Origin of the sequence: Paraeggerthella sp. Marseille-Q4926 (assembly GCF_916618935.1) — a bacterium.
Lineage (GTDB): Bacteria > Actinomycetota > Coriobacteriia > Coriobacteriales > Eggerthellaceae > Paraeggerthella > Paraeggerthella hominis.
In genome coordinates, this window is sequence record NZ_CAKAKF010000004.1 from 1 (window position 1) to 56869 (window position 56869).

Sequence of the window (56869 nt, forward strand, 5' to 3'; positions counted from 1 at the left end):
AGTCAATATTAGATTAAGGACTGGCTGGGTCGCTAATCCAACCGGGGCCGCCAAGCCCCTTGAACATGGCTCGATCAGGCTGGTTTCTACTGTAATGGGGTGGGATGGGGGCTGGAGCGGGGGCGGGCGAGAAACTGAGCGCGGAGCACTCGACTTCCAGATGCTGCCTGGGAGATACGGGCCTCCTGGTCAGCCTTGCGTTTTGGGATAAGAAGCACCAGGACAATGACCTGTATCAGGCTATCCTCCTTGGCACGCTAAACGTGAATGAAGGGATGCTCACGGAAAACGCGATCGCGCTCGACGGCACCGGCACCGCACGCAAAGAGAGGGCCGCAACTCCAGGAGTCCGGCCCTCTCTTTTCTACGCAGTATTCGGACGGGTTACGAAATGTGTCCGAGGAAGTCTTTGGTACGGTCGGACTTCGGATGGTCGAACACCTCTTCCGGCGTTCCCTGCTCCACGATGAAGCCGCCGTCCATGAAGATGACGCGGTCGGCCACATCGCGCGCGAAGCCCATTTCGTGCGTGACCACGATCATGGTCATACCCGCTTTCGCCAGGCTTTTCATAACGCCCAGAACGTCGCGCACAAGCTCTGGATCAAGCGCGCTGGTAGCCTCGTCGAACAGCATGACATGGGGATCCATGGCCAACGCGCGCGCAATAGCCACGCGCTGCTGCTGGCCGCCCGACAGCTCGGACGGCTTGTACTCCACGCGCTCGCCAAGGCCCACGCGCTCAAGCTGCTCGATCGCGATCTGCTCGGACTCCTCCTTGCCGCGACGGAGCACCTTCTGCTGAGCCAGCATCACGTTGCGCTTCGCCGTAAGGTGCGGGAACAGATTGAAGTTCTGAAACACCATGCCAACCTTGGCGCGCACTTTGTTGATGTCGGTCTTCTTCGAGGTGATCTCGGTATCCTCGAAGAAGATGCGGCCCTCGGTGGGCGTTTCCAGCATGTTCACGCACCGAAGCAGCGTGGACTTTCCCGAGCCGGACGGCCCCAGGATAACCACCACTTCGCCACGATACACGTCAAGGTCAATGCCCCGCAGCACCACGTTGTCGCCAAACGCCTTGCGCAGTCCTTCGATACGCACGACGGGGGCCTCCGAAGATTCCTTTACATCGTTCATGGAAGCACCTCCTTAATGGCTCAGTCGGCCGCTGGGCGAGGGGTCGTCCCCCACCGCACCCGGGCCGGCAAACGTCTCGGACATGCGAATGCTGCGCGCTACGGCAGCGTCGGAATCGGGAAGGATCGCATCGGTGGGATTGCTGCCCAAACCCGCATGCGCGCCCTTCTTGCGCTTCCTGCGACCGCCCGCCATGCGCTGCTCCATCGAGTTGATGAGCTTCGTCATGGGGATGGTCACGATCAAGTAGAAGCCCGCGGCCACGATGTAGGGCGTTACGTTGCCCGTTGCCGCCGTGATGGTCTTCGAGAACATCATGATTTCCATAACGCCGACAGCCGCCAAGAGCGAGGTGTCCTTGTACATAAGGATGAACTCGCTGGTCATCGTAGGAATGACGCGACGAATGGTCTGCGGAATGATCACGTAGAACATAGTCTGCGCGCCGTTCATGCCCAATGAGCGGGCCGCTTCGAACTGGCCCGTGTTGATGGACTGGATGCCCGCACGGAATATCTCGGCCAGATACGCGCTGGAGTTCAGCACCAGCACGATGGCTCCCAGCACGAACAGGTCCATCTTGATGCCGAGCAGCGGCAGACCGAAGAACGCGATGTAGATCTGCAAGAACAGAGGCGTACCGCGCACGACGTTGATGTACGTTGCGCCGATAGCGCGCGGAATACGGCTTTTCGCCATGCGAAGGAACGACCACATCAACCCCAAGGGTATGGACAGCGGGAAGCTGACCACCACCAGCGCAAGGGCCACAAGCCAACCGGAAAATACCGTGGGCACCGACGTCACGACGATCGTGGGATCGAAGAACAGGTGGAGGAACTTGTTGGAGTTCCACGCCTTCACCCATTCTTGCTGCCCGAGCCACGAGGACAGCTGATCGGCTGGCGACGTGCTGACTACGGTGAACGTCTTGTCGGTTGCAGGCATGTCATGCTGCTGCCCATCGGCGGTTGTGTAGCTTCCCGCCAGGCCAAAGCTTCCGCCTCCGCCCGGCAGCAACACGCGATTGCATTCCAGCATGACAAGCGAACCGGCAGGAGCGGGATCAGAGAAAGACGCCGTCACCCGCACGCCGTCGACCGTCGCCTGAGCGGCCACGTCCAACCGGTCGAGCCCATTCATGACCGTGACCTTCACGTTTTCAGCTTCAACCGTGGAACCTTCGGGCAAGTCGATGACCACCTGGGACAAAGACTCGTCCTCGGCTGTTTGACCCTGCCACGTAACGCGCGTGGGCGTGGCACCGAGCACCTGCGAACCGTCGGCGTCGTTGGGCTGGGCGCTCCAACGCTCGGTTTCCAACGCATGCGCGCACAAGGGCTGGGCCAGCGAAACGGCAAGTGCCGCAGCGGCCAAGACCACTGCGACACGAGCGATGTGCGCTTTTGCACCGTTAACGATGTTCATGATTCGAAACAGTCAGACTACTTGAGCCACTTGGCAACAAGCTCGTCGTACGTGCCGTTGTCCCGCACGGCCTTGAGCGCTTCGTTGAGAGCCTTCGTCAGCTCAGGATTCTCTTTGCTCACCACAACGGCGTACTGCTCGCCCGTGGGAATCTCTTTGATGACTTCGCAGTCGGAGTACGCCTTCACGTAATAGTTCGCAACGGGCAGGTCAACGGAAATCGCGTCGATCTGACCCGAATCGAGAGCGGCGAACACGGCCGTCATCTCATCGTACGCGGTTACTTCAGCGTCCTTGATGTTCTCGGCAGCCCACTCGTAGCCGGTCGTGCCGGACTGAGCGCCGATCTTCTTGCCCTCAAGCTGCGACACGTCGGTGATGCCCGAATCCTTGCGCACGGTGATGCTCTGGTTCACGTCGCAGTACGAATCGGTGAAGTCGATCTGCTGCAGGCGCTTGTCGGTGATGGTGAACGAGGAAACTCCCACGTCGGCCTTGCCGCCAGCCTGGATAAGCGGAACGATGGTGTCGAACTTGGTGGAAGGCAGGTACTCGCACTCAAGGCCCATTTCCTTGGCAAGGGCGTTCATGAGGTCCACCGCAAAACCCTCGGGCTTGTCGCCGTTAAGATTCTCGAACGGCGGAAAATCGAGCGATGCGGCAACGGTAAGCTTACCGCCGTTGACCAGCTGGTAGCTCCCGTCGGCTCCCGCTGCATCCGAAGCGGCGTTCTGGTCGCCGGACGAGCAGCCGAACAGCGTCAGCGTTGCGGCCAGCATGCCCGCAACGGCAACGAGGCCCCATTTCTTGATATTCATATCCTCTCCCCTTTCCACAATGTTCGCTCTTTCCGAACATGCACATGGTATGCAGTCGCACCACTATACGGCCCCGAGCGCGTTTTATCAAAGAACTATGCGTTTCGAACTGGATAGGCAGGGCCTGACGGCCCCCGAGCGGTCGTTTCAGGGGGTTCTACGGTTTAGCGCAGTAAAGTGGTGGAGCGTGTTGGGGACGCGGGTGTGGGTGTGGGTGTGGGTGTGGGTGTGGGGATGCGGCGGGCGGGGGCGTAGGGCGCGTACGGGGGCGTGGGGCGGTCCGGGCGCGGCGGCGCGGCGGTCGAGCCGTGCGGGCGCGTGGGCGCGGCGGCCCGGCCGTCCGCCTGTGCGGGCGTGCCCGGCCAAACCGCCGCCCCAAGCGGCAAGACAAGCCGACGGGCTAGGCAGCAGGAATGCGAAAGCCCAGATACGGGATTCCTCCGAACCGGCCATGGTAATCCGACCCGCCCGTGCATATCAATCCGTAGCGTTCGGCCACATTCGCACAGCGCGCATGATCGATGGGCGTGTGGTCGGGGTGGAACCGCTCGATACCTCCCAAACCGCATTCCGCAAGCGCCGGAACCATATCGTAGCTATCCAGCTGACCGGGGTGCGCCAAAACAGCCAGCCCCCCGTCCTCCACGATAGCCGTCACGGCATCGCGCGCGTCCACGTACGCGATATCGCGATCGCAGATGCCGCCGTTCTTGAACAAGCTTCGGTACAGCGCGCGATAGGCTGCGGATACGTACGGCTCATCGGTGAGCGCCGCCATGATGTGCTGCTTGTACAACGCCGTGGAAGCGCAGCCCAGCGCAAGGGCCTTCGACACATCGACACGATAGCCGGCCGATGCCAACCGATCAAGCTGCCAAAGCGAATTCGCGTTGCGACGCTCGAGCGTGGGCGCGCACAGGGCCTCCACCGCTGACGCCCCCTCGTGCAGTCCCAAGCCCAGCACGTGCACCTTGCGCATGCGCTCGAAATCGTACGCGCTTATCTCCACGCCGCCCACCACGCGAACATCCAGTCGCTCTCCCAGCTTGGCTGCCTGGTCAAGCCCTCGCGTCGTGTCGTGGTTCGTGAACGCCACGCGCCCAATGCCGCGCTGGCGCGCCTGCTCGAGCACCTCCTCGAACGTGTCCGAGCCGTCCGAAACGGTGGTATGCACATGGAGATCTTCGATCACGCCATCATCCCTTCCTGCATGTTGAACTCATGATCGCACAACCCCTCCATGAATTCGAGGTCGTGGAAAATGCCGAGCATGGTGGTTCCCTCGGCTTTGAGCTGCTGGATCAGATCGCGCACCTTCAGCTTCGACGCATTGTCGAGCGATGCCGTGGGCTCGTCGAGCAGCAGCAGCCGGGGGCGCTTGATCATGGCCGCCGCAATGTTGAGCCGCAGCTTCTCGCCTCCCGAAAACGTGCGCGGATACAGTTCCCACAGCTCTTCGTCCAAGTCGAAGTGGCGAAGCATCCGCTCGGTTTCCGCCTCCGCCCGCTCGCGCTCGGTCGCGCCGTAGGCTTCCAATGCGCTTCTCAACACGATGTCGCGCGCGGTTTGGCGCGGCAGGGCATTCAAGAACTGGGACACGTAGCCCAGTTCGTAGGAGCGCAGATACAGCATCTGGCGCTGCGTAGCCTGGGCGATGTCCACCAGGCCGAAGCGCGCGGAGTCGTACAGGATGCGCCCGTGCTCAGGCAGGTTCGTGCGCCAGATGCAGCGCAGGATGGTGGACTTCCCGCTGCCGCTGCGACCGGTGATGCCCACGAACTGACCGGGGGCGATGGAGAACGAGATATCGTGGCACCCCTGGATCCTCCGGTCCACCCGATGGAGCAAAAACGACTTCGACAGGCCCTCGATTTGAAGCAAGGGAGCTGCGGAAGCTCCCTGGACGACCGTGCATGGCTCCAGGCCGTCGGAACGCTCGACGGTCATGCTACATCACCTCGACGCACGCGGCGCGGGGTGCGCGAACAGCCTTGTCGCACTCGGCAAGGTCGCGCCCGTACCCGCACGGCTGATCGGGATAGTGCGAGCGAAACACGGAATGACCGCCCACGAACGCGCGCGTGACCACCGGCATGGTGCGCTTGCCCGCGCCTTGCGCCAAGCCGGTCGAGGTGCCGCCAGCGCTTTCTCCGCAGGAGATCTCGCGCACCAGCAAGATGTCCGCGCGCTTGCCCACGGCAAGGGAGCCCACCTCGTCCGCAATGCCCGCAGCTTTCGCGGGATTGATGCTGACCAGGGAAAACGCTCGCGCGATATCCAACCCGCACCGATCGCGCAACGTGAACACGGCATCGAGCAGCGCCGCCGGATAGTAATCGCTGCACAGCACGTCGATCGCGCCGGCCTGCACGGCCTCGCGTGCGCTCAGATTGCCCGAATGGCTGTGGCCCAGCATGACGTTGGGCGCCCCGGCAATCGTGTGCATGCCGCGCGCCCGCGCCTCGCGAGCGATGTCGAGCGAAATGGGGAACTCGGAAATGGTGGCCTCCAAGCCGTCCATGAAGGCAAGCTTCTCCACGCTGTCGTCGTCGTGCGAGGCAATGGAAACGCCGCGCTCGCGCGCAATGGAAGCCAAGGCGGTGATCTGGGCGTACGTCATTTTCTGGCTTTCCTGCTGCTGACGGACGATGTCGCGCACCTCGTCGTCGGAAACGTCGCGGTAGCCTTTGAGCGTGTCGCCGAACACCAGCAGGTCACGGTACTGGCCCTGGCCGGGGGTGTGATCCATGAACGACACCAGATCCACTTTGCCCGAACGCAAGAACTCCTCGATGTCGTCGTACAGATCCACCGAGTCCAATTCCACGCGCATGTGCAGGCGGTGGCGAATGAGGTGGTCGCGCTCTTCGCCGCCGCGCAGCGCCGCCACGCGGTCGATGAGCGCGCTCACGTTTCCAAAATCGCGAATGGGCTTGTGGTCGAAGATATGCGCCCCGTACACCGAAAGCGAGTGGAAGATGGTGGTCACGCCGTGCGACACCAGCTCGCGGTCGGCCTTGTACAGCGACGTGCTCAGGTCCATGACCACGCTCGGGCGCGGCGAGGCCACGTTTTCCACGTAGTCGGAGTGGATGTCGATCAGCCCGGGAGCCACGTACGCGCCGCGTGCATCGACTACGGGAAGCACGCCGACGACGGAATCGGGCTGCGCGTCGAAATCCGACACGCTGGAAGGCTCGATGGAAGCGATGCGCCCATCGATCACGACAACGTCGTGATCGGGCAATACGCGATCGGCGCACACCACCGTACCGCCGCGGATGATGCAAGAGCTGTTGTCCATGGAAGAATTCCTTTCGGGAGTTGGTCGGGCAGGAGCGAAGCGACCTGCCCATGCCGCCGCCAGGCGGCATGCGGGGCGTGCTGGTTGGCGTAGTACGTCAGCGAGGGGGCTTCCCGGTGCCCAAGATTGGCGCGAAGGCTCGAGGAAGCGTGCTTTTGCACGCGACGAGGGCCTGGAGCGCCAAGATTGGGTGCCGGAAGCTCCCGCAGCGTCGGGCGGTTCCGGCGGTCTACCGACCGCCGGAACCCGCTGCTCGTCAGAGCAGCGAATAGACGAGCTGCTGGGTGTAGGCATGCTGGGGATCCTCGAGGATCTGGTCGGTCAGGCCGCTTTCGATGACGCGGCCGTCCAGCATGACCAGGGTGCGATCAGCCAGCATGCGGATAACGCCCAGGTCGTGGCTTACCACCAACATGCTCACGTTGAAGTCGCGCCTGATCTGCTGGATAAGATCGAGCACGGCGGCCTGCACGGACAGGTCGAGCCCCGTGGTCACCTCGTCGAGCAGCAGGATGGGCGGGTTGTTGGACAGGGCCTTCGCAATCTGAACGCGCTGCTGCATGCCGCCGGAAAAGTTGCGCGGCGGCTCCACCGCGCGCGCCTGCGGTATGTTCACGCGCTCCAGCAAGTCCTCGCCTCGTGCGCGCATGGCGCCCACGTTGCGGCTGCCTGCGGCTATCATCTGCTCGGCAATGTTGGACAAGCTGGAAAAATCCATCCGCAAGCCCAGATACGGGTTCTGATACACCATGCCGAACACCGTGTTCCGAATAGCCCGACGCTGCTGCGACGACAAATCGAACAGGTTGGCGGCGCCACCGTCGTACGGCAGTGCGCGAACGTCGCCCGACGTTGCCTCCTCGTCGAAGAACAGGCACTTCATGAACGTGGACTTTCCGCTGCCGGACTCGCCCACCACGCCCACGATCTCGGCGGGGAACACGTCCAAGCTCACGTCGCGCACCGCATGCACCGTACCGCAGCGCGGGCACACGTTGCGCTCGAGCTGCGCCGAGGAATCCAGGCAATACGCGCAACCGGAGCCGAACCGCTTCGACAGGTGGCGCACCGACAAGCTGGGCGTTTCATCTGCGCCGAAGTGCTGCGCATCAAGCATGGGGCGCTCCTTCCAAAGAATCACTGGTCGTTCGCAGGGTCGACGAAGCGCAGAACGCGGTGTCGTTGCACTGATAGAACACGGCGCCGGTTTCCTCGTCCACCAACTCGTCCAGGTACACGTTCCGAGCGCCGCACAAGCGGCACTGCTTGCCGTCGAAGCGCTCCACCGCGAAGGGATAGTCCTCGAAATCCAAGGGAGCGACGTTCGTGTAAGGAGGCACCGCGTATATCTTCTTCTCGCGGCCTGCACCCAGCAGGGTCAGGTGATCGGCCTGGTGAAGCTTCATGTTGTCGAAACGAGGAATGGGAGACGGGGCCATGACGTAGCGATCGTGCACAAGCACGGGGTGATCGGCGCCCGTCGTGGTCATGTTAAATCGCACGATCTGGTCGAACAGCTCCAGCCACGCGCCTGTGTAGTCGGCTTCCGCATGCAGGCGCCGCGTGACGGCCTCGCTCGGCTCGAAGCTGCGCAACGGCTCGGGCGTGGGCACCTGAAGCACCAGCACCTGGTCTGCGCGCAGCGGCTGCTCGGGAATGCGATGGCGCGACTGCACCAGCGTGGCCTCTTCGGTAACGTCGGTGACCTCGACATCGGTGGTGTCGGCCACCAGCTTCTTGATGTTGACGGCGTTCACGCTGTCGTCCGACCCCTGGTCGATCACCTTGAGCACGTCATCGCGCCCGATCAGGCTGAGCGTGATCTGCAACCCGCCCGTGCCCCACCCGCGTCCGATGGGCATTTCGCGCGACGCGAAGGGCACCTGATAACCCGGGATGGACACGCCTTTGATGATCGCGCGGCGGATCTCGCGCTTCGACGCCTCGTCGAAAAACGCGTAATTATAGCGCTGCTGCATCGGCAGGCCCCTTCCCTTCCTCGCGCGTGCCGCGCACGCTGGACAGCTTCGATTGGAACGTGACGTAGTGCGGCAGCTTGAGGTGCGAGATGAACCCCGTAGCCTCCACGCCGTCCACGTGGTACAAAACGAACTCCTCGTCTTCAGTGGGATAGCGCGCATCGCCCAGCTCCAAGCAGCGATCGAGCACGCTCATGGCGATGGCCTTGGTCTCGGCGCGGCCGAACACGCAGCCGTAGCCCACGGCCAAAGACAAGCCGGCCGACAGGTTCGCCGCCTCGTCCTCATGGGACATGAACACGCTTTCGACTTCGGTAAGGGGAACCGACCCCAGGTAGTACGCGTCTTCGGCGCCGCCCGCCTCCAGCGGGTGATCGACCGACACCGCAACCGTGCCGCTGCGCAGCTCGCCCACCGTGGGATGCGCGGGCCCGAAGCCGCGAATGGCCGCGTACCCCAACGCCTCGACGGCCTGCGTCATGCCGCGCGCAAGCGTTTGCAAGCGCACGGAACGCGGCGCGGGAAACGTGAGCGGGACCATGGTGGCGTCAACCGGCGGGGTATCATCGCATCGCACGGGTTCGACCAGTCCTTCGCCGCGCAGGTAATCCAAAACGCGCGGAAGCGCAGCGGGGAGCGCGCCGTCTGCAGCGGCAGTTGCGGCGCAGGCGTCCTCGTCAAAGTGACGCAGCAGCTCCGCGCGCTTTTCCGCAAGGACTTCCTCGTCTTCGGTCTCCAGGTCGAACGCGAGCAGACGATGGCCGTAATCGCGCGTAGCGCCAAGAACCTGACCTCCCGGAACGTCCTTGAATGCCGCCGACACCCGGCGATTCGCGCGCATGCTCCCCGTATCGATGGGCCGCGAAACGTACGGCCGCTCCAGCGTCGAGCGAAACGCGCGCAGAAGAAACACCGCTTCATCGGGCGATCCTTGCGCCTGCTTGAGCGCAAGCGCCGCCAAGCGCGGGGCGTACAGCGACGCCTCGCCCATCACCTGGTCGATCAGGTCAGGAAACGTGCCCTCGATCTGGTCGGTTCCCCACGCTGCCGAAGAGCTGACGCGTTCGAGCTCAAGCAGCTTGAGGCTTTCCTCGATGGCCTTGCCGCCGCCGCGAACCGCAACGTATCCCATTTAGAGCACCCCCTTGGCGTCGAGCTCGCCAACACACGTCACGCGCGAGCTGCGGGGAACGGCCACCACGTTGCCCGAAGGATCGACCAGCACCATTTCCACGCCGCACGGAAACTCGTCCTCGCGCGCCGCACGGGCTTCGGCCCAACCGATGCGGTCGATGGCAAAGCGGTTCGCATCCCGCACGCCCGGCCCGCGCACCTCGACAGCAAACATCGCCGGCTCAGTGCGCTCGGTCGCAGCGGAAGCCTCCGCGATACGCGTGCAGCCCATGAGCAGGGTGGCTCCTTTCTCCGGGGCCATCAGCGTTCCGCGGCACGACTCCAACACGGCCTCGGCTGCCATGCGCGCATCCGCACGTGCCGGCACGATGACGAAACCGGCGTCGCAAACGGAAGCGCGAGACGCATGCGATTCGCTGGTCACGTACGCGGCCAGAGCATCCGGCTCCACATCGGCCACGGCGAACGTCACCGCCTGATCGACGAACAGCCGTACGATCGACTCAAGCGCCGGATCCAGAGCCGTCGGGCGCGCAGGATTGTCGGGCGCGGCCTCGACGCGATGAACGGTACCCGGGTACGCAAACGCGTCCAACACGCTGCGAAACGTCCGCTGCATACGATGCAGATCCGCATCCTCCCTGATCATCATGCTTCTGCCTCCATGGTCGAGAAATCCACGCGCGTGGCGTCGACGCGGCGCGCATCGGCTGCGTCTCGCTCGGCAATGCGAGCAAGCTCATCGGCAAGCCGAGGCTCCCAGCGCTGCGCGCGAGCCGCGCCCGCCTCCCCGGAAAACGCCGCATCCACCACGGCCAGCTCGTAGGCGCGGCAGCGATCGCTTCCCAAGACCAGCCCCAAGCCAACAGCATCCCCCATGCGCACGCGGCACGACGTTGCCAGCGCTTCGCCCAGGTAGAACAGGGTTCCTTGCGCCGTCTCGCGCACCTGCATCATCACCAGCTCTTCGCGAGGGTCATCGAGCACGACGATGGCGCCCGGCGCCGCATCGCGCTCGATTTCGCACACGATAGCCCGCGCCAGCGCAGGGTCGCCCTCCACGAGAGCGCGCGTGCGTTCGTATCGCTTCAAAGTCACAGCATTCCTTTCATTACAAGTTGAATCTCAACCACCACGAACCCAGCGCAGGCGAAGTTCACCGCTGCACGATATAGCGCTTCCGCAGCTTCGTAGCCACCACTTCCAGCACCACCGCAACCGCCAAGCACAGGTACACGATCAGCCCCACCTCATGGATGTTGTAGTAGAAGCTTCCCGCCAAGAACAGCTGGTAGCCAATGCCGCCCGCGCCCGCCACGGCCCCCACGGCCACAGCGTTCACAAAGTTGATCTCGAAACGGATGAACGTCCACGAGAGCATTTCGTTCACTTTTTCGGGCACCACGCCCCGAAACACCACCTGCCACCATGAAGCCCCGCTCGCGCGCAGCGCCTCCAGCACGCCGGCGTCCACCTCTTCGAAGCTTTCCGAATACGCTTTCACCAAATACGCCACGCTATGAAACAGCAAGCCGGTGACCGCCGCCTCAGGGCCCAGCCCGATAGCCACCGAGAACACGAGCACCCATAAGATGGTGGGAACGGCGCGGGCCACGCTCATGAACACCTTGATGGCGTTGCTTACGGCTCTGCTTGACAGGTTCGACGCAGCCAGAAGGCCCAGCACGAACGCGATCACCGCGCCGATGAACGTCGTAAGCAGCGCCAAGGCCAACGACACGAACAGCCCCTCCATCACGTCAGGCAGCGTGAAGTGCCCGCCAAGCCCCGGCTGCAGCATCATCATGAAGAAATCCTCGACAGCGGCAGCCATTGCAGCGAAGAACGAGACCTTGCCGTAGTCCATGGTTACCAGGGCGTACACGGTCACGACGGCCAGAACGCCCAGAACCGTGTACAGGGCTTTGTTCGAAGCGCTGGCCACATGGGTCTTGATCTTGCCCGAACGCGTAACGCGCGCACCGGCCACCGCAGGCGAAGCCCCGCCTCCGAAGCTCCCGTCAACCGAGGCGGCGGCCCCGGCTCCAACGCCCCGCATGTCGGCAGAAGCCCCGTGCACGTAGCCTGCGTCCTCCGCAATGGACGAGGCCATCGCCTCCGCAGCCACCTTGTCGGCGTTGCGCATCATATGATCTTCCTCCTCACGTAGTTCGACGTGAGCTCGCACGCCACAACCGCCAGAATGATCGCCAGGATCACCAACCCGGCAACGTCGTAGCGAAAGCTCTTGTAGTACACGTCGAACACGAAGCCGATGCCCGTTCCCGTCAAAAGGCCGATGAGCGTGGCATCGCGAATGTTCGTCTCGATCATGTACAGCACCCAGCTGACAACCGACGTGATGCTCATGGGAATGACGGCCTGCGCCACGATCTGCCCGTAGCTGGCCCCCGCGGCGCGCAACGCCTCCACGGGACCAGAGCCCATCTCGTCGATGCTTTCCAAAAAGCACCTTGTCAAATAGCCGAAACTGGTCAAGAACAGCGCGAAGAAACCCGTGAACTCGCTTTGTTTGAACGAGAACAGCAAGATGAACGCCCAGGCAACCACCGGAATATTGCGAAACAGCGACGCGATAGCCCTCACCGCAAGGGGAATCGGACCGCCCACCCCCACCGATCGAGAGCCCAAAACCGCGCATACGTACGCCAGGATCGCCGCCGTGCAACTCGACGCGATCGAAGCCAGCACGGTCGATGCCAAAGCGGGCAGAATGGTGCCCAGCTTCTGAAGGGACGAGACCGACGGAACGAACTGCGTGGCCATCCATACGAACCCGCCCGGAACGTCAAGCACCGCCTGGATGAAATCGAATCCGACGTAGGTGCCCGACAGCGCGCCCAACGCAAGAAACACTGCGGCGGCCGCAACAAGGGATACGGTGCGTCGCAGGAAGAAGGACCCGTCGTACTGACCCCGCGGAACAGCACGATGACCGCGTAATTTTGCGCGCACGGCCGCAACGGGCGCACGTCTGATAGCGCGATCGATCATGCAGCCTCTCCCGTCGACTCGTCGGACAAGGGCTGCGCCTTTCCACCCGCACGCGACGCTTCGCCGCGGCCGGATTCGTCGTCTTCGCCCGAATCGTAAATGTCGGCAATGATCTCTTCGGTCAGATCGGCAGGGGAGCCATCGAACACCAGCTGGCCTTTCTTGAGGGCCACGATGCGATCGGAGAACTCGCACGCGAAATCCACCTGGTGCAGGTTGACCAGGCAGGCAACGCCCAGCTCGTCAGCCGCCCAACGCAAGTGCTCCATCACGGTGCGAGAAGACTTCGGATCCAGGCTGGCAATGGGCTCGTCGGCCAGCATGAGCAGCGGGTCCTGCACCAGCGCACGGGCAATGCCCACGCGCTGCTTCTGTCCGCCGGACAGCTGATCGGTGCGCGTATAAGCGAAATCCGCCAAGCCCACCTGGTCGAGAATCTCGAACGCACGGCGCTTCTCTTCCTCGCTGAACAGGCCCAACATGCCCGCAAGCGTAGACTTGTAGCCCAAACGGCCCTGCAACACGTTCTCGATGGCGGTTGCGCGATACACCAAGTTGTAGTGCTGGAACACCATCGCAATACGACGGCGGCACGCGCGAAGTTCGCGACCTCGCACGCCCGTCACGTCCCGACCGTCAAACAGGACCGACCCTTGCGTAGGGTCGATCAGCCGGTTCACGCATCGCAGCAGCGTGGACTTGCCCGCACCCGAGCATCCGATGATGCTGACGAACTCTCCCGGAGCCAGGGAAAGCGACACCCCGTCGAGCGCCTTCGACCAACCGTCGTAGCTCTTCGTCACGCCGCGCAGATCAAGCAGGTTGTCGGATCGATGCTTCGCCTGCGCAGGCGAAGCGCCCGCCGATGCGGGCGCCCCCGGCGCAACGGATACGCGCGCGTCAAGCATTACTCCGCCCCGCCCAGTTTGCGAATCGGCTCGTACCACGCATCGTCGGTCTTGACGAATCGGGTCTTCTCAGATTCCTTCTTGAACAGGCCCTTTGCGTTTTTGTCTTCAGGATCGATGAAGATCTGCTTGTTGCCGGCAACCGCATCGGAGCAGAAGTGCTCGACGATCTTCGTGCGATCTTCATCAGAGATCGCCTCTTCGTTGAAGCAGATGGGCGAGTTCAAAACCGGCGTGAGCGCGATGATGGTGAAGCTTTTCCCGCGCACCGTGTCCATGGGGGCCTCGGCGTTGTCCTTCGCCTTGTATACGGCACCGATGCTGTTGGGCTCGCCGGACACGAGGTCAAGGTACATGTCCACGTCAACGTCGTCAAACGCCGCCGCCTCGGCGTCGCCCGAAAGCAAGTTCACCACCGAGCCCACGTGCGAGTTGCCGAACAGCACTTCGCTGAAGAACTTGCCGGCCTCCAACAGCTGGTCGGAGCTGTCCAACCCGAACTCTTTCACGATGCCGCTCGACGGAACCTTGAAGCCCGAAGTGGACGTGGCCGACACGAACGAGAATGACTTGCCCTTGATGCCCTCGATCGAATAACCGCTTCCCTTCTTGTACTGCTCGGCGTCTTCGGTGCGCACGCAAATGCGGCTGTAGTAGCAAGCCCCTTCAAGGCCGCCGTCCTTGTCGCTGTTGGTGAACGCAGCCTGCACCTTGGGGTTCTTCTTGTTGGCCTGCACGTAACCTTCGGGACCCAAAAGGGCCATTTGAGCCTTGCCCGAAGCGATGGACTCGATGGCCACGTTGTAATCCGTGGTGGTGAGCAGCTTCGCTTCGCGCCCGCACGCTGCCGTGATGGCCGCGCCGATAGCCTCGCGCGAGGAGGTCATGTCGGCCGAAGAGTTGTCAGGAAGCCATACCATCGTGATAGGTTCAGCGGAGGACCCGCCGTCGGTCTGCGACTCGGAGGAGCCCGCAGCCGCGCCGCTTCCGCCAGCCGTGCAGCCCGTCATCGCGCCGAACATGCCCGCCATTGCAAGCGCAGCACCGCCCACTACGAACTGGCGCCTGCTCAGAAACCCTTCTGCCATGCTTTCTTCCTTTCGCGATTCCGACACGCACGTGTCGGATGGTTTCGTTGTTGCGCGCATCGGATCTCCGGTGCGCGCAATCAATCGTACGGAAGGCAGGTAAAAGGCACTTCAGGCGCAGGTAAAGAAGCTCCCAAGTTCAAGCAAGGAAGCTGTCAGATCCGGGCAAAGGACCCGTAAAGAAGCCTGCGGAAAAGGCGGACAGCGGCGCTTCTTGTGCCGAGCAGGGTCCCGCGCCAAGCAGGGTTCCGAGCCGAGCAGGATCCCCGTATCAGACAGGCCCCGCGCCAAGCGGCGCTTCCCGCATCAAGCAGGCGTCGCCCTTTTCCCGGATCCCGGATCCCGGAGGCGACTCTCGCACCAACGCCCAGCCGCCACCGATACGCGCACAGAAAACGAGGGTCTTGGCACGAAATCTCGGGTCTGCGTCGTCTCGCCGGACTATCGGCTGCGGTTGTTTTGAGCAGCTGCACCAACAGGCCAGCTCAACAAGCCGCAACAGATCCGGCAACGATCGAAGGCATTTCTCAAGGAGCGCAGACCCGCAATCCCGTGCCAAACTGGACGCCAAACCCAGAAAACATGCGGGGCCTTAACGCAGTACGGCCTCGCGCAAGCGGTAATGCGCCCGCGTGAACTCGGGATCCTTGAACCGCAGTCTCTTGCCCGTCATTTGGGCAATCAGCACAGCGATTTTGAACAAAGCTTCTCCACTGGAAATCTGGCCGTTAGTCACCGTTATCACGGTCATCCCCATAGACACCAACGTGTTGCGGCGCTTCGAATCGCGCGAAATATGCTGGGCGCCCGTATGACATTCGTCGGAATCGTATTCGACGCATACGTTAACCCGCGGCCAGCACAAATCGCAAACGCAGTACCCCTGAGACGCACTGCGACGAAATCGCATAGGAACGTCGATACGATAGTTGAGGAAGGGTTTCTCGATGCCGTAGCCTCCCAAGCGATACGGCAAGCACAACAGCAGGTAGAGAGCCGATTCCCGAGGAGACGCCGAACCGTCGTTCATGTAAAGCAACGCCTGGGCGGCTTTTTTCCGGCCCCGCACTCCAGCAGCGCTTTCGACAAACGCCTTCAACTTGGAAACGCAGGTAAGCGGGGGCAGGTTATATTCCGTACCGCCCTCTTTGCGCTGAGCGTAGGTGCCGCACAGCTCCATGCCTTGATACACAAGCTCCTCCAAAGAAAGGTCGCTCGCCATCAGAAGAAATAAAAATTCCGGCGAAGGGGCCAGTACGCCATTCCCCACCTGCAAAAACGATCCCTTCGGAAGAGGGCCGCTCCACAACCGCCCCGTCAACAGCGAAGAACGCGGCCGCGCGGAGGGGCGGGATACCAACACCTCGAAAGGCGGATGACATTCGGAAGGCAGTTGAACGCCATCCGGCAAAACCGGTCGCTCGCCTTTTTCCAACATGCGCTCGGCGCGCGAAGTCGCATCGCGGCGAGCGGAGGCGTTTCGAAAAAGCAGGCTCCGATCGCTGCGCCAAAACTGCAAGGCAGTTCTATGACTTATTAAGATATACATGTAGAAAGCATATCATTTTGCAAAGCGCTCTGCCGAGCACGTTGCCTGGCGCGAAATCGCGGGCCTGCGCTGCTCAACCAGCCCATCGGCCGCAACCGTTTTGAGCGCCTGCATCAACAGGCCAGTTCATCGAAACGCGGTAGATTCAACGGGCATCGAAGACGATCGTCGGAAAGCGCAGACCCGCGATTTCGTACCAAGCGCAGGAGGCGCACAGGTCTCACCCAGCAAAACGCATCCGGGTCCGCCGCGGTCCTGCGACCGAAAGACTCGGCGCATCCCCTACTCGAAGTGGTCCACGGCAACCTCAAGCTGGCGAACGATGTCGATGTCCTGCGGGCACATGGCTTCGCACGCGCCGCAGGCAATGCACTTCGAAGCCGGCCCAGGAGCTGCCTGCCAGGAATACAAGCCCTTCGCGAAATCGCGATTCTCGGTCATAAGCTCCAGGTTCAAAAGGCTTAAGATCTCGGGGATAACCACGTGCTCCGGGCAGCCCTTGACGCAGTACCGGCAATTGGTGCAGGGAATGGACGCCAGATTGGACAAAATGCTCCGCGCCGTCTCCAGCGCCGCGCGCTCATCAGGCGAGAACGGCTTGTTGCCGCGATGCTCTTCCACGTTTTGCCGAACCTGATCTGGAGAGGACATCCCCGACAGCACCGTCAACACGTTCGGAAGGTTGTAGCAGAATCGGTACGCCCACGAAGCCAAGCTCAACTCCGGGCGACACCCCAGCAAGGGCTCCGCAACGCGCGGGGGCAGATCGGCCAGGCGTCCGCCGCGGGCGGGCTCCATGATCACCACGGGTACGTCGTGCTTTTCGGCAACCTCCATGCATCGGCGCGCCTCCACAACCGGATCGTCCCAATCCAGGTAGTTCGCTTGCAGCTGAACGAAATCGGCATCAGGGTGCGCCCGCAGCAAGGCGTCGAGCGCGTCGGGGCCGTCATGCATGGAAAATCCCCAATTCCGAATGCGCCCCGCCGCTTTCTCGCGCCTGGCAAAATCCCACATGTCATACGCGTCGAAGGTGGCGGTCCGAGCGCCGCCCACGTTATGCAACAGGTAAAAGTCAACGTAATCGACGCCCAAACGCTCAAGGGAGGTTCCCAGGTTGCTTTGAGCCGTCTGGGCATCCGGAGCCGCCCAGGCCAAGCACTTCGTGGCGATAGTGAACGAATCGCGAGGATAGCGCCGCACCAGCGCCTCTCGCAAAGCCGTCTCGGAAGCGCCCTCGTGGTAGACGAACGCGGTGTCGAAGTACGTGCCGCCTCCCGCAATGAACGCGTCCACCATCTCTTTGAACTGCTCAAGGTCGATGCTCTTCTGGTCCTGAGGGTCCAGCAAAGGCAGGCGCATACAGCCGAAACCGAGCTTCGACGTATTCTGGAATTCTGGTTTCACGAACGCTCCTTCTTGCTTTCCTGTATTCGGTGACAAGAAAAATCATACCTATTGGAGCAGGCTCCAAGTCAAGAAGTTTCCGTACGCGAAAAAAAGATCGTGCCGAGCCTGCATCCCACAGCAACGCTACGTGTGCGAACCGGAACCGGCAAGGCAATCGAACAGGTACTGGAATTCCTGCTCGAAAATGCTGTTGCGCAGCCGTATGAAGGCTATGTCATGCTCCACGGAGAAGCCTTCCAGCTCGACGGCGCGCAGCGTTCCTTCGCGCAGCTCCCGGTCAACCGCAGCCTCGTACAGAAACGCGATCCCCATATCCCGCTGTACGAACACCTTGATAATATCGAGGCTCTCCACCACGCTCACCTGGCTGAAACCATCGACGGAAAGATTGCGGGCGGCCAGCGCATGCTCGAGCACAGCGCGCGTGCCCGAGCCCCGCTCGCGCACCAGCACATGTTCGCCGAACAGGTCCTCCACCCGCCCCGGATCCTGACTGAAGCGATGATCCGGCGCGCATACGCACACGAACCGCTCGCTTCGGTAGACGTTCCAAGCGTAAGCGCTCTTGTCGAAGAACCCCTCCACGAACGCGCAATCTATTTTGCCCATTCCCAAAAGCTCAAGCAGTTCCGCCGTGCCGCCGGACCGCACGGTAACCCGGTACCGCGGGTGCTCGACCAAGAAGTCAGCAAGCGGCGCCGCAACCAAATACTCGCCCGCCGTCAGCGTCATGCCCACAACCAGATCGACGCGCGACCCGGCAACGGCCTCGGCAACGCGATCGCGCAGCAACGCCTCGTCATGGGCCATGGTGGACAGGGCATCGCGCAGCATACGCCCCGCAGCGGTAAGCGCAAGCTTCTTGTTGCGGTAATCGAACAAAGAGGCGCCGTACGCTTTTTCCAGGTACGCAATATGTTGCGACACCGCCGGCTGTGTCACGTTAAGCTCTTCGGCGGCGCGCGTGTAGTTCATCGTGCGGCACACCGTTAAAAACGTTGCTACGCGAAAGTCCTGCATACGAGCCTCCACCCTTCATCGAGCATCGTGCTTTTCGCCAATGCCATAACAGTACCTTATTGCTACATAAATATATATTAGTTTCCTTTGTTGTTACGGTATGGAAGAATACGCCAAAGGCGCCTTCGGTCAGGAAGCTGCGCGTTTCGCGTGAATCATCGCGAGATCACCTACAACAAAATTATTCTCGTTTACGATAAGCTCAACAGAAAGGCGAGCCGTGCTCAACGTTATACAAAAAGTGCCCATCCCCACCGCTGGCGTCGCGCTCGGCCTGGCAGCGCTGGGCAATCTACTGCAACCGTACACCGAAGCGATCCATGTCGTTTGCGGCGCGCTCGCGTTTGCCCTCATTGCTTTGCTCGCTGCGAAAATCGTCCTGTTCCCCAACATGATTCGCGACGACCTGCATAACTCCATTCTGGCAAGCGTCAGCGCAACGCTGTTCATGACCCTTATGCAGCTGGCCGTTTACCTGGCGCCCGCCGCCTACGAACTCGCCTTCGCCATCTGGGCCGCCGCCGTCATCTCGCACTTGGCCCTTATGGGATGGTTCACCGCGCGGTTCATCGCCCATTTCAAACTGCACGAGGTATTCCCCACCTACTTTATCTGCTACGTGGGAATCGTCGTGGCCTCGGTCACGTCACCTACATTTGCAATGACGGGTGCCGGTCACATGTTGTTCTGGTTCGGATTCGCCTGTTACCTGGTGCTGCTTGCGCTGGTGACCTACCGCTACGCCAAGCATGAAATTCCCGAGGCAGCGCGCCCGCTGTTCTGCATCTACACGGCGCCCATGAGCCTGTCGCTTGTAGGGTACCTGGCAACCGCAGCCGACCCCAACCCCCTGTTCGTAGCCGCGATGCTGGTGCTGGCGCAAGCCCTGTTCGTCCTGGTGCTGTCGAAACTGCCCCGCCTTCTGCGCCTTCGGTTCTACCCAAGCTACGCCGCCATGACGTTTCCGTTTGTGATCACGGCAACGGCGCTGGGGAAGGCCCTGTTCTTCTTCCGAGCAAGCGGCGTCGCCCTGCCCGAAGCGCTCGACCTGCTGTTCGTTGCGGAAACGGCCATTGCGATTGTCATGGTGGCGTACGTTTTCAGCCACTACGTTCGCTTCTTCGTGCGCCGCATCGAGCAGCCGCAAAGCGCCGCCGTGCTGCAAGAGAACCAGCAAATCGCCCGCTTCTCGGAGAACTTCGACAACTAGCCGACCTCCGACCTCCGACCTCCGAAGGATCGAAGAGGGCCGTATGCATGCTGCGCGCAAACGCGTCGCAGGCGCAAACGGCCCTCTTCTCTTGCCGTTTGCCGTTTGCCGCTTAACGCGACAAGCAGCTACTTGCCCATCTCCAGGCTGCGAGCGAGCACCTGCATGCGGGCCTCGACATCCTCGATAATCCGGCTGCAATCCTTCAACTCGGCATACGAGTCAAGCCCCTCCACCTCGCGCACCGCCTTGTACTTGAGATCATGCTCGAGGCTGGCCCAGAAATCCATGGCGATCGTGCGCAGCTGCACTTCCACGGGAATGAACTCTTTCTTGTCAAGGAAGTACACGGGAATTCGCACGATCACGTGCAAACTGCGGTATCCGTTGGGCTTCGGACTTGCAATGTAGTCCTTCACCGTGACGATGGACAGGTCGTCTTGTTTCTGAAGCAGCTCCAGCAGGTTGTATACGTCGTGGATGTACGAGCAGATCACCCGCACGCCCGCGATGTCCATGATGTAGCGTTCCATGTTCTCGAGCGTGGGCTCTTTTCCGTAACGCTCCAGCTTCTCGAAAATGCTCGCGGGCTTCTTGATGCGCGATTCGATGTGGTGAATGGGATTGCGATTCTTCTTGAGGTTGAGATCCTGGTCCAAAATCTCGAACCGCACCTGCATTTCACGCATAGCAGCCTGGTACTTCTGAATGATCTCGCGCGTTTTCGCCTCAGCCTCGCGCAGGCGCCACAGGTCGTCCATGGGCCCGCGCAAATCATCGGTCGAACGAAACGCCGGCCGGATCCCTCCTTCTTCCACGGACCCGTTCTGATCAGCCCGTTCACCCGAAAACAAGGGTTCGTCTTTCACGCCGAACGCCACCTCCATGACAATGCTCCTTACAACAGTACGCGGTAAAGGTCGTATGATAGCCTACATCGAAGGGCTCGCACCGGCTAACGCAGCCTTTGCTTCTTCCCACAGCGCTTCAAGCTCATCGGCGGAAAAGTCCTCGATGCGGCGGCCCTGCGCCCATGCCGCGCCCTCCATGAACGACCACCGAGCGCGGAACTTCGCGCAGGTTGCACGCAAGGCCCCTTCGCCGTCCACGCCCATGCGGCGCGCTACGTTCACCAGGCTGAACAGCACGTCGCCGAACTCGAGCTCGACGGCTGCGGCCAATTGCGCAGCGCGGGGGTCGGCCGCGCTCGCATCGATCTTCCCGTTCGAAGCCTTGGGGGCTGCCGCGTACGCCTCGCGAAGCTCGGCCACCTCTTCGTCCACCTTGGCCCACACGTCCTCAAGGGTTTTCCATTCGAATCCAGCCGAAGCTGCTTTGCGCGAAATCTTCTGAGCCTGCATAAGCGCGGGGAAGCTGGTGGGGACGCCGTCCAGAAGCCCCGAAGGACGAGCGCCGTCGGCTTGCGCGCTTTCGTCCGCCGTTCCTTTTTCGGAAAGCTTCACCTGATCCCACAAATCCAAGACCTCGCCCGCATTGGCGGCCTGGCTCTCCCCGAACACATGCGGATGGCGGCGCACCATTTTCGCATTAACGTCGGAGCATACGTCGTTGATGTCGAACGACCCCGCGTCGGAGGCTATCTGGCTTTGCAGTACCACCTGCAGCAAGACGTCGCCCAGCTCTTCTCGCAGGTGGGAGTTGTCTCCGGCCTCGATAGCATCGACCGCTTCATAGGCTTCCTCGATCATGTTGTGCGCGATGCTCTGATGAGTTTGCTCGCGATCCCACGGGCAGCCATCGGGCGCGCGCAAGGCAGCGATAGTGGCAACGAACTGGTCAAACGACGGATGCTCGATCGGATGGGCGGCAATGTCAAGCGCGGATTCGCGACGGGATACGGTCATGGGACGGTCCTTTCTGCTGTTCTTCTGCCCAGCAGTATACCCCTCGCCGTCAAAACGAAACCAACGATGCCGCAGGAACCGAAAACGCACGAAAATCAACCGCACGCGACGCGCGGCGACAGGGCGCGGCAACAGGGCGCGGGAGCACGCTGGACAGCGACGTGCGGCAGGGCGCGGGGTTCGCACGACGCGCCGCATGTCGCACGCGACGCGCGCCCCGCAAGCAATGCGGCCGGGGCTGCGCTCCAACAGCAGCAGCCCCGGCCGCGAAAGCCCTATGCCCTCACCTGCCTACGCCTTCAGAATCGCGGCAAGATCGTGCTCCGGATCGCCCACGGGATGCACGTCGAATTCGCGCACCAGCACGTCAAGCACGGCGGGAGAAACGAACGCCGGCAACGTCGGGCCCAGGTAGATGCCCTTGATCCCCAGGTGCAGCAGGGTCAACAGGATGCAGACGGCCTTCTGCTCGTACCACGACAGAACCAGCGTCAGCGGCAGATCGTTCACGCCGCACTCGAACGCCTCGGCCAGCGCCACGGCAACCTTGATCGCGCCGTACGCGTCGTTGCACTGCCCCATGTCCATAAGGCGCGGCAGGCCGCCGATAGATCCCAGGTCCAGATCGTTGAAGCGAAACTTCCCGCACGCAAGCGTCAGCACGATGCTGTCCTCGGGGGTCTTCTGCACGAACTCGCGGAAGTAGCTGCGCCCGGGGCGCGCGCCGTCGCATCCGCCCACCAGGAAGAAATGGCTGATAGCGCCCTGCTTCACCGCATCGACCACCGTGTCTGCAACTCCCAGGATAGTGCCGTGGCCAAACCCGGTCACAAGCGACGCGTCGGCGCCGGCGCTCTCCCCGCGCGAGCCTTCGATAGCTGCGAATACGCGCGGCTCGGCGAACCCGCCCAGCTCGAGCGCGCGCTCGATGACGGGGCCGAAGTCCTTGCTGCCATCTTCCGCAGCACCGATGTGCGCGGCACCCGGATACGCCACCACGCCGGTCGTGAATACGCGATCGGCATAGGAGGATGCCGGCGGCATGAGGCAGTTCGTGGTGAACAGGATGGGTGCGGGCAGCTCCGCAAACTCGTCGCGCTGGTTCTGCCAGGCCGTTCCCAGGTTCCCCTTGAGATGCGGATACTGCTTGAACAGCGGATACGCATGCGCGGGAAGCAGCTCTCCGTGCGTGTAGACGTTCACGCCGCGGCCAGCCGTCTGGTCGAGCAGCAGCTTCAAATCATGCAGGTCATGACCGGTTGCCACAATAAACGGACCCGCTTCCACCGTGCGCGACACGGTGGTGGGCTCGGGGGTGCCGAACGTTTGCGTGTTCGCCTGGTCGAGCAGTTCCATGCAGCGCAGATTCACTTCGCCTACCATGAGCGCCAGCGGCAGCAGCTCGTCGGCCTGCGCAACGGCAACCCCCTCAAGCCCCTCGTGCATGAACGAGGACACGGCTTCGTCCCGATACCCCAAAACCGCAGCATGATACGCATACGCGGCCATCCCGCGCAAGCCGAACAGCACAAGCGACCTGAGCGAGCGCACGTCTTCCAGATCATTCCAAACTTCACGCAAGTCCAGGTCGGGAGCCTGATCCATGCCCGCATCCGCAGCTATGAGCGCCTTCTGCGCGCGAGCGAGCCGTACAAGCGATTCCAGCTCCGCATCGTCGAAGTCCACGTTCGTCAACGTGGCGAACAGCCCTTCCATCACCAGATCGTCGGCCGCGCGTCGAGCATCGCCCGTCACGCCCGCCGCACGCACCGTACGCGCCAGGCCCACGAGCGCGCCCGTCAGCTCGTCTTGCACCTGGGCGGTGGAAGCTTGCTTGCCGCACGCTCCCGCAGCGCCCGTGCAACCGCTGCACCCTATGGTCTGCTCGCACTGGAAGCAAAACATTGCATTCGCATCCGTCATTGCTCTTCCTCTCTTTCGAGGGTCCGCGCCTCCCTCGGTCCGCAGCATGCGCCGCGAAACCAGAACGCGCTCGCCCGCTCTCGTCTTGCGTAGTTGCAACCCTACGACACAACCGCTATGCTTTCCGTTGTAATTCCAACAAAGGAGCACAATGGACCGCTACGCCCATCTGATCAACCGCTCGCCCCTGTTCCACGGCATCGATCCGCAGCACGTCGACTCCATGCTGCAATGCCTGGGCGCGCACCAGCGCAGCTACCCCAAAGGATCGGCCGTCTTTCGCATAGGAGACACCTCGTCGACCATGGGCTTGGTGCTGGAAGGGTCGGTTCGGCTCGAAAAAGAAGACTGGTGGGGAAACCGCAGCATCCTTGCATCCTTCGGTCCGGGGCAATCCTTCGGCGAGGTGTACGCCTGCGAGCAGGATCTTGCCTACGACATCAACGTAATAGCCGCCGAGGAAACAACGATCCTGTTCATGGACGTAGGCCGCGTTACCACCATGTGCCCCACCTCCTGCGCGTTCCACGCGCAGCTCATTCGCAACGTGCTGGGCGTGGTAGCGCGGCGAACGCATGCGCTCACCCGCAAGATCGAGCACACGTCCAAACGCACAACGCGGGCGAAACTCTTGTCGTATTTGTCCGACCAGGCCGAGATGGCCGGAGGGCATCGGTTCACCATCCCGTTTGACAGGCAAGAGCTGGCCGATTACCTGTCAATCGACCGCAGCGCCATGTGCGCCGAGCTTTCCCGCATGAAGCGGGAGGGCTTGATCGATTATCATAAAAGCCAATTCGAAATCACCCGAGGGAGCGCCCTATGATCAACCCCCGCACCGCCGCATTGCTGATCATCGACATGCAGCATGGATTCATCGACGCGTCATCGTCTTTGTGCGTAGCGGGCGCAGCCGCCACGGTGCCCGCCTGCGCCCGCGCGCTGGATGCGGCCAGGCGCAGGGGGATGCCCGTGTTTCACGTGGTGCGCTCGTACGCCGAAGACGGATCGGACGTGGAAGCCTGCCGACACGAAGCGTGGGCCGAAGGCGGCAAGCCGGTATCGACCGCATGCGCAAGCCCGCGCTCGCTTGAGGAACCGGCGCCGCTCGCGCCGCAACCGGGCGACCGCGTGCTGGTGAAGCCGCGCTTCTCGGCGTTCTTCAACACGTCGCTCGACCTGACGCTCAGAAGGCTGGGCATCACCACCGTGGTCCTCACGGGCACCACCACGCCGAACTGCATCCGGACCAGCTGCTACGACGCGCTGTCGCTCGACTACAACGTGGTGGTCGTGGAGGACTGCACGTCATCGCGCTCCCCCGCCGTGCAAGCGGCCAACATCCAGGACATGGCCCACATCGGGGCGCACATCATGACGTGCGAGGAGTTCTGCGACCGCGGCTTGGCCGACGTTCGCGACACGGCAGCCAACGCGCGCGCAGCGCAGCGCAACGCTTAAGGAAGAAGGTACCCATGCCCCTGCTAGAGATCGACGTGCTCGAAGACCCCCGGCTCGACGCGTACGCGCGCCTGACCGAAGCGCAGCTGCGCAGCAAGCTCGAACCCGAGAAAGGCATATTCATCGCCGAGTCGGGAAAGGTCATCGAGCGAGCGCTCGAAGCCGGCTTGGAGCCGCTGTCGATGCTCATGGAGGCGAAATGGGTTCCCGCTTTGCAGCCCGTCATCGATCGCATCGCCCTCGATCACCCCGAGGTGCCCGTGTTCGTCGCACCGCACGACGAGCTGGCGAAACTCACCGGCTTCGAGCTGACCCGCGGCGCGCTGGCCGCCTTCCGTCGCCCCAAGCCGCGCAGCGTTGCCGACGTAGTTGCCAACGCTCGGCGCATCGCGGTGCTCGAAGACATTACGAACCACACCAACGTGGGAGCCATCTTCCGCTCCGCCGCAGCGCTGAACTTAGATGCGGTGCTGGTCACGCCCTCGTGCTACGACCCGCTGTACCGGCGCGCCGTGCGCGTTTCTATGGGAACCGTGTTCCAAGTACCTTGGACCCGCATCGGAGACGATGACGCCGCCCGAGCAACGGGCCACAGCACCTGGGCGGAAGAGGGCGTCCCCCTGCTGCACAGTTTGGGCTTCAAAACGGCCGCCATGGCTCTTTCCGACGATTCCGTATCGCTTGACGACCCCGCTCTTGCCACCGAGGAAAAGCTGGCCATCGTGCTGGGAACGGAAGGCGACGGCCTTTCCCGCAGCACCATCGCACGCTGCGACTACACGGTGCGCATCCCCATGGCCCATGGCGTGGATTCGCTCAACGTAGCTGCGGCGAGCGCGGTAGCCTTCTGGGAGCTGCGCGCACGTCCGTCGGCGCGCTAAGGCCAACGACGAGCCGCAAGCCGCATCGCCAGCACCGCGCCAGCCGGGGATCGCCCGCGCGACAACCGCTCAAGCATAGGAATCGCTCGGCCGCCGCAAACGAAAGCATGCGGCACCTATGAATTCCATAGTCATTCGCTATTGTTTTATTGACTCCCCAATCTGTACTTGCTAAAGTTACAGTTATTGCACGTACATACTGTACCGGCAGATAAGGAGCAAAGACCGTGAACCTTCGAACGAAACGCCTCGGCCTGGCACTGAGCCTTGCCGTCCTTGCAACAGCAGGGCTGCTGGCGCTTGTCGCCTGCTCGAACCCGTCGTCAACCCAGGAAGGAACAAGCATGGAGCGCACGAGCGAATCCGACGCATCATCCAACGCGCATCGAACCATAGATTCCATCGAGGCCCAAGGCTTGATCGAGCAAGGAGGCGTCACCGTAGTCGACGTGCGCACACCAAAGGAATACGCCGAACGACACATCCCCGGTGCCATCAACATTCCCGTTGAGACCATCGGCGACCAGCAACCCGCCGAGCTGACGGACCCGGATGCCGAGCTGCTGATCTATTGCCGCTCGGGAGTGCGCAGCAGGCAGGCCGCCGAGAAGCTGGTATCGCTGGGGTACAAAAACGTAACCGACATGGGAGGCATCATCGACTGGCACGGGGAAACAGTTGCAGGTTCCCAACCGAACGGCAGCTAGATTCCAAGGTTACAGGTTCGCCTTGCAGGGCCGTGCGCGTCCCGCTCAAGCAGACACGTGGACGGGTATGGGCAAACTGTTCCGCACGACCAGCTGCGGGAAGCGCACGGCCCTGCAAGGCGAACCTAATGCCCGAGCCCATGATCCTGAACCACAGGATTGCGCCGCAACGCCACCGACGCATGGCGAGTGCCGACCCGCCATGCACGAGCCACAAAAAAACGTGCGGACGGGGCAAGCCGTCCGCACGTTGGCGAATCCATGCAAGACGTGCGCTTACTTTGCAACCAGCACCGGAATCTTGGAGCCGTGCAGTATTTTGTGACTCACGCTGCCCAAGTACTCTTTAAGGCCGCTCAAACCGCGATTTCCCACAACCACCAGGTCGTACTCGCGCTGATCGACCAGTTTGAGAATTTCGGTGGCAGGGTTCGTGCCCGTCAGCAACAAGGAGTCGATGCGAGCCGCCACATCCTCGCGCACGTCCGCAACCGCTTCGGCAAGCAAGTCTTCCCCGTCGGAAATCATCATGTCGAGAATCTCTTTGAAGCTGGCCATCTGGCTCTCGTCCAGCAACGGGATGGGAACGACGTACGCGATGTCGATATGCACCGCGGGATTGACTTCGGCCAAGCTGACGGCCATATCCAGAGCGCGGCGTCCGCCCTCGGATTCGTCGAACGCAACAAGCAGGTTGTTCACAGCCATAATCGGCCCCCTTTCGGTCGCGGCAGGCCCTGAGCCCACCGCCTCTGCTTCCCCTTCAGTATAAGACTTTTTCCCTACTCTGACCACGGAAAACAGGTAACGTGAGCGTAGCGAAAGCAATTCGGGAAATCCGCCCGCTCCCCCACCTTGCCGCCCTGCTCCCAACCTTCGTCCCGCTGCCCCGACCGGCCCTGCAACCGCGAAGGGCCCGGCAATGCCGGACCCTTCGCTCGTTCGCATGAAAAGATACGCTAGTCGATAGGCGTCGCATCCAAGGTCAAGCTGTCGAAGTCCAGGGGATCTTCAACCGTGCATTCGTAGTTGCCGTCCTGGTCGATGCCGATCAGCACGTGGCTGCGGTCGCGCAGATTGCCCTCGACCACCTTTTGCGCGATACGGTCCACGATCTCGCGCTGGATGAGGCGCTTGAGCGGGCGCGCTCCGAAGATGGGATCGTAACCGTCGATGGACAAGTGCTCCATCGCGGCAGGCGTCACATCGAGCGTGATGCGACGATCCGCCAAACGCGCGCGCACTTCCTCAAGCTGCAGATCGACGATAGGCTCGATGTTCGTCATGTTGAGCGCGTTGAACACCACCACGTCGTCGATACGGTTGATGAACTCGGGCCTAAACGTCGCGCGCAGCGCGCCGTCGATGGCCTGCTTCATGGCCTTCTCGTCGCCATGCTCGGCAAATTCGCGAATGAACTGCGACCCCACGTTGCTGGTCATGATGATGATCGAGTTCTTGAACGACACCACGCGGCCCTGCCCGTCCGTCAAGCGGCCGTCATCGAGCACCTGCAGCAAGATGTTGAACACGTCCGGGTGGGCCTTTTCGATCTCGTCCAGCAAAATGACGCTGTACGGCTTGCGGCGCACGGCCTCGGTCAATTGGCCGCCTTCGTCGTAGCCCACGTATCCCGGAGGCGCGCCGATCAAGCGCTGCACGCTGAACTTCTCCATGTACTCGGACATGTCGATGCGCACCATGGCCTTCTCGCTGTCGAACAGGTATTCCGCCAGCGCCTTGGCCAGCTCCGTCTTGCCCACGCCCGTCGGGCCCAGGAACAGGAAGCTGCCGATGGGACGATCCGGGTCGGACAGGCCCGCGCGGTTGCGTCGAATAGCGCCGGCAACCGAGGACACGGCCTCGTCCTGGCCCACCACGCGCTCGTGCAGCTTATCCTCAAGGTCGACCAGCTTCGCCATTTCGCCCTGCATCATCTTCTGCACGGGGATGCCGGTCCAGGTGGACACCACTTCGGCAATCTCGTCGTCGGAGACTTCCTCTTTCAGGATAGCCCCGTCCTGCTGCTTGACGTTGAGCGCTTCCTCGGCGGCATGCAGCTGCTGCTGCAATGCGGGAATGCGCGCGTAGCGAATTTCGGATGCCTTCACTAGATCGCCCTCGCGCGTGGCGCGCTCCTCTTCAAGCTGGGCGCCTTCCAGCTCCAGCTTGAGGTTCTGCACGCTCTCGATCGCGTCCTTCTCGTTCTGCCATTCGGCCTTGCGCTTGTCCAAGTCCTCACGAGCCGACGCGATTTCACGACGCAGCACGTCAAGACGCTCGCGGGAAGCCTCGTCGCTCTCCTTCATGAGCGCCTGCTCCTCGATCTGCATCTGCGTGAGCTTGCGCTCGGCAGCGTCGACCTCTTCCGGCATGGAGTCGATCTCGATGCGCAGGCGGCTGGCAGCCTCGTCCATGAGGTCGATGGCCTTGTCAGGCAGGAATCGATCGGAGATATAGCGGTTCGAAAGCTCGGCCGCGGCAACGATGGCGCTATCGGTGATGCGCACGCCGTGATGGATCTCGTACTTTTCCTTAAGGCCGCGCAGGATAGCGATGGTGTCCTCGACCGTAGGCTCGCTGACCAGCACCGGCTGGAAACGACGCTCCAAAGCGGCGTCCTTCTCGATGTACTTTCGGTACTCGTCAAGCGTGGTCGCGCCAATCGCGTGCAGCTCGCCGCGGGCGAGGGCGGGCTTCAGCATGTTGCCCGCGTCCATGGAGCTGTCGCCCGTGGAACCGGCGCCCACGATGGTGTGCAGCTCGTCGATGAACAGGATGATGCGGCCTTCGCTCTGCTTGACTTCGCGCAGCACGGCCTTCAAGCGATCCTCGAACTCGCCGCGGTACTTGGCGCCGGCCAGCATCGCGCTCAGGTCCAGCGTGATGATGTCGCGATCCTTCAAGCTGGAGGGGACGTCCCCTGCCACGATGCGCTGCGCCAGACCTTCGACGATGGCCGTTTTGCCCGTTCCCGGCTCGCCGATGAGCACGGGGTTGTTCTTCGTGCGGCGGCTCAGCACCTGCACAGTGCGGCGGATTTCCTCGGCGCGGCCGATCACCGGGTCCAGCTTGCCTTCGCGCGCCTGCTGGGTCAGGTTCTGGCCGTACTGCTCCAACGCCTCGAACTGCACTTTATTCTGCTGGTCGGTCACGCGCGTGTCGCCGCGCAGCTCATCGTAGGCGGCTTCGATGGTCTTGCGCGTTACGCCCGCCACGCTCAAAACCTTGCCCGCCGCGCCCTTGTCTTCGGACAGGGCGATCAGCAGGTGCTCGCTTGTAGCGTAGCTGTCTCCCAGCTTTTCAGCCACCTTCACCGCATTGTCGATCACGCCCAGCAAAGCGGGACCGGGAATGCCGCTCATCATCATGTTGTTGTTGGAGCTGACCTTCGGCATGCGCTGAATCTCGGCATCCACGTTGGCAAGCAGCTGGAAAGGCTCCGCGCCGATGCGCTTGATGATAGCGGACAGATTGTTTTCCTTCGATTCGAGCAATGCCTTCAGCATGTGGATCGGTTCCGCCTGGGAGGCCTCGGCTTCAGAAGCGATCACGATCGTCTGCTGAAGCGCCTCCTGCGCGCTGAGGGCCAGCTTGTTCAAGTTGCCCATGTTCATATACGTTCCTCCTTCGCTTTCGTCTATGGCAAAAGCAAGTCTAGCTAGGGTAGCTGTCGAAACGAGGGCGGCAGGTCGGAAACGCGCACCAGGGCGCTGACGCTCTCGCGCGTTTCCAGCTCGTGCACGCGGTCGGCCAGGCGGCGAACGCGTTTGTGCAGGTCGTCAAGTTCGTTGTCGCGCTCGTCAAGGCGCCCCTGCAAATCCAGAATGCGGATGACGCCTGCCAAGTTGATGCCCTCGCCCGTCAGCTCGTTAATAAGCTCCAGGCGCTCGATGTCCGCTTGCGAGTACATGCGGGTGTTGCCGCTGGTGCGCTGCGGAGACACGAGGCCCTTCTGCTCATACGCACGCAAGGTCTGGGGATGCACGCCAGCCAGCTGCGCGGCCACGCTGATCATGTACAGCGGGCGGTTGCGGTCGGTACGTTCGCTCATTGCGCCCAGCTCCTCACGTCTTCCGTCGTCGCAGCCAGGTAATCTTCCATAGCCTTCTTCTGGCCTTCGTTCATTTCCTTCGGAACCAGCACCTTGACGGCAATTTTCAGATCGCCCGAGCCCTCGCCCTTCACCTTGGGAGCGCCCTTGCCGCGCACGGTCAGAACGGTGTCGTCCTGCGTGCCGGCGGGAACCTTCACGCGCACCTTCGTGCCGTCGGGCGTGGGAACCACCACGCTCGCGCCCAGCGCTGCCTCGGCCACGCTTACCGGCACGTCCATGAGCACGTCGGCGCCCTTGCGGCTGTAGTAGGGATGCTCGTCGATCTTGGTGGTGATCAGCAAGTCGCCCGATGCGCCGCCGTTTTCGCCCGGACCGCCCTTGCCCTTGAAGCGCAGACGACCGCCGTCGACGGCGCCGGCCGGAATCTTCACCGTCAAGGTTTCCGATTCGCCGCGGCCCGGAACGCGCACGGTCACGCGCTTCTCGGCACCCGAAAACGCCTCGTCGAACGTCACGTTCAACGTCACGTTCATGTCCTGGCCCTTGCGCGGGCGCGGCTGGCGGGCGCCGCCGAAACCGGAGCCGTTGAAGTCCCAATCGGAACCGAAGGCCCCTTCTCCGTGGCGAATGCTCTCCAGAATATCGGCCCAGCTGCCGAAGCCACCCGCGCCGCCGCCGAAGATGTCTTCGACGTTCACGGCACCGCCGCCCCAGCCTTGGGGAATATGGTTCTCGTTTGCCGTGCCGTACTGGTCGTACAGCTTGCGCTTCTTGTCGTCGGAAAGAACCTCGTACGCCTCGTTGATCTCCTTGAACTTCGCTTCGTCGCCGCCGGCGTCGGGATGGTGCGTTCGTGCCAGCTTGCGGAACGCCTTCTTTATCTCATCGGCCGTCGCCGTGCGTGGAACGCCCAGCGTCTTGTAATAGTCGGGAGTGGCCGACATGCGCTCCACCTTCCTTTCAATGTGAGGAGGCCCACGACATCGCGCCGAAGCCTCGCTGTTACCTGTTCATCATTAAGCAAAAGCGGGCTACCGTATGGTGTCGCCCGCTTGCCGTTGCTTTACTTCTTTTCCGCGTCTTCCTGCGGCTTTTCGCGTTTTGGTCCGCCGGTGGTAACGGTCACCATTGCGGGTCTCAAGACCTTTGATCCCATCTTGTAACCCTTTTGGTACACTTCGCTCACCGTTTCGTCGGGGACGCTTGCGTCATCGACCGTGGCAACCGCCTGGGCTTCCAGCGCATCAAACGCCTCGCCCGCCGGATCGATAACCTGCACGCCGTCCTTCGTCAACACGCCGACGAACTTCGCATGCACCGCCTTCACGCCGTCGAACAGTCCTGTTTCACCGTTCTTGGCTGCGTAGTCGATAGTGCGCTCGAAGTCGTCGATGACGGGGATCAGCCCGGAAACAAGCTTCTCCGTAGCGCGCGCTTTCTCGACTTCGCGCTGCTCGGTCGTGCGGCGACGGTACGTATCCCACTCGGCATGCAAGCGCATGAACTTGTCCTGCCACTCGCGCGCTTCCGCCTGGGCCTGGGCGACCAGCTCGTCGTTGGTCGGCTGGGCTTCCGCAGCAGCCTCGGCGCCTTCGGCCGAAGCCGCTCCAGGGGCGCCGCCCTCGGCCGATCCTTGCGGATCGACCGGGACAGCATCGGCCACGGCGTCGGAAGAGGAGGGGGCGCCGTCGCCCGCGTTGGCATCGCGTCCCTGCTGCTGAGACTCCTCGGCAGCAGCGCGAACGTCTTCAATGGGGATCTGCTTGCCTTCGCCTTGCGCCGCGCGCGCCGGCGAGGGTGTGCTCGGCTGGGCCATGGCGATTACTTCCCTTCCTTCGTGTCGTCGTCTTCGACAACCTCGTAGTCAGCTTCAATGGTGTCGTCAGCGGGAGCCGTTTCAGCGGCAGCCGCACCGGCACCGGCAGCGGCGCCCTCGGTGGAGTACACAACCTCGGCCAGCTTGTACCCGGCCTGCTGCATCTTCTCGGTCGCAGCCTTGATGGCATCCATATCGGAGCCCTCCAGAGCCGTCTTCGCCTCGGCGATGGCCTCTTCGGCAGCAGCCTTCACGTCAGCCGGAGCCTTGTCGCCCACTTCGGCCAGCGTCTGCTCGGTAGCGTTCACCAAAGCGTCGGCGTTATTGCGGATCTCGACTTCTTCCTTGCGCTTCCTGTCCTCTTCAGCATGCTGCTCGGCATCCTTCACCATGCGCTCGACCTCGTCGTCGTTCAGCGCGGTGGAACCGGAGATGGTGATCTGCTGCTGCTTGCCGGTGCCCAGGTCCTTGGCCGACACGTTCACGATGCCGTTGGCGTCGATGTCGAACGTAACCTCGATCTGAGGCACGCCGCGACGAGCCGCGGGGATACCGGTCAGCTGGAACTTGCCCAGCGTCTTGTTGTCGCCCGCCATCTGACGCTCGCCCTGCAGGACGTGGACCTCGACCGACGTCTGGTTGTCCGACGCGGTGGAGTAGATCTCGGTCTTGCGGGTCGGGATGGTGGTGTTGCGGTCGATCATCTTGGTCATCACGCCGCCCATGGTCTCGACGCCCAGCGAAAGCGGGGTCACGTCCAGCAGCAGGATGCCCTCGACGTCGCCAGCCAGCACGCCGCCCTGGACGGCAGCGCCCATGGCCACGACCTCGTCCGGGTTCACGGACATGTTCGGGTCCTTGCCGGTGAGCTTCTTCACGATGTCCTGCACGGCGGGCATACGGGTGGAGCCGCCCACCAGAATGACCTCGTCAAGGTCGCCGGACTTGAGGCCCGCGTCCTTGAGCGCGCGCTCGACAGGGGTGCGAACGCGATCCAGCAGGTCCTTCGTGATGCGCTCGAACTCAGCGCGGGTCAGCGTGTAGTCCAGGTGCTTCGGGCCGGACGCGTCAGCCGTGATGAAGGGCAGGTTGATGTTGGCCTGCGTGGTGGAGGACAGTTCCATCTTCGCCTTCTCGGCGGCTTCCTTCAGACGCTGCAGAGCCATCTTGTCGGCACGCAGGTCAATGCCGTTTTCAGCCTTGAACTTATCAGCCATCCAGTCGATGACGCGCTGGTCCCAGTCGTCGCCGCCCAGGTGGTTGTCGCCTGCGGTAGCCGCAACCTCGAATACGCCGTCGCCCAGCTCGAGAATGGACACGTCGAACGTGCCGCCGCCCAGGTCGAAGACGAGGATCTTCTCGTCCTTGTTGGTCTTGTCAAGGCCGTAGGCCAGCGCAGCGGCCGTCGGCTCGTTGATGATGCGAAGCACTTCGAGGCCCGCGATCTTGCCGGAATCCTTGGTGGCCTGGCGCTGAGCGTCGTTGAAGTACGCGGGAACCGTGATGACCGCCTGGGTCACCGGGCCGCCCAGCTGCTTCTCGGCGTCGTTCTTGAGCTTCTGCAGAACCATGGCGGAGATTTCCTCCGGCGTGTAGTCCTTGCCGTCGATGTCGACGACCGCACGACCGTCCTTGCCCTTCTGGACCTTGTAGCTGACGGTCTTCTGCTCTTCGCCCGTCTCGTTGAAGGAACGGCCGATGAAGCGCTTCACGGATGCAACCGTGTTCTCGGGATTGGTGACGGCCTGGTTCTTCGCGGCCTTGCCCACCACGCGCTCGCCGTCCTTGCGGAAGCCTTCGACGGACGGCGTGGTGCGGTCGCCCTCGGCGTTGACGAGGATTTCGGGCTCGGAACCCTCCATCACGGCCATGGCGGAGTTCGTGGTGCCCAAGTCGATGCCTAGAATCTTACCCATTATCATGCTTCCTCTCTGTTGGAGTTTGTAACCAATGTTCACGTGTCAGCAGTTGTTGTATTCGCACGCAATGCGCGCTCGGGAGCGCGCGGTCGTCAGCAAGGACCAAGCAAAAGGTGCTGCCTCGACGCTCAATCCGCTTTCGATGTTTTGGAATATATAATCTAAGTCTTTGGTTGTCAAGTTAGTTACCAATTTGTCACACAAGTTATTTCAACACGCCAACTATAGACACCGCAGCAACTCCTTCAGGGGCAATTCGGCACTTGTTACGCAGCATGCACGCACCTGTTGCAAGGCCGACGCTTCCGACAAGTTCACAAGACCGCGGACCAGCCCGCGAAGCAACGGCGCAGCCCGCGCAAGAATGAAAAGCCGGGCGCGAAGCGGCGGCAGCACCGGCGGCCAGAAGCGCCGGGACAACCGGATGAAGGCCCGCCGACCGAAAGCGTTGCGCGGCTAGCTCCGAACGCAAAAAAGCTCCCGCCTCCTGCGAAGGAGACGGGAGCTTCAAATTCGCTCAAGCGAGCAGTCCGAGTGAGGAAGTTACTCTTCGACAACCTCGGGAATGGCGCCCATGGGGCACTCTTCAACGCAATCGCCGCATGCGATGCAGGCGTCCTCGTTCACGACCTCAGCGACGCCGCCAACGACTTCGAGCACTTCCTGCGGGCACGCATCGACGCAGATGCCGCAGCCGATGCACTCATCGGCTTCGATAACCGGGTGAGCCATGATAACACTCCTTCTCGTCTTTAAAGCAACCCAGCGCCAAGGCCGGAGGGCTTCCCCAAAACTTCATGCCCGCAAGATACCATTATTCCCGCCGATTGCAAGAAAAAATGGTGAAATTCTCAGGGTGCGGCGCGAAAAGCGCCGTCGATTTACCATCGACAACCGCGCGGCGCTTTCAAGTCCCGCTTCAACAAGAACGGCTTCGAATATCTAGCAAATTCTGGGCAGTTGTTCCCCCACCAGCATGTCGAGGATGCGCGTGCCGCCGAAAGCCGTGCGCAAGAACACCTTGGAGCCGCGTTCCGGCTGCGCAGCGGTAACCTCTCCGATCATGGCGGCGTCGGCACCGTAGCGGTTCGCACGCATGGCAGCCAACGCGGCTTCGGCCTGATCGGCGGCTACCACGCACACCATTTTGCCCTCGTTCGCCACCTGAAGCACGTCGTAACCCAGCATGTCGCACGCGCCCTGTACGGCAGGCTTTACGGGAACGGCATCCTCTTCGATCGTGATGTCGGTCCCCGACTGCGCCGCAAGCTCGTTCAGCGTAGACGCCAAACCGCCGCGCGTAGGGTCGCGGAAGCAGCGCGTAGAAGGAGCCGCCGCAAGCACGTCGGCGATCAAATGGTTGAGGGGCGCGGCGTCGCTTTTCAGGTCGGCCGAGAACGAAAGAGATTCGCGACAGCTCATGATGGTGATGCCGTGATCGCCCAAGGTTCCCGTGACCAGCACTTTATCGCCAGGCTGGCACCGCGACCCGCCCAGGTCGATGCCTTCGGGAAGCGTGCCCACGCCCGAGGTGTTGATGTACACCCCATCGCCATGACCGCGGTTGACCACCTTCGTGTCGCCGGTGACCAGCGCAACGCCCGCTTCGCGAGCGCATTCGGCCATCGATGCGCAAATGCGCTTCAAATCCTCGATGGGAAATCCCTCTTCCAGCACGAATCCGCAGCTCAGATAGCGTGGCGTTGCGCCGCTTGTAGCCACATCGTTCACCGTGCCGCACACGGCCAAACGACCGATATCGCCGCCGGGGAAAAAATGCGGAGTAACCACGAAGCTGTCGGTCGAAAACGCCAAGCGCTCGCCCGGAGCAGGGGCGGGCAGCACCGCCGCATCGTCACCGCGCAACAGCTCGTCTCCGGCGTACGCCGCGAAGAAAACTTCGTCTATGATGCGTTTCATCATGGTACCGCCACTGCCGTGGCCCAACATGACCGTCGTGTCCATACTGCTCCCTACATATACTGCCCGGTCGTAGTTACGACCAGACGACCGTTCTGCACGCCCTTCGTGCCCAGAATAAGGTTCGCGATATCCTGCACCAAGCCTGTTTCACCGCGCACCACGATGACCTCCAGGCAATTGTGCGCATCCAGATGGACGTGCATCGAGGAAACGATTTCCTGAAAATACTCGTGCTGGATGGCGTGCAGCTTCTCTTGCAAATCGCTTGCATGGTGATCGAACACGATGGTGATCGTGCCCACCACCTCAACGCCGGGCGTGGAGCATTCGTCTTCCACCAGCGCATCCCGCACCAAGTCGCGCACGACTTCGCTGCGGTTCTTCGCCAGGCCGCGACGCGCTACCAGCTGGTCGAATCGAACAAGCAAATCCTCGGGCATTGCAACCGAGAACCGCATAAGATCATTGCCCATGGATGCTCCGCTTACACCAGGCTGACGGTAACGCCGCCCGCCGACTCGGCGTCGTCCTCAAGGGCGTCCTTGGCCTCGTCGAGCAACGCGCGCACATCGTCGAGCAGCGCCTGCGCCGCATGCAGCTTCTCGCTGACAGTAGCGTAGCCGGCATCGCCCGCCGTATGCCCAAGGGAGTGCGCCCAACGGCGCTCCAGCTTAATATGGTCGTCGATCTGGTCGATCATCTGCTCGAACTGACCCGTGTTGATACCGTTCGTGCACATAGCGAGCCTCCTTTATCGTACGGCAACCGCCCCTTGCAGGAAGCGCGGCGCAAGCTGCCCGTTTCTTGCTATCATGATTGTTATACGGCGAACCAGAATGGACCGCAAGGGACAGTGTGAAAAAATCTGCAAACGGTAACATGTACGAGGTCGCATTGGATGAAGCGTGGGAGCTGTTCGGAGCCCACCTGAGCGGCGCGCGCTCGGGGCTCGTGTGCGTGCTGAGCACGCAACAGCTTGACGAGCGCAGTCGCAATGCGCTGAACAGCTCCGCCGCAGCCCTCGGGTACGGGCGCGATGCCTGCCTGTTCGCAACGTTAGCCCCCGAGGGAACGCCCCTTGACAGCCAAGCGCTGTTTTTGCTGATCGAAGGCGTGGACCCGCTCTGCCTTGTCGCAACCGACGAGGCCGCTCTTAAGGCGCTTTGCGAGACGTACCGATGCAAAGCCGTTCCGGGAAAAGCGAGCCGCGTTTTCGGACGCACCTGCGTGGCGTTCCGGTCGTTTTCCCGCATGCTCGACGACGGCCAAGAAAAACAAGTGGCCTGGGCCCTGCTCAAGAAGCTTCCCAAACGGGGCGACGCAAAAGGGCGGGACCGGTAAAGCCGAGCGAGGCGGAGGGGCTACGTCACCGACCTTGCCCCTCCGCCCTATCTCGTCTTACCGGTCCCGCTTCCCATCGGGAGAGCCGGCCGAAGCCGGCCCTCCTTGCAACGCGAAACGCGTCCTCGAAAATTAAGCCGTCACCACTTCCGCAGCAGCAGCAAGAAGATCGCGCACCTCGTCCACGGTTTCGGCTTCGGCGTAAATGCGCACGAGCGGCTCGGTGCCGGAGGGGCGCATCATCACCCATGCATCGCCTTCCAGGTAAAACTTCACGCCGTCGCGACGATCGACGTCGACGACCTTTTTCCCGCACACGTTTTCGGGTGCGTAGCTCGGCACGATGTTCGCGCGGAAATTCGCCATCTGCTCGTCGGTGATGGTAAGACCCTGGCGCTCGAACTCCAGCTTGCCCACCTTCTGGAACATGTCGTCCACCAGCTGGCCCAGGCTCATGCCGCGCTGCGCCATGGTTTCGCACAGCAGCAACGCCATGAGCAGGCCGTCGCGCTCCATGACGTGGCCGGGAATGCCGATGCCGCCGGACTCCTCGCCGCCCAGCATGACGTCGCCCTTCTCCATCTCGGCGTAAATCCACTTGAAGCCCACGGGCGTGCTGGTCAGCTCCAGGCCCAAGCGCTTGCACTGGCGAGCCAGCATGGCCGACGCCGTGATGGTGGACACAACGCGGCCGGAAAGGCCCTTGTCCTCGGCCAGATGCGACGTAATCAGCGTGATGATGCGGTGCGGGTTCACAAAATTGCCGTGCTCGTCCACCGCGCCGATACGATCGGCATCGCCGTCGTTGATAAAGCCGGCATCGTAGCCCAGTTCGGGAACCTTCGCCAAGCAGCGGTCAACCCAGGGCGGAATGGGCTCGGGGTGCAGCCCGTCGAACGTGGGATCCTCGGCATTGTTGATCTCGCACACCTCAACGCCCAGATCGCGCAGCAGATTCGCCAGGTACAGGCGACCCGCTCCGTACAGCGGGTCCACCACCACGCGCAAGTTGGCGCTGCGGATAGCCTCGACGTCAACGCGCTCTTTCAGCGTAGCCAGGTACGGCGTCATGAGATCCACCGTCTCATACGTTCCGCGAGCTTCAAGAGGCTCGTCGACGAACGCCGCCTCCACGCGATCGGTGAAGTCCTTGCCCGCCGCGCCGCCGTCGGCCATACGCAACTTGACGCCCAGGTATTCAGCCGGGTTGTGACTGCTGGTGAGCATGATGCCGCCCACCGCGTCGGCGTCCTGCGCCACGGACCAGCACAGCGTGGGCGTGGGGCAGTAATCCTGCGTCAGCTTGACCGCAAAGCCCTGCGTCGCAGCAACCTCGGCCGCCAACTGCGCGTAGGCATGCGCATCCTGACGGCAATCATGACCGACGATCAACGTGCCCGGCGCGTCAGCCGGTCGGCCGGCCGCCACCGCGTCTTCCTTGAACATACGAGCGGCCGCGTCCACGACGCGCACCAGGTTATCGCTCGTGAAGTCTTCGCCGATGATAGCGCGCCATCCATCGGTGCCGAAGTGAATGTCTGCCACGAAACTTCCTTTCCTTATGGGTGCCGAAGCGCAAAGCGCCCGGCCACGTGCAAGGCATACTGCTGTTCATTATAGACAAATCGGCATCGATCGGACCAAGCCAACGCAAAAGAGGCGGATGAGAAGGCGCTGCTGCTTCGAGGAACTGCTTCGCGGCGGCGGGATTTGGCCGGCCAGCCGCCCCGGCCCAAACGCAAGCGCAGACCGCGGGGGAGGCGGTCTGCGCTTGGACGAGTGAAACGAGGAAACCGGAGAAGTTGGTCGTTTCATCACGTAGTACTTTAACGGCAATATTATCCTTTGTCAAGGATAATATTGCCGAACAAGGACCGTTCTTCATCAAGCAAGGGCACGTTTTGCAGGCAAACAAGGGCCCGCACAGCGCCAGCGATGGCCGCCGCCAGCACGGCAGCGGCACAGCAAGGGCATGTTGCTTTGGCGGGTTCGAGGAAAAACACGCCCGCAAGCTGGTATTATAAACATGCGAGAAAGCAACGCCTCGCACGAAAGACGAACTGAACGGATGCGCACGCGCTCATCCACGGGAGAGGAGACAGCCATGGCGAACAGGAACCTTGCCAAGAGCCACGAGGAAACTTGCGTGCTTGTCACGGGAGGCGCCGGGTTCATCGGTAGCCATACGTGCGTGGAGCTGCTGAATCAAGGATACCGCGTGGTCATCGTCGACGACCTGAGCAATTCGAGCGCCGTCGCGGTCGACCGCGTTCGTAGCATCACCGGACTTGCCGCCGACGACGATCGCTTGGCATTCTACGAAGCAAACATCCTGGACCGCAGCGCCTTAGCCGCCATCTTCGAGGAAAACGAGATAGACGCCATCATCCACTTTGCCGGATTCAAGGCCGTAGGCGAAAGCGTGCAAAAGCCGCTCGAATACTACTGGAACAACTTCGCGGGCACGCTGGCCCTGTGCGAGGTCGCGCGCGACCATGGCGTGAAGAACATCGTATTCTCGTCGAGCGCCACCGTGTACGGCGAGCCGGAGTTCATTCCCATCACCGAAGATTGCCCGAAGCACGACGCGACCAACCCCTACGGCTGGACGAAAAGCATGCTCGAGCAGGTGCTGACCGACCTGTACGTAGGCGACAACGAATGGAACGTCGTGCTGCTTCGCTACTTCAACCCCATCGGTGCGCACGAGAGCGGCCTGATCGGCGAAGACCCGAAGGGCATCCCGAACAACCTGCTGCCGTACGTTGCGCAAGTTGCCGTCGGCAAGCTGGAATGCGTCGGCGTGTTCGGCGACGACTACCCCACGCACGACGGCACGGGCGTGCGCGATTACATCCACGTAGTCGACCTGGCACGCGGGCACGTGGCAGCGCTCGATTGGATGGGCGGCAAAGTGGGCACCGGCAAGGCGAGCACCGCGGGAACGCTGGCCGGAACGCCGGCAGAGGACGGAACGCGCCGCGGCGTGGGCATCTTCAATCTGGGCACCGGCACCGGGTCGAGCGTGCTCGACGTCGTGCACGCATTCGAGCGTGCGTGCGGCAAGAAGCTGCCGTACGAAATCAAGCCGCGCCGTGCAGGCGACGTAGCGGTGAACTACGCAGCTTGCGACAAGGCGCGCGAAGAGCTGGGATGGGTCGCGCAGTACGATCTGGACCGCATGTGCGCCGACAGCTGGCGTTGGCAGTCCACGAATCCCGACGGTTACGCCACCGCATAGCGCACCGCAGCAAAGAAGGGGCCTCGGCCCCTTCTTTTTCTTTTGACATCGACGGAAGCAAGGCTTAACCCCTCCCGCCCTGCACCGCCCTCGCTCATCTACAGGGAGTCTTTGTCTCGCTTTTCTTCGTACATTGCGCTGTCGGCAGCATCGAAAAGCTCTTGGTAGGTTTTGCCGTCCTGCGGGAAAAACGCCGTGCCAACGCTCATTCCCAAGTCGAATCCCATCTCAAGGGAGACCGCCTTCGCTTGTGCGCGCAAAGTGGCCTGAATTTCCCGAGCATCGGAAAGCCCGTCGTCCGACAAAACGAACGCCGCGAACTCGTCCCCGCCCACTCGACCGACAACCCCGCGCCGATCGAAGACCTCGCGAAGCACCCGAGCGATGGTCGCAAGTGCGCGGTCGCCCGCCAAATGACCGTACGAATCATTCACCAGCTTGAAATCGTCCACATCGATCACGAACAGGATGCCGGGATCACCTGCGTTGAGCATAGTCTCTATGCGCTCCTGAACGGCAAGTTTGTTTAGCACGCCGGTCAGCCCGTCAAGCCTCAGCCGATGTTCGAGTCGCTCTTCTTTTTTCCGCTGGTCGTCGACATCGACAATCTTCACGACCGCGCGATACGGCTGCGACCCCTCGTACAAATAGCGGAACGTGAAGCTGAACCAGCGATACTCGTCCAAAATCGACCGAACGCGGCACAGCACCACGCGCGTCTCGCTTGGATGCGGGTTTTCAAGCGCTTCAACTAGAGCGTCGTAGTCATCTTCGCACACGTCGATCAAAGACCGTCCGCGCTCAAGATAGGACTGAGCCGACAGCTCCTCCAACCGAAACACCTCGCGCGCGTTCGGCGTCAGCTCAAGAACGTCGGTCGCGTACGAATATTCAAGCAGTACGGTATCGGAGAACTCGGCGAGCACCGTATAGCGCTCCGCATCGCGACGCGCTCGACGACGAATGCCGCCCACCGCAAAAACCATGATCACGCACGCAGCAACGCCAACGCCAACCAGCGAGGCGCCCGTTGTTACCGTCCCCTCCAGGATATGCTCGGCATGCCGAGCAAGATCGCTCTCTTCGGTAAAGTTGACGATATTCCAATCGTTGATCCCTAACGGCGCTATCGTCATAAACACGGTCGAGCCGCCATCGGAGCCGATCACGGTGGTTATCACTTCGTTGTCTTTTTGAATGCCCGAGCGCACCTGATCCACGGCCTGCAGCGAGCACCCGCGCTCTTCCAGCAGCTCGAACAGATTGACCCCGGCCAATCCTTCCGTATTTTGGCGCACGGGAATGATGGATCCGTCTTTTTTAACCAGCAGCGAGGATATCAACGTAACCTGGGTGTCCTCCTGGCTTGTTTGCAGCAACGTGGAAGCATCGACCACGCTTCTCAGCACGGCAACCACGCGGTCGTCCTTCACCACCGGCTCTGCAACACTATAATAGTAGCCGTCGTAGCGCTCGGATTTGCGTACCTCGGAAACCACCGACTGGCCTGCTTTCAGTCGAGTGAGAATGTCGATCTGCTCGTCCTTCCAAAGAACGTTGACTTCCAAGCCTGCTTCCAATTCCTCTATGGAAGAGTAAACAACCCGAAACAGCCCCTTCTCGTTCCACGACTGCAAGTACGTCGCGTACATCTCACCCTGAGATTCAAGATCGATGGATTCGGCAAGCGCACGCATAGACGAAAGAACGCCGCGCGTTTCGTGGATGGAAGATTCAACCTCCACTTTCTGAGCAAGCGTATAGTCGCTCATGCTCTCGGTTGTCATCACGACGAATTCGGCATTCAGAAAGCGGGAAAACGAGTTGAAAATGCCGAATATGACCACTCCGACTATCGCTACAGACAAGCCGAGCGCAATAAGAGTACGCGAAAAATACGGCGAATCCCATCCGACGAGTCGCCGCATGACACCCTTATATTTCCACCGCATGTTCACGACACCAACATCTCACGACTGTCCAGAAGGGGCAAGGTTGTAGCGATTATACACCCCATCGGACAAGATGCCCCGCAAACCGCGCACAAGGCACGCTAGGCAGCCAAACCGCCTGCAGAGCCCGAAGCTCCGCCTCCACCAGGAGCGTTCGCATCGCCCGAGCCGGTGCCCGCAGAGCCCCCGGCGCCAACCGCGCCGGAAGAACCCGCGCCGCCCGTGCCTCCCCCCGATCCGGTGCCGGAGCCCGTCGCGCCCGTGCCTCCCGCAGCCGGCGCTTGATTGCTCGTCGAGCCTGAGGAGGACCCTCCGTAATATAGGGAGTTATCCACGTATCCCGAACTGCCGCCCGAATTGGACGTGCTCGACGAAACGGAGGGGCCGCCAGCAGACGTAATTCCACTGGGGTCGCCGCCTTCGTCGACAACCTTCATCATCTCTTTAGTCTTTTCGGCGTCGTTGATAACGTAAGACACCTCGTTGATGTACTGGGTGTACGAAGGCAGCATGGCCGAGTAGATGGTCAGCTCGCCATCATCGCGGAACTGCTGCGCCAGCGAAATGATGTCGTTCACGGACAAGTCGGTGGTCACGCTTTGCGCAGCGCTTTGAATAACGCCCGGAAGCTCCGTAACGGGCAAAGCGAGCACCTTGTTGACGATCGCCATGATCAGCTTGCGCTGGTTGGCCGTACGCGTGAAGTCGCCGTCGACGTACGCACGGCTGCGCGCGAACACGAGCGCCTGGTTGCCGTCAAGATGCTGCTCGCCCTCTTCGATGATGACGCGCGGCCATTCCGGATGCGCGGACGTTCCGTCGGCGTCGGGGTCGTCAACCCGCTCGTCCACCACGATGTCCACGCCGCCCACGGCATCGACCAGGCCTTTCAGCTCTTCGAAGTTGACCTCGGCATAGTGGGAAATATCCACGTTCAAAAGCTTGCTGGCCTCTTTGATGGCACCAGCCGCGCCGCTGTAGTTGTACGCGGCATTGAACTTGTTCGTGCCGTATCCGTCGATTTCGATTTTCGTGTCACGAGGAATGGACACCATAGTCGCCTGGTTTTTGGCGGGATCGACGCGCACAACGATGTTGGTATCGGAACGCGCGCCGGCAGAGGGGTCGTCGTCAAGACGGTCGGAGCCGATGAGCATCATGTAGAACGGCTCGGTAAACGCCGGATTGGAGACCGGCTTCAGCGCATCGCTGATGGCGCTCAGCTCGGATTCGGACTTGGTGCCCTGGTTGAGCTGCCTGTTGACGCCGTCCATCCAGAAAGCAAACGCCGTTCCTCCGCCCACAACAGCCACCAGCAACGCCGCGAGCACGCCAACCGCAATCTTCTTGCCACGATTCGACTTGCGAGAAGATGCGGTCGAATAAGACGCGTTGTTGCGGGAGTACTGGCTTACCGCAGTTTGTCGGCCGTAGGCACCGTTCGCGCCCGATCCTTGGCTGCCCGGCGTGTAAGCCGATCGATAGCCGGCGTACGAAGAGGGCTCGCCCGCACCGCCCTGGGAAAACGAGCCCGCTTGAGCCCGAGAAGCAATCCGCCCCGATTGCGCAGCCTTCGCCGAACGAACGGCGCGCGCCGATTGGGGAGCGCGAGACGAACGGGCCGCGGGACGGCTGGTGCGAGAGTTTTTTGGCGCCATATATTCTCCTCAACGACCCTTCGCGCGAACGGAGCGCGGTACAGAACGAGCCATGCACCGTCTCCCCGTCGGCGAAAGGCATCGGCTGCCAGGGCCTCAGTCTTCAAAACCTACCCGAACCCCCCGATGCCCAAACGATTCGCAAACCGTCCATATACCGGCATCCGCAGATTCGACGCGTATGGCATATATTGTAGCATCGATCGATTACAACCATAAAATAGGCATGCGCTGGGTACAAAGCGCACATTTTCCGAATTAGTGCAGAAACGTATTCTGGCGGTTACGCCGTTTCCCTTGGCTGGCAGTAGCCTGTTCTTCATGCATTCAGGCTTGGGACATAATAACCCTTCTCACCAGGAGTTTGACGAAGGAAGGCTCTCGTATGTTCTGGCCGAAAACGTCAAGCGCCTGCGCCTTGAAGCCAAGATAAACAAGCACACGTTCTCCCTCATGCTGGGCATAGGACGCCCGTTTCTCAACAAGATAGAAAGCGGGCTTGCCGATCCTCGGCTCTCCGTCATTGTGAAGATAGCCGACGCGCTCGAAACAACCCCCGAAGAACTGCTCACCACGCAAAAGCCAGCCGACAGGAAAAAGCGTTCGCCCATCGGTCTGCGCAGCGACGCGGACCACGCGCGCCTTCGCTAAGCGCCAAGCAAGGCGCCCGGGGGAGGAATCCGGGCGCCCGCTTGCTACTCTTGCCGCAAAGCTTCGATAGGCCGCAGCTTCGAAGCCCGGTACGCGGGGAAAATACCGAAAACCAGGCCGATAAACGTGCTTGCGCCGAACGCGATGCCCACAATGGACGGGGAAACCACGCAGGCCATGCCGACGAACTCGGCCAGCTTGCAGAAGCCCACGCCGAACACGATGCCGAGCGTACCGCCCAACAAGCTTATGAGCAGGGCTTCCACCAAGAATTGGAACATGATGTCGCCGCAGCGAGCGCCAAGGGCCTTCTTGATGCCCACCTCGCGGATGCGCTCCGCAACCGAAACCAGCATGACGTTCATAACGCCGATGCCCGCAACCAGCAGCGATATGCTGGCAACCCCGGCAAGAAGGACCGTCATGGTCTTGTTGATGGAGCCGCCCGCGTTCAGCATTTCGTCTTGAGTGTTCACGACGAAATTGAACGGCGAGATGTTCTTGTCGACCCTCAGATAGCTCGACACCGCCTGTTTTACCTGCTGAACGCTGTTTTCGTCCGTTGCGCGAACATACACCGAATCGATCTTGCCGTCGGCGCCCAAAGCGTACGCGGCGGGAATCGGGACAATCACCACGCTTCCCGTGCTGAGGCCCATGGACGCGCCCTGCTCTTTGAGAACGCCCACCACGGTGAACTCGTTGCCGCCGATCTTGACCGTACGGCCCACCACGTCGGTGGTGCCGAACAGATCGCGAGCAACCGAACCGCCCAGCACGGTAACGTTCGACTTGTTGGCGCGATCCACCGAGGAAAGATTGCGGCCCGCGGCCAGTTCCAGGTTCCGGGCAGCCAGATACTGCTCGTCAGACCCCTCCACCGTCGCGCGGCTCGAATGCTTCGCGCCAACGCTCACCGAAGCGTTCACGTTTTTTGCAGGAGCCACCTTCGCAACGTTCGAAAGCTCGGATATGGACGACAGGTCGTTGTAATCAAGGGACGCCTCGAACAAAAGCGCCGAGATGACATCGCCTCCGAGCGCCTTCATTCGCTCGGAAACCTGGCGGTTCGAGCCGTCGCTCATGCCCACGAGAACGATCACCGAGGAAATGCCGATGATCAGCCCAAGCATGGTGAGCGCCGTGCGAAGCCTGTTGCGCGCAACGTTGCCCAACGCCTCTTTCGCTATCTGCACCCATTTCATACGGCTTTCGCCTCCTCGTACAGCACGCCGTCGGCTATGGTCACAGTGCGGTTCGCCTCCAGGGCAAGCTCGGGGTTGTGCGTGATCAGCACCACGGTTTGCCCTTGAGCGTTCAGTTCCTTGAGCATGTCCATGATCTCGACGCTCGTGCGCGAATCAAGCGCGCCAGTAGGCTCGTCCGCCAACAAGATTTCGGGCATGCCCGCAAGAGCGCGCGCAATGGCGACGCGCTGCTGCTGGCCGCCGGACAGCTGGGTTGGCCGATGCTTCTCACGCCCGGCAAGCCCAACCTTCTCCAGCATGCAATTCGCCAAACGGTCGGCCTCCGCCACGCGCATGCCCCGGTACAGCAACGGCAGACGCACGTTCTCTCGCGCGTTCATGTTCCCCAGCAGGTTGAAGTGCTGGAATACGAAGCCGATCTTTCGGTTCCTCACGCCGGCAAGCCGATCGTCCGACATGCGGGAAACGTCTTCGCCGTCAAGCAAGTACGTGCCCGAATCAGGCGAATCCAGAAGCCCGATCATATTCATGAGCGTGGACTTGCCCGAACCCGACGGCCCCACGATGGCAACGAACTCCCCGCGCTTCACCTGGAAACTCACGTTGTCGAGCGCGCGCACCTCGTCGTCTCCCATGCGGTAGGTTTTTGTAAGATGGGTCATGGAAATCATGAGAGCGCCTAACCCGCAGCCGGAAGCATCATTGCACCGGCACCTTCTTCACCGGGCATTTCACCGCCGCCCGCTCCCGCTTCGTTCAGGACGACCGCGTCCCCTTCGTTAAGGCCGCTCTTGATCTCGACAATTTTGCCGTCCGACAAGCCGGTCTCAACCTCGACAGGCTCCATCATGCCGCCCTCGCGCTGCACGAGCACCGTGGTCTTTCCGCCGCCCGCATCCACGATAGCGCTCACCGGCGCCGTCAGGACATCGGCAGCCTCGCCCACGTTGATGCGCACGTTCGCCGTCATGCCAATCAGAATGCTGCCGTCGTTGGGGATCTCGATGGTCACTTTGTACTTCGATCCGGTGGAGTTGTACGTGCCCACCTGGTTGATGTTCACTACCTTGCCCTCGAACGTCTTGCCTTCGTTGGAGCCGAGCACAACCTGGGCAGCCTGCCCCTCGGAAAGGGTGGAAAGATCGCTTTCGTGGACGTCGAACTCAACATGCATGGCGTTGACGCGCGCCACTTCGATGTAATGCTCCTCGGTTACTTCTTCCTTGGCCTTCGGAAGGCTCTTGGACAGAACAACCAAGTCGTACGGAGCCACCAACGGATCCCCGTACGTGAAGTTCGCCAGCACGGTGCCCGCCGGAATCACCTTGTTCAGCGGCACCTCGGAGTCTTTGAAGTAGCGCCATTTGGGCATTTTCAGCTTCTCGACCTGAGCGGCCTTCACTTCGCCCGTGCCCTTCACCTGCTTCACCACCGTGCCCTTGGCAACCGTGCCGGTGGGCATCATTTCGCCTTCGGGGACGGCAGCGGAATTGGTCTGCTGGTACAGCAGATACCCAAGGCCGCCCAGCGCGGCGCACAGCACCACCACCACGACCACTTTGACGACGTTCCTTACCATGCTATCTCCTATCGTTGTTCATCATGCAGGCCCACGCCCGCCAAGCTCGTGGTTACGCCTCGTCGGTCGTGAAAGCGTTTTGATCGCCGCCTCCAAGCGAGGCGGAACCAACGGGGACCGCCGTCATCGACGTGTCCTTGTTCATGGTTTTCGCCAGCAGCAGGCCGCCGGTTACCAGAATCGCCACCGAAAGCATGACGACAAGAATCTTGTATGCGTTGCTAGTCTTGGAATCGTTCATGGGAATGCCTTTCTTTCGCATCCGTCAACTTCACGCTGCGCATACTATCGAAAGGCCCCTTAAAAAACCCTTAAAAAGCGTGCTCTCATCTGTGGAGATATCTCCACCTCCCGCTTCAGGATCGTTTAAGGATGCGATGATAGAATGGGCGCAACTGAAGGTGGGTGAACCATGAAGATTCTTATCGTCGAAGACGATCGCAACCTATCGAACGCCATCAAGCGATGCCTTTCCTCGACCTACGACGTGGATCAGGCATTCGACGGGGCGGAAGGCTACTTCTTCGCTAAAGAAGGCATTTACGACCTGGTCGTGCTTGACCTCATGCTCCCCGAAATGGACGGCTACTCAGTTTTGGAAAAGCTGCGCAAGAACGAGGTGTTCACGCCGGTGCTCATCCTTACTGCCAAGGGGACCATTGCCGACAAGGCGCGCGGATTCAGGACGGGAGCTGACGACTACCTGGTAAAACCGTTCGACAAAGACGAGCTGCTGCTGCGCATCGAGGCCATTCTTCGACGAACCATGGGACTGTACGGATCGGCTGACCTCAGTTTCAAGCAGCTGATCATTTCGCCGACGAACCGAACCGCATCAATCGAAGGCCGCCCTATCGAGTTGAAGGGCAAGCAATTTGACGCCCTTGAGTACCTGGTCAGTCGCCAGGGGCAGCTCATATCGAAGTCGCAGCTGTTCGACAAGGTATGGGGCTTTCTTTCCGACACATCGTCAAACGTTGTGGAAGTATACGTGAGCGCCATCCGCAAGCAGCTCAAGCCTTTCGGATACGATGCGTACCTGAAAACCATTCGAGGCGTAGGCTACCTGTTGACGGACGAGGACGACCATGCGTGAGAGCGCGCGCATGAAGCGGGTGTCCATTCGCTACGCAGCCCTGTTCTTTGTTGTGTTCGGGTTGATATTCGCCGCGCTAGGCGCATTCGTGTACCAAACGGTCAACGCCAACATCTTCAGAGCCGTCGACCAGCAAATACTCATGGTCGGCGTTGGAGAAGACCAATCTTTGGCAACGGGCACCGAAGTGAAAACCGACGCAAACGACGAAAGCCCGGCGCAAGAAGAGGCCGAGGTTCCGCCGGCGCAAGGCGAAGTTGCCAGCGAGACGTCCCAAAGCCAGATAGTCGAAGAAAGCCTGGAAGAGAATCCTCAGACCGTCCTACTTGCGCGCGCAAGCGACGGAACCGTGATGGATACGTTCGGCATCTACTCCACGTATCCCAATTTCTTCGAGACCCTGCCGTTCGATCCCAGCGTTTTGGACACGGCGTACCTCATGGAGAAAAACGGACATCATTATCGCGCGGCGAACTATCGCGTGGAGCCCGCTGCGGACGGGATTGCGTACCTGCAAACCATCGTAAACGTGGATTCGGAGATAGCCATCCTGGAGCAATTCAGGTTTACCTTGATTGTCGGCTTATCGATAGCGCTTCTGGTTTGCGCGGGCGCCAGCTACGCGCTGTCGCGCAAAACGCTGCGGCCCATAGCCGATGCATGGGAAAAGCAAACGGAGTTCGTTCAGAACGCCTCGCACGAGCTGCGCACGCCCCTCACCGTCATACGCACGACGCAGGAGCTTTTGCTGGAAGAGCCTCACGCTAGGATCATCGACAAGTTCGAAGACATCAGCATCACCATCGAAGAGGCGGGAAGGCTGTCCCGGCTGACCAAAGACCTCTTGGCGCTGACCACTGCAGACGCGGAGGACAATGCAGCCGACATGACCGAGCTTGACCTTGGCGCTCTGGCAAGCGGCGTCGCGGCGGCCTATGAGGATCTGGCGCTGGCCGAGGGAAAAACGCTAACCGTGCGCACATCGGACAACGTCTTGGTGCAAGGCGATCGGGACAAGCTGCAGCAGCTTCTGGCCATTCTGCTGGACAACGCGCTCAAATACACCGAGGAAGGCGATGCGATTCGAGTATCAGTCGAAGAACGCGGAGCGTCGGCTCTGCTGCTGGTTTCGGACAACGGCGTGGGAGTGAGCAGCGAGGATCTAAGTCGGGTATTCGATCGATTCTATCGCGCCGACAAGGCGCGCTCTCGAGAAACGGGCGGGAACGGGCTGGGGCTTTCCATTGCGAAAAGCATCATGGACGCGCATGGGGGCGCCATCAAGATGACGCGCAATCCCTCTGGAGGGGTCACGGTAACGGCATCGTTCAAGAAGGCTGCGGCCAGGTAGCGGGAACTTGCTTGCGGGCGTGGGCGCGGCGGTGCGCGTGCGCGTGGGCGCGGCGGTGCGGCTCGCGCTCGCCCTGAAACAAAACAGGCCACCGGTTGAAAACCGATGACCTGCAGCATCCAATGGTGCCCCCGGCGCGATTCGAACGCGCGGCACCCGCTTTAGGAGAGCGGTGCTCTGTCCCCTGAGCTACGGAGGCGCGGTGGCTATTGTAACATTAAACGAAGTTGAGCAAGTCTCGCGCATCCTCGATCACGATATCCGCGCCCGCTTCTTGAAGATGCGCCGCATCATGATACCCCCATGCAACGCCCATGGCGAACGTGCCGGCATTGCGCGACACCTTGATGTCACCCGGGGAATCCCCCACGTAGATAGTGCGGTCGGGCGTCGAGCCCAGTTCGGAAATGGTTCGGAGCAGGCCCGTGGGATCGGGCTTGCGAGGGATCTGGTCGCACTCTCCGTACATCACCTTGAACAGATCGGGCATGTGCTGATCGATCACGTCATGGACGCCTTGATCGAACTTGTTCGACAAAACGCCCAGACGAACACCGCGATGCTTGAGCTCGGCCAGGGTTTCGATCATGTGCGGATACGGGCTGGTAAGCTTGTTGCCAATCTGAGGGTACAAATCCTTCCAACGCTGCATGACGGCCTCGGCTTGCTCGGGCGACGTGCTGGCGGGAACAGCTTGGTACATAAGCGCACGTGCCCCATTACCAACAAAGCTATGGATCTCGTCGGTCGTACGCGGGGGAAAGCCGAATTCCCCGAGTGCGGCGTTCGTTAAAACCACCAAATCAGGGAGCGTGTCGAGCAGGGTGCCGTCCAAGTCGAACACCAGCGTGTCGAAGCGAGCCATGGCAACCTCCTATCATAAGAAAAAATCCAAGCCGAGGCTTGGATCGTAAGTCTATGGAGCGGGTGACGGGACTCGAACCCGCGAATGAAAGCTTGGGAAGCTTTTGCCTTACCACTTGGCCACACCCGCAATGTAGGGAATTATAACCTTATATTCCCCATTCGTCTGAAAATATCAGAGAATATTCCATCGATAGGCCACATGACGCCTGTCGCAAGGCGCGCGCCTGGCTTCAACCCAGGTCGCGCGGGTTCTACAAGACGGCTGCGCGCGGCGTGCAGGGCGGACGTCGACAGTCTGCGCCGTCGCGCAGCGCCGACTTGCCACGCCTTCCTGCCAAAACGAGCGAGTTTTGCGGCGATTTTCCGCCCCTGAGGGAACAGCTTCTGGGATGCGTTTTACATCGCCCCAGGTCACGCAGCCGCCAGTAGCTTTTATCCTGGTTCGAGGACCAGCAAAACTCGTTCGTTTTGACAGGATCGTCTCATCCTTGCCATGCGCCTCAACCCGAAAGCCAAGCGCACGCGCCATCACGAAACTTCTTCGCCATCCGCTTGGCCGAGCACCGCGTCAAGCAACTCGAAAAACCGATGAGCTTCGTCGGCGGTATCAAAACGCAGCGCTTCGGCGTACAGAACGTGCGCAACCGCCGTCAACGCCGCCGGAGTGTACTCCTCATGGGCAACCGACCCCATAAGCACGCGCGCCCGGCCCCTCCACGGCTCCACCCCTAAACTTCCAATGGAAGGGCATTCCGTCTTCTGGGCCAAAAGCGTCAGCAGATCCTGAGCAGATCCAACCGCCCGAGAGCGCGCATGCAACTCCGCGCCAGCCGCATGCGAAAGCTCTTCCAAATCGCAAACGACACCCTTCTCCACCTGCTCATCGCACGGCAAAGCCTTCGGCTTGCTCGCACTGCACGACCTTCGTCTAAAGATATCGAACATGCGCATCGAAGCTCCTTTGCCGCCCCTTCGCAACCTTCACCCGTCGGAGGAAGGCTCGTGCGCCGCGAAATCCAAGTTCCAGCGCGTGTGAAATGATACCGCCCGAAACGCCCAGCTGAACCATGCATGGACAAACGATCAATATGCCCAACCATGTGCCCATCAAGGCTTCAGGGCGCGCGGTGAACGAGGCGTGCGAACGGGTGCTTCGCACGAACTCGCGCAATTCGAAACGCGGCGCATAATCGAGCGGAATACCCAGCTTGAGGCACGTCAAAAGTCAAGCAACTAGTTTGCATACTAATTTATCAGTTCAATTAATGATTCGATTCGGTATGTAAACCTTTGGAGCCCTGCGAAACGGTTTCGATAGAAAAATAGTAACATTTTTATCATATCCGTTACGACGCCTTGGAGAGGGTGTATCGATCCATGACGCTGTGCCTACGACTGAACAACTGGGTCATTGCCACTACCGCCGCGCACAAAGCGCTCGCCAAGACCATTGGACTTGCAGGCGGCATATCAGTAAACCAGTACCGAATCCTTGCGCGGCTGCAGGCATTCGAGCGATTCGACCAAATGCGAAGCCTTGCCAAAACGCTCAGCCTGCATCCATCGACCGTTACCATGACCATCAAAGAGCTTGAAGCGATGAACCTGGTCAAAACCCAGTGGGACAAAGACGACCGACGCAACACCGTTGTCCTGTGCACCGAACGCTCCGTCCAGCTCATCAAAGACATCGACCGAGAAATTGTGGACCAGGTCAGACAGATTTGGGAGCTTTACACCACCGACGAACTTCTGCTGACATACTACGATTCCTTGAAAACAGCCGCGAACAACCGCGTGATCAGCAAATACGGGCTAACCCTTGACAACGTGGAACGCTCGTACGCCGAATGCGTGTTCGTCAATCACGCAACAGAATGCCGCGCCCTGAAAAAGAACGGGGTGTCCCTGAGCAGCTTCAAGATCCTCGCCTGCCTTACCGACGCGCCCATCGGGCTGTCCCCTATCGTGATTGCAGGCAAGGTGTTCCTACGACCGCCCGAGGTTTCGGAAGCGTTGAAGAAACTCGAGAAGCAGGGATACGTTGAGCGGCAGCGGTCAGCCTCGGACCAGCGTTACACGTACGCGCGCATCACCGAGCAGGCGCTTTACGACCTTGACACCTTCATCGTCCCCGATTTGCTTGGAGCTCTCATTGCCATCATTCCCGAAGAGAGTCGAAGCAAGGCCCACCAATACTTCGACATAGCCGAAAAGATCGTCGCAGCCATGCACAAAACGAAGGAGCCGCCGTTCTAGACCTGCGGCTCCCGTAGCACGTCAATAAGAAGGCGCGATGCGACGGCCGGCAACCGTCGCATCGCGCCGCAAAAGCCCTACGCTGCGCTTTTGCGCACCTTCAGCAAGATTGCAACAATGCCAACAGCAAGCAGGATATGGCCGATGCCGGCGATTCCCGCCAACGCCGCATCGGGCGCGCTTGCCAGCGTTACGCCAAGCACCTGCGTGATCCCCCGAATCAAAAAGCCCAAGCACGCAATGTTCAGGCCAATGTTGTACACAACAACAAAGGGCATGGTCTTGCCCTGGGCCGAAAACGAGAACGACTTCTCAAGCAGCGCGAGCAGCAGGAAGAAGACCATGCCCAGCACGAAATAGTGGGTATGGATAAACGAAAGGCTCGTAAACCCGCCAAATCCCAAAATCTTGGTGAATTCCCGATAGAACACGCCCATCGCCAACGCGATCACCGCATAAACCAACGCAAAAGTAGTGTATTTCTTGACCATGCTCGCCTCTTTCCGATTCCAACAAAGCGTTGCGTCGCTCGTCTTTCGACTGCGATCTTCCCAAAGCCCCGACGAAGCCGTTTGCAGCCTCGCGCAGAGCCCCCTCTTACATGAACATCGTTCATATTAAATGATATTATAGAGGTAGCACAAGCGCAAGAAAAGAACCGTAACGCTCACATATCAAGCAAATACACTGGTCAAACGCATCTTGCACAAGAACGCCTACTGATACTCGCGACGAGCTCCGCCTTTGAGCACCAGCTTCACACACGTCCCCGCCCCCAACTCGCTTTCCACGTCCATGTGCGTGCCGGGGCCAAAGTAGCCGCAAATGCGATCGTGCACGTTCTTCACGGCAATCCCCAGGCCCGTCGACGATTCAGGATGCAGAATGTTTTGACGAGACTCCTCCGTCATGCCAACGCCGTCGTCCATCACGCGCACGATCACGTCCTGGCCTATCACCTCGCCCGTAATGGTTATCGTCAGCTTGCCCTCCGACGGCATGGCGTGGCGAACCGCGTTTTCCACCAGCGGCTGCATCAAAAACGGGGGGACCATCATGTCGTCGATGCGCGAGTCGATCTCCTCCACCATGGCAACGCGATCAGCCCCGAAGCGCGCCACCTCGAACGTGAAGTACCGCCGCGTCTGCTCCATTTCGCGACCGAACATGATCAGGTCGGCAGAATCCTCCAGCGTGCGCCGGTAGAACACGGCGAACTCGCGCAGCAGCTTGCGCGCGGTTTCCGGATCCGTACGGATCAGAGAAGCAATGGTATTGATGGTGTTGAACAAGAAGTGGGGATTGATCTGGCTTTGCAGCATTTTCAACTCCATGCTGGTAGCCAGGTTCGTCTGCTCTTCAAGCGCAGCGGCGGCCATCTGCGTAGACAAAAGCTGCCCGAAGCCCTCCGCGATAGACTTCTGCGTTTCGCTGATATGGCTGGCGCGACGATAGTAGAACTTGAGCGTGCCCTCCACGTTGCGGCCCACCGTGAGCGGCACGATGATGGCAGCCTTGATGGTTGAGCTGTCGTGCGGAAAACCGATGTCCTCGGGCGTGAACAAAACGCGCATTTCGCCGTCGGCGATCGTAGCATGCGTGGCGTGCGTGCGGATGATGCTGCCCGACGGATTCTCGGACTCTTCGTACCCCGAATACGCCAAAATCCTGTCTTTGTCGGTAATGGCCACGGCAATAGCGGCCGTCGAAGGAAGAAGCAGTCCGCATATTTTTTCTGCCGCCGTGCGGTCAAGGCCCTCGTTCATGCAGGCCAGCGTACGGCTTGCCAGCTTGAGCATGGCGTCAGATTGCCGGGCGCGCACCGAATCAGGGTCCATGAGCAGCCTGATGACCACCACGATGGACAGCGTAAATACGATGCCCGCGCAAAAGAGCGCGATGATGTTGTTGTTCGGCGCGATCAGGTTCCAAATAAGCACCAGGCCCGAAAGGACCGTGATCGTGAACATGAACATCTCAAGGGTGAAGAAACGGGGCAACGACGCCCGCTCTTGCGACTCTTTCCTCATGGTGCCTCCCGCACAACGCGACATCTGCACACCGCGCTCGAAATTGCTTCTACAGACCGCGCGCGAGTGTCGTCACCGGGCGCGTCAGCTCAGTATACCGAATTCGTTCAGCACCAACAGGGCAGCCGCCAGCAGAAGGAAGCATCCGAAGATGAAGCGGAGCATGCGTTCGGGCACCACGCGAACAAGACGAGCGCCTACAACAGCACCGGGAATGGATCCGATGGCTATGGCGATTCCCGCCGCATAGTTGATGTTTCCCAGCAACGCCTGCTCGATAACGCCCGGAACGGCCAAGATCATGACCGCGATGAGCGAAGTACCGGAAGCCTGGCGCATCGAAATGCCCACCAACGACAACATCATGGGCACCATGATGAAGCCGCCTCCTACGCCTACGTACCCCGATGCCACGCCCGCGACCAGGCCGATTGCCGCTCCCACTAGCAGCTGCTTGCGCGTCAGCTTGCTCGACGACGAAGGACCGGCGGGGCCGCCGGACGCGGTCGCGGTCGTGGTCGTGGTCGCGGACGCAGTCGCGGTCGTAGTCGCAGTCGTGGTCGCAGAATCGACGGATTTACCGGGCGCCGTTTCGACCCGGATGGCAGCCGCCTGCAACGATTCCGCAGCAACGGGCGACGCCTTCTTCATCTTGAACGCCTTGGACAGCATCTTGAACGCAGACCACCCGATGATGAGCGCGGCAGCCAACATGATCATCCAAGCGGGAGATATCTGGGCAAGCCACACGCCCAACGGCGACGTGATCGCGCCGCCAAGGCCCGCGGCAATGCCCAGCGACGGGATGCAGGTTTTATGCCGAATATGGGAAACCGCGCCCGAAACGGATGTGGGAATGATGGTGAACAGGGACGTAGCCGTAGACATGACGGGGCTCATATCGAACGCCAACCGAAAAATGGGAACCATGACCGTGCCGCCGCCGATGCCGAGCAGCCCTGACAAAATGCCGATTCCCACGCCGACAAGAGCCGGCAGAACATAGAGCATGAAGATATCCATGAACGCTGAGCTTTCCTTTCGCTTGGCGCCCAAGCACGCGCAGCGTCAAGTGTAGCCG

The 56869-nt window shown here is 61.2% G+C and carries 55 protein-coding genes and 2 tRNA genes; 12 read left to right on the forward strand and 45 right to left on the reverse strand.

Annotated elements, in window-relative coordinates:
• Positions 1 to 384 precede the first annotated feature (384 nt).
• The 18 genes from LG373_RS08555 to LG373_RS08640 form a co-directional block, all read right to left on the reverse strand.
• The gene (locus LG373_RS08555; protein ID WP_114568041.1) at positions 385 to 1140 is read right to left on the reverse strand and encodes an amino acid ABC transporter ATP-binding protein; all 756 of its coding nucleotides are present in this window, start codon (positions 1138 to 1140) and stop codon (positions 385 to 387) included.
• Positions 1141 to 1152: 12 nt separating this feature from the next.
• Positions 1153 to 2568: an amino acid ABC transporter permease gene (locus tag LG373_RS08560; RefSeq protein ID WP_114568040.1), complete on the reverse strand. Its 1416-nt coding sequence runs from the start codon at positions 2566 to 2568 to the stop codon at positions 1153 to 1155.
• A gap of 17 nt (positions 2569 to 2585) precedes the next feature.
• Positions 2586 to 3386, reverse strand: a complete 801-nt coding sequence (locus LG373_RS08565) for an ABC transporter substrate-binding protein (RefSeq protein ID WP_114568039.1) — start codon at positions 3384 to 3386, stop codon at positions 2586 to 2588.
• Between the two features lie 400 nt (positions 3387 to 3786).
• Positions 3787 to 4578, reverse strand: a complete 792-nt coding sequence (phnPP, locus tag LG373_RS08570; protein WP_225749565.1) for a phosphoribosyl 1,2-cyclic phosphate 1,2-diphosphodiesterase — start codon at positions 4576 to 4578, stop codon at positions 3787 to 3789.
• On the reverse strand, positions 4575 to 5333 hold the full coding sequence (locus LG373_RS08575) for a phosphonate C-P lyase system protein PhnL (RefSeq protein WP_225749566.1): 759 nt from the start codon (positions 5331 to 5333) through the stop codon (positions 4575 to 4577). The genes phnPP and LG373_RS08575 overlap by 4 nt, the downstream gene beginning before the upstream one ends.
• A gap of 1 nt (position 5334) precedes the next feature.
• Complete coding sequence (locus LG373_RS08580) at positions 5335 to 6690, reverse strand: alpha-D-ribose 1-methylphosphonate 5-triphosphate diphosphatase (RefSeq protein WP_216529205.1); 1356 nt, start codon at positions 6688 to 6690, stop codon at positions 5335 to 5337.
• 256 nt (positions 6691 to 6946) lie between these two features.
• A complete protein-coding gene (locus tag LG373_RS08585; protein ID WP_216529204.1) occupies positions 6947 to 7807 on the reverse strand; it encodes an ATP-binding cassette domain-containing protein in 861 nt (286 codons plus the stop codon).
• Positions 7800 to 8669 carry an alpha-D-ribose 1-methylphosphonate 5-phosphate C-P-lyase PhnJ gene (locus tag LG373_RS08590; protein ID WP_216529203.1) on the reverse strand — a complete coding sequence of 290 codons (870 nt, stop codon included), beginning with the start codon at positions 8667 to 8669 and terminating at the stop codon, positions 7800 to 7802. The genes LG373_RS08585 and LG373_RS08590 overlap by 8 nt, the downstream gene beginning before the upstream one ends.
• On the reverse strand, positions 8653 to 9801 hold the full coding sequence (locus tag LG373_RS08595; protein ID WP_216529202.1) for a carbon-phosphorus lyase complex subunit PhnI: 1149 nt from the start codon (positions 9799 to 9801) through the stop codon (positions 8653 to 8655). Before LG373_RS08595 ends, LG373_RS08590 begins: the two co-directional genes overlap by 17 nt.
• Positions 9802 to 10455 (reverse strand): phosphonate C-P lyase system protein PhnH, encoded by a 654-nt coding sequence (phnH, locus tag LG373_RS08600; RefSeq protein WP_114566607.1) that lies wholly within the window; start codon positions 10453 to 10455, stop codon positions 9802 to 9804.
• Positions 10452 to 10901, reverse strand: a complete 450-nt coding sequence (locus LG373_RS08605; RefSeq protein WP_225749568.1) for a phosphonate C-P lyase system protein PhnG — start codon at positions 10899 to 10901, stop codon at positions 10452 to 10454. The genes phnH and LG373_RS08605 overlap by 4 nt, the downstream gene beginning before the upstream one ends.
• A 58-nt stretch (positions 10902 to 10959) precedes the next feature.
• Positions 10960 to 11952, reverse strand: a complete 993-nt coding sequence (locus LG373_RS08610; protein ID WP_114566609.1) for an ABC transporter permease — start codon at positions 11950 to 11952, stop codon at positions 10960 to 10962.
• The gene (locus LG373_RS08615; protein ID WP_114566610.1) at positions 11949 to 12818 is read right to left on the reverse strand and encodes an ABC transporter permease; all 870 of its coding nucleotides are present in this window, start codon (positions 12816 to 12818) and stop codon (positions 11949 to 11951) included. Before LG373_RS08615 ends, LG373_RS08610 begins: the two co-directional genes overlap by 4 nt.
• A complete protein-coding gene (gene phnC, locus LG373_RS08620) occupies positions 12815 to 13726 on the reverse strand; it encodes a phosphonate ABC transporter ATP-binding protein (protein ID WP_114566611.1) in 912 nt (303 codons plus the stop codon). Before phnC ends, LG373_RS08615 begins: the two co-directional genes overlap by 4 nt.
• The gene (locus LG373_RS08625; protein WP_216529201.1) at positions 13726 to 14814 is read right to left on the reverse strand and encodes a phosphate/phosphite/phosphonate ABC transporter substrate-binding protein; all 1089 of its coding nucleotides are present in this window, start codon (positions 14812 to 14814) and stop codon (positions 13726 to 13728) included. The genes phnC and LG373_RS08625 overlap by 1 nt, the downstream gene beginning before the upstream one ends.
• Positions 14815 to 15406: 592 nt before the next feature.
• Positions 15407 to 16006, reverse strand: a complete 600-nt coding sequence (locus LG373_RS08630) for a DUF559 domain-containing protein (protein WP_225749569.1) — start codon at positions 16004 to 16006, stop codon at positions 15407 to 15409.
• Between the two features lie 639 nt (positions 16007 to 16645).
• Positions 16646 to 17770 (reverse strand): aldo/keto reductase, encoded by a 1125-nt coding sequence (locus LG373_RS08635; protein WP_225749570.1) that lies wholly within the window; start codon positions 17768 to 17770, stop codon positions 16646 to 16648.
• A 126-nt stretch (positions 17771 to 17896) separates the two neighbouring features.
• Positions 17897 to 18793: a LysR family transcriptional regulator gene (locus tag LG373_RS08640; RefSeq protein ID WP_225749571.1), complete on the reverse strand. Its 897-nt coding sequence runs from the start codon at positions 18791 to 18793 to the stop codon at positions 17897 to 17899.
• Between the two features lie 220 nt (positions 18794 to 19013).
• On the opposite strand from LG373_RS08640, the gene LG373_RS08645 reads away from it, so the two are divergent.
• On the forward strand, positions 19014 to 20003 hold the full coding sequence (locus LG373_RS08645; RefSeq protein ID WP_225749572.1) for a TDT family transporter: 990 nt from the start codon (positions 19014 to 19016) through the stop codon (positions 20001 to 20003).
• A gap of 128 nt (positions 20004 to 20131) precedes the next feature.
• On the opposite strand, the gene LG373_RS08650 is transcribed toward LG373_RS08645, so the two are convergent.
• The 3 genes from LG373_RS08650 to hcp all read right to left on the reverse strand — a co-directional run bounded on the left by LG373_RS08650 (position 20132) and on the right by hcp (position 23791).
• Positions 20132 to 20890: a GTP pyrophosphokinase family protein gene (locus LG373_RS08650; protein WP_225749573.1), complete on the reverse strand. Its 759-nt coding sequence runs from the start codon at positions 20888 to 20890 to the stop codon at positions 20132 to 20134.
• A gap of 45 nt (positions 20891 to 20935) precedes the next feature.
• Positions 20936 to 21868 carry a nucleoside triphosphate pyrophosphohydrolase gene (gene mazG, locus LG373_RS08655; protein WP_225749574.1) on the reverse strand — a complete coding sequence of 311 codons (933 nt, stop codon included), beginning with the start codon at positions 21866 to 21868 and terminating at the stop codon, positions 20936 to 20938.
• Between the two features lie 291 nt (positions 21869 to 22159).
• Positions 22160 to 23791, reverse strand: coding sequence for a hydroxylamine reductase (gene hcp / locus LG373_RS08660; RefSeq protein ID WP_225749575.1), 1632 nt, complete (start codon positions 23789 to 23791; stop codon positions 22160 to 22162).
• 151 nt (positions 23792 to 23942) lie between these two features.
• On the opposite strand from hcp, the gene LG373_RS08665 reads away from it, so the two are divergent.
• From LG373_RS08665 to LG373_RS08680, 4 genes are all read left to right on the forward strand, one after another.
• A complete protein-coding gene (locus tag LG373_RS08665; protein WP_114566619.1) occupies positions 23943 to 24617 on the forward strand; it encodes a Crp/Fnr family transcriptional regulator in 675 nt (224 codons plus the stop codon).
• Positions 24614 to 25252 carry a cysteine hydrolase family protein gene (locus LG373_RS08670; protein ID WP_216529195.1) on the forward strand — a complete coding sequence of 213 codons (639 nt, stop codon included), beginning with the start codon at positions 24614 to 24616 and terminating at the stop codon, positions 25250 to 25252. The genes LG373_RS08665 and LG373_RS08670 overlap by 4 nt, the downstream gene beginning before the upstream one ends.
• A gap of 14 nt (positions 25253 to 25266) precedes the next feature.
• Positions 25267 to 26133, forward strand: a complete 867-nt coding sequence (locus tag LG373_RS08675; RefSeq protein ID WP_216529194.1) for an RNA methyltransferase — start codon at positions 25267 to 25269, stop codon at positions 26131 to 26133.
• 227 nt (positions 26134 to 26360) lie between these two features.
• Positions 26361 to 26840, forward strand: a complete 480-nt coding sequence (locus tag LG373_RS08680; protein ID WP_225749576.1) for a rhodanese-like domain-containing protein — start codon at positions 26361 to 26363, stop codon at positions 26838 to 26840.
• Between the two features lie 276 nt (positions 26841 to 27116).
• On the opposite strand, the gene LG373_RS08685 is transcribed toward LG373_RS08680, so the two are convergent.
• The 10 genes from LG373_RS08685 to LG373_RS08730 form a co-directional block, all read right to left on the reverse strand.
• Positions 27117 to 27548 (reverse strand): universal stress protein, encoded by a 432-nt coding sequence (locus LG373_RS08685; RefSeq protein WP_114566622.1) that lies wholly within the window; start codon positions 27546 to 27548, stop codon positions 27117 to 27119.
• Between the two features lie 251 nt (positions 27549 to 27799).
• Entirely contained in the window at positions 27800 to 30457 is a 2658-nt protein-coding gene (clpB, locus tag LG373_RS08690) for an ATP-dependent chaperone ClpB (protein WP_225749577.1), read from the reverse strand.
• A gap of 44 nt (positions 30458 to 30501) precedes the next feature.
• A complete protein-coding gene (locus tag LG373_RS08695) occupies positions 30502 to 30894 on the reverse strand; it encodes a heat shock protein transcriptional repressor HspR (protein WP_114566624.1) in 393 nt (130 codons plus the stop codon).
• The gene (locus LG373_RS08700; RefSeq protein ID WP_114566625.1) at positions 30891 to 31841 is read right to left on the reverse strand and encodes a DnaJ C-terminal domain-containing protein; all 951 of its coding nucleotides are present in this window, start codon (positions 31839 to 31841) and stop codon (positions 30891 to 30893) included. The genes LG373_RS08695 and LG373_RS08700 overlap by 4 nt, the downstream gene beginning before the upstream one ends.
• Positions 31842 to 31960: 119 nt before the next feature.
• On the reverse strand, positions 31961 to 32713 hold the full coding sequence (locus tag LG373_RS08705) for a nucleotide exchange factor GrpE (protein ID WP_114566626.1): 753 nt from the start codon (positions 32711 to 32713) through the stop codon (positions 31961 to 31963).
• A gap of 5 nt (positions 32714 to 32718) precedes the next feature.
• Positions 32719 to 34629, reverse strand: coding sequence for a molecular chaperone DnaK (dnaK, locus tag LG373_RS08710; protein ID WP_225749578.1), 1911 nt, complete (start codon positions 34627 to 34629; stop codon positions 32719 to 32721).
• Positions 34630 to 35175: 546 nt separating this feature from the next.
• A complete protein-coding gene (locus LG373_RS08715; protein ID WP_114566628.1) occupies positions 35176 to 35364 on the reverse strand; it encodes an ATP-binding protein in 189 nt (62 codons plus the stop codon).
• Between the two features lie 210 nt (positions 35365 to 35574).
• A complete protein-coding gene (hypE, locus tag LG373_RS08720) occupies positions 35575 to 36597 on the reverse strand; it encodes a hydrogenase expression/formation protein HypE (RefSeq protein ID WP_225749579.1) in 1023 nt (340 codons plus the stop codon).
• Between the two features lie 8 nt (positions 36598 to 36605).
• The gene (gene nikR / locus LG373_RS08725) at positions 36606 to 37028 is read right to left on the reverse strand and encodes a nickel-responsive transcriptional regulator NikR (protein WP_114566630.1); all 423 of its coding nucleotides are present in this window, start codon (positions 37026 to 37028) and stop codon (positions 36606 to 36608) included.
• A gap of 11 nt (positions 37029 to 37039) precedes the next feature.
• Entirely contained in the window at positions 37040 to 37294 is a 255-nt protein-coding gene (locus tag LG373_RS08730; protein WP_114566631.1) for a dynein gamma chain protein, read from the reverse strand.
• Between the two features lie 116 nt (positions 37295 to 37410).
• Between LG373_RS08730 and LG373_RS08735 the strand changes: the two genes are divergently transcribed.
• On the forward strand, positions 37411 to 37896 hold the full coding sequence (locus LG373_RS08735; RefSeq protein ID WP_225749580.1) for a hypothetical protein: 486 nt from the start codon (positions 37411 to 37413) through the stop codon (positions 37894 to 37896).
• Positions 37897 to 38028: 132 nt separating this feature from the next.
• On the opposite strand, the gene LG373_RS08740 is transcribed toward LG373_RS08735, so the two are convergent.
• Complete coding sequence (locus tag LG373_RS08740; RefSeq protein ID WP_216529192.1) at positions 38029 to 39441, reverse strand: phosphoglucosamine mutase; 1413 nt, start codon at positions 39439 to 39441, stop codon at positions 38029 to 38031.
• A gap of 257 nt (positions 39442 to 39698) precedes the next feature.
• Here LG373_RS08740 and LG373_RS08745 point away from each other — a divergent pair, with 257 nt between their 5' ends.
• Positions 39699 to 39920, forward strand: a complete 222-nt coding sequence (locus LG373_RS08745; RefSeq protein ID WP_225749581.1) for a hypothetical protein — start codon at positions 39699 to 39701, stop codon at positions 39918 to 39920.
• 80 nt (positions 39921 to 40000) lie between these two features.
• Positions 40001 to 41137, forward strand: coding sequence for a UDP-glucose 4-epimerase GalE (gene galE, locus LG373_RS08750; RefSeq protein WP_225749582.1), 1137 nt, complete (start codon positions 40001 to 40003; stop codon positions 41135 to 41137).
• 98 nt (positions 41138 to 41235) lie between these two features.
• On the opposite strand, the gene LG373_RS08755 is transcribed toward galE, so the two are convergent.
• Entirely contained in the window at positions 41236 to 43005 is a 1770-nt protein-coding gene (locus LG373_RS08755; protein WP_225749583.1) for a GGDEF domain-containing protein, read from the reverse strand.
• 185 nt (positions 43006 to 43190) lie between these two features.
• The gene (locus tag LG373_RS08760; RefSeq protein ID WP_114566635.1) at positions 43191 to 44747 is read right to left on the reverse strand and encodes an LCP family protein; all 1557 of its coding nucleotides are present in this window, start codon (positions 44745 to 44747) and stop codon (positions 43191 to 43193) included.
• Positions 44748 to 45080: 333 nt separating this feature from the next.
• Between LG373_RS08760 and LG373_RS08765 the strand changes: the two genes are divergently transcribed.
• Positions 45081 to 45398: a helix-turn-helix domain-containing protein gene (locus LG373_RS08765; RefSeq protein WP_181792541.1), complete on the forward strand. Its 318-nt coding sequence runs from the start codon at positions 45081 to 45083 to the stop codon at positions 45396 to 45398.
• Positions 45399 to 45442: 44 nt separating this feature from the next.
• Here LG373_RS08765 and LG373_RS08770 read toward each other — a convergent pair whose 3' ends face one another.
• From LG373_RS08770 to LG373_RS08785, 4 genes are read right to left on the reverse strand one after another with little or no spacing between them, the layout of a single operon-like run.
• Positions 45443 to 46603: an ABC transporter permease gene (locus LG373_RS08770; protein ID WP_114566637.1), complete on the reverse strand. Its 1161-nt coding sequence runs from the start codon at positions 46601 to 46603 to the stop codon at positions 45443 to 45445.
• The gene (locus LG373_RS08775) at positions 46600 to 47277 is read right to left on the reverse strand and encodes an ABC transporter ATP-binding protein (protein WP_225749584.1); all 678 of its coding nucleotides are present in this window, start codon (positions 47275 to 47277) and stop codon (positions 46600 to 46602) included. The genes LG373_RS08770 and LG373_RS08775 overlap by 4 nt, the downstream gene beginning before the upstream one ends.
• 8 nt (positions 47278 to 47285) lie before the next feature.
• The gene (locus tag LG373_RS08780) at positions 47286 to 48185 is read right to left on the reverse strand and encodes an efflux RND transporter periplasmic adaptor subunit (RefSeq protein ID WP_114566639.1); all 900 of its coding nucleotides are present in this window, start codon (positions 48183 to 48185) and stop codon (positions 47286 to 47288) included.
• Between the two features lie 52 nt (positions 48186 to 48237).
• Positions 48238 to 48426 carry a hypothetical protein gene (locus tag LG373_RS08785; RefSeq protein ID WP_147269858.1) on the reverse strand — a complete coding sequence of 63 codons (189 nt, stop codon included), beginning with the start codon at positions 48424 to 48426 and terminating at the stop codon, positions 48238 to 48240.
• A gap of 171 nt (positions 48427 to 48597) precedes the next feature.
• Here LG373_RS08785 and LG373_RS08790 point away from each other — a divergent pair, with 171 nt between their 5' ends.
• Together LG373_RS08790 and LG373_RS08795 are read left to right on the forward strand one after the other, a co-directional pair.
• On the forward strand, positions 48598 to 49281 hold the full coding sequence (locus tag LG373_RS08790) for a response regulator transcription factor (protein ID WP_225749585.1): 684 nt from the start codon (positions 48598 to 48600) through the stop codon (positions 49279 to 49281).
• Positions 49274 to 50632 carry a cell wall metabolism sensor histidine kinase WalK gene (locus LG373_RS08795; RefSeq protein ID WP_225749586.1) on the forward strand — a complete coding sequence of 453 codons (1359 nt, stop codon included), beginning with the start codon at positions 49274 to 49276 and terminating at the stop codon, positions 50630 to 50632. Before LG373_RS08790 ends, LG373_RS08795 begins: the two co-directional genes overlap by 8 nt.
• 123 nt (positions 50633 to 50755) lie before the next feature.
• Here LG373_RS08795 and LG373_RS08800 read toward each other — a convergent pair.
• From LG373_RS08800 to LG373_RS08815, 4 genes are all read right to left on the reverse strand, one after another.
• Positions 50756 to 50831 (reverse strand) — tRNA-Arg (locus LG373_RS08800).
• Between the two features lie 18 nt (positions 50832 to 50849).
• Positions 50850 to 51497, reverse strand: coding sequence for an HAD family hydrolase (locus LG373_RS08805; RefSeq protein ID WP_216529183.1), 648 nt, complete (start codon positions 51495 to 51497; stop codon positions 50850 to 50852).
• 54 nt (positions 51498 to 51551) lie between these two features.
• Positions 51552 to 51626 (reverse strand) — tRNA-Gly (locus LG373_RS08810).
• A 401-nt stretch (positions 51627 to 52027) separates the two neighbouring features.
• Positions 52028 to 52444, reverse strand: coding sequence for a hypothetical protein (locus LG373_RS08815; protein ID WP_225749587.1), 417 nt, complete (start codon positions 52442 to 52444; stop codon positions 52028 to 52030).
• Positions 52445 to 52876: 432 nt separating this feature from the next.
• Here LG373_RS08815 and LG373_RS08820 point away from each other — a divergent pair, with 432 nt between their 5' ends.
• On the forward strand, positions 52877 to 53758 hold the full coding sequence (locus LG373_RS08820; RefSeq protein WP_225749588.1) for a MarR family winged helix-turn-helix transcriptional regulator: 882 nt from the start codon (positions 52877 to 52879) through the stop codon (positions 53756 to 53758).
• Between the two features lie 77 nt (positions 53759 to 53835).
• Here LG373_RS08820 and LG373_RS08825 read toward each other — a convergent pair whose 3' ends face one another.
• From LG373_RS08825 to LG373_RS08835, 3 genes are all read right to left on the reverse strand, one after another.
• On the reverse strand, positions 53836 to 54249 hold the full coding sequence (locus LG373_RS08825; protein ID WP_225749589.1) for a DUF2871 domain-containing protein: 414 nt from the start codon (positions 54247 to 54249) through the stop codon (positions 53836 to 53838).
• Positions 54250 to 54474: 225 nt separating this feature from the next.
• On the reverse strand, positions 54475 to 55788 hold the full coding sequence (locus tag LG373_RS08830; protein WP_114566749.1) for a histidine kinase: 1314 nt from the start codon (positions 55786 to 55788) through the stop codon (positions 54475 to 54477).
• Positions 55789 to 55872: 84 nt separating this feature from the next.
• Positions 55873 to 56811, reverse strand: coding sequence for a sulfite exporter TauE/SafE family protein (locus tag LG373_RS08835; protein WP_225749590.1), 939 nt, complete (start codon positions 56809 to 56811; stop codon positions 55873 to 55875).
• Positions 56812 to 56869 lie beyond the last annotated feature (58 nt).

Excerpts from the sequence above, each read along its gene's own strand:
- LG373_RS08555 (WP_114568041.1), bottom strand. The coding sequence starts at position 1,140 with ATGAACGATGTAAAGGAATCTTCGGAGGCCCCCGTCGTGCGTATCGAA.
- LG373_RS08560 (WP_114568040.1), bottom strand. The coding sequence starts at position 2,568 with ATGAACATCGTTAACGGTGCAAAAGCGCACATCGCTCGTGTCGCAGTG.
- LG373_RS08565 (WP_114568039.1), bottom strand. The coding sequence starts at position 3,386 with ATGAATATCAAGAAATGGGGCCTCGTTGCCGTTGCGGGCATGCTGGCC.
- LG373_RS08575 (WP_225749566.1), bottom strand. The coding sequence starts at position 5,333 with ATGACCGTCGAGCGTTCCGACGGCCTGGAGCCATGCACGGTCGTCCAG.
- LG373_RS08580 (WP_216529205.1), bottom strand. The coding sequence starts at position 6,690 with ATGGACAACAGCTCTTGCATCATCCGCGGCGGTACGGTGGTGTGCGCC.
- LG373_RS08585 (WP_216529204.1), bottom strand. The coding sequence starts at position 7,807 with ATGCTTGATGCGCAGCACTTCGGCGCAGATGAAACGCCCAGCTTGTCG.
- LG373_RS08590 (WP_216529203.1), bottom strand. The coding sequence starts at position 8,669 with ATGCAGCAGCGCTATAATTACGCGTTTTTCGACGAGGCGTCGAAGCGC.
- LG373_RS08595 (WP_216529202.1), bottom strand. The coding sequence starts at position 9,801 with ATGGGATACGTTGCGGTTCGCGGCGGCGGCAAGGCCATCGAGGAAAGC.
- phnH (WP_114566607.1), bottom strand. The coding sequence starts at position 10,455 with ATGATGATCAGGGAGGATGCGGATCTGCATCGTATGCAGCGGACGTTT.
- LG373_RS08610 (WP_114566609.1), bottom strand. The coding sequence starts at position 11,952 with ATGATGCGCAACGCCGACAAGGTGGCTGCGGAGGCGATGGCCTCGTCC.
- LG373_RS08615 (WP_114566610.1), bottom strand. The coding sequence starts at position 12,818 with ATGATCGATCGCGCTATCAGACGTGCGCCCGTTGCGGCCGTGCGCGCA.
- phnC (WP_114566611.1), bottom strand. The coding sequence starts at position 13,726 with ATGCTTGACGCGCGCGTATCCGTTGCGCCGGGGGCGCCCGCATCGGCG.
- LG373_RS08625 (WP_216529201.1), bottom strand. The coding sequence starts at position 14,814 with ATGGCAGAAGGGTTTCTGAGCAGGCGCCAGTTCGTAGTGGGCGGTGCT.
- LG373_RS08640 (WP_225749571.1), bottom strand. The coding sequence starts at position 18,793 with ATGCAGGACTTTCGCGTAGCAACGTTTTTAACGGTGTGCCGCACGATG.
- LG373_RS08650 (WP_225749573.1), bottom strand. The coding sequence starts at position 20,890 with ATGGAGGTGGCGTTCGGCGTGAAAGACGAACCCTTGTTTTCGGGTGAA.
- mazG (WP_225749574.1), bottom strand. The coding sequence starts at position 21,868 with ATGACCGTATCCCGTCGCGAATCCGCGCTTGACATTGCCGCCCATCCG.
- hcp (WP_225749575.1), bottom strand. The coding sequence starts at position 23,791 with ATGACGGATGCGAATGCAATGTTTTGCTTCCAGTGCGAGCAGACCATA.
- LG373_RS08665 (WP_114566619.1), top strand. The coding sequence starts at position 23,943 with ATGGACCGCTACGCCCATCTGATCAACCGCTCGCCCCTGTTCCACGGC.
- LG373_RS08670 (WP_216529195.1), top strand. The coding sequence starts at position 24,614 with ATGATCAACCCCCGCACCGCCGCATTGCTGATCATCGACATGCAGCAT.
- LG373_RS08675 (WP_216529194.1), top strand. The coding sequence starts at position 25,267 with ATGCCCCTGCTAGAGATCGACGTGCTCGAAGACCCCCGGCTCGACGCG.
- LG373_RS08685 (WP_114566622.1), bottom strand. The coding sequence starts at position 27,548 with ATGGCTGTGAACAACCTGCTTGTTGCGTTCGACGAATCCGAGGGCGGA.
- clpB (WP_225749577.1), bottom strand. The coding sequence starts at position 30,457 with ATGAACATGGGCAACTTGAACAAGCTGGCCCTCAGCGCGCAGGAGGCG.
- LG373_RS08695 (WP_114566624.1), bottom strand. The coding sequence starts at position 30,894 with ATGAGCGAACGTACCGACCGCAACCGCCCGCTGTACATGATCAGCGTG.
- LG373_RS08700 (WP_114566625.1), bottom strand. The coding sequence starts at position 31,841 with ATGTCGGCCACTCCCGACTATTACAAGACGCTGGGCGTTCCACGCACG.
- LG373_RS08705 (WP_114566626.1), bottom strand. The coding sequence starts at position 32,713 with ATGGCCCAGCCGAGCACACCCTCGCCGGCGCGCGCGGCGCAAGGCGAA.
- dnaK (WP_225749578.1), bottom strand. The coding sequence starts at position 34,629 with ATGGGTAAGATTCTAGGCATCGACTTGGGCACCACGAACTCCGCCATG.
- LG373_RS08715 (WP_114566628.1), bottom strand. The coding sequence starts at position 35,364 with ATGGCTCACCCGGTTATCGAAGCCGATGAGTGCATCGGCTGCGGCATC.
- hypE (WP_225749579.1), bottom strand. The coding sequence starts at position 36,597 with ATGGACACGACGGTCATGTTGGGCCACGGCAGTGGCGGTACCATGATG.
- nikR (WP_114566630.1), bottom strand. The coding sequence starts at position 37,028 with ATGGGCAATGATCTTATGCGGTTCTCGGTTGCAATGCCCGAGGATTTG.
- LG373_RS08730 (WP_114566631.1), bottom strand. The coding sequence starts at position 37,294 with ATGTGCACGAACGGTATCAACACGGGTCAGTTCGAGCAGATGATCGAC.
- galE (WP_225749582.1), top strand. The coding sequence starts at position 40,001 with ATGGCGAACAGGAACCTTGCCAAGAGCCACGAGGAAACTTGCGTGCTT.
- LG373_RS08760 (WP_114566635.1), bottom strand. The coding sequence starts at position 44,747 with ATGGCGCCAAAAAACTCTCGCACCAGCCGTCCCGCGGCCCGTTCGTCT.
- LG373_RS08770 (WP_114566637.1), bottom strand. The coding sequence starts at position 46,603 with ATGAAATGGGTGCAGATAGCGAAAGAGGCGTTGGGCAACGTTGCGCGC.
- LG373_RS08775 (WP_225749584.1), bottom strand. The coding sequence starts at position 47,277 with ATGATTTCCATGACCCATCTTACAAAAACCTACCGCATGGGAGACGAC.
- LG373_RS08780 (WP_114566639.1), bottom strand. The coding sequence starts at position 48,185 with ATGGTAAGGAACGTCGTCAAAGTGGTCGTGGTGGTGGTGCTGTGCGCC.
- LG373_RS08785 (WP_147269858.1), bottom strand. The coding sequence starts at position 48,426 with ATGAACGATTCCAAGACTAGCAACGCATACAAGATTCTTGTCGTCATG.
- LG373_RS08790 (WP_225749585.1), top strand. The coding sequence starts at position 48,598 with ATGAAGATTCTTATCGTCGAAGACGATCGCAACCTATCGAACGCCATC.
- LG373_RS08795 (WP_225749586.1), top strand. The coding sequence starts at position 49,274 with ATGCGTGAGAGCGCGCGCATGAAGCGGGTGTCCATTCGCTACGCAGCC.
- LG373_RS08805 (WP_216529183.1), bottom strand. The coding sequence starts at position 51,497 with ATGGCTCGCTTCGACACGCTGGTGTTCGACTTGGACGGCACCCTGCTC.
- LG373_RS08815 (WP_225749587.1), bottom strand. The coding sequence starts at position 52,444 with ATGTTCGATATCTTTAGACGAAGGTCGTGCAGTGCGAGCAAGCCGAAG.
- LG373_RS08820 (WP_225749588.1), top strand. The coding sequence starts at position 52,877 with ATGACGCTGTGCCTACGACTGAACAACTGGGTCATTGCCACTACCGCC.
- LG373_RS08825 (WP_225749589.1), bottom strand. The coding sequence starts at position 54,249 with ATGGTCAAGAAATACACTACTTTTGCGTTGGTTTATGCGGTGATCGCG.
- LG373_RS08830 (WP_114566749.1), bottom strand. The coding sequence starts at position 55,788 with ATGAGGAAAGAGTCGCAAGAGCGGGCGTCGTTGCCCCGTTTCTTCACC.
- LG373_RS08835 (WP_225749590.1), bottom strand. The coding sequence starts at position 56,811 with ATGGATATCTTCATGCTCTATGTTCTGCCGGCTCTTGTCGGCGTGGGA.